Source organism: Janthinobacterium sp. GW821-FHT03C10 (assembly GCF_059420865.1).
The window spans coordinates 1-57181 of record NZ_JBWKUN010000012.1; the positions used below are offsets into that span (position 1 = coordinate 1).

General features: G+C 64.7%; 50 protein-coding genes (1 of these 50 cut by a window edge). 14 read left to right on the top strand and 36 right to left on the bottom strand.

All coding sequences use genetic code 11. From position 1 onward, the window contains the following. Positions 1–177 precede the first annotated feature (177 nt). Positions 178–1476 carry a leucine-rich repeat-containing protein kinase family protein gene (locus AC07VH_RS28225; RefSeq protein ID WP_494789372.1) on the top strand — a complete coding sequence of 433 codons (1299 nt, stop codon included), beginning with the start codon at positions 178–180 and terminating at the stop codon, positions 1474–1476. A 54-nt stretch (positions 1477–1530) separates the two neighbouring features. On the opposite strand, the gene AC07VH_RS28230 is transcribed toward AC07VH_RS28225, so the two are convergent. Continuing rightward, positions 1531–2796, bottom strand: a complete 1266-nt coding sequence (locus AC07VH_RS28230) for a nitronate monooxygenase (RefSeq protein ID WP_475417727.1) — start codon at positions 2794–2796, stop codon at positions 1531–1533. Between the two features lie 184 nt (positions 2797–2980). Continuing rightward, on the bottom strand, positions 2981–3466 hold the full coding sequence (locus tag AC07VH_RS28235) for a YajQ family cyclic di-GMP-binding protein (RefSeq protein ID WP_034759416.1): 486 nt from the start codon (positions 3464–3466) through the stop codon (positions 2981–2983). 185 nt (positions 3467–3651) lie between these two features. Between AC07VH_RS28235 and murB the strand changes: the two genes are divergently transcribed. Then, positions 3652–4680, top strand: a complete 1029-nt coding sequence (gene murB / locus AC07VH_RS28240) for a UDP-N-acetylmuramate dehydrogenase (protein ID WP_494789322.1) — start codon at positions 3652–3654, stop codon at positions 4678–4680. Between the two features lie 72 nt (positions 4681–4752). Here the strand turns inward: murB and ppnP are convergent, their stop codons facing one another. From ppnP to AC07VH_RS28315, 15 genes are all read right to left on the bottom strand, one after another. Continuing rightward, on the bottom strand, positions 4753–5067 hold the full coding sequence (ppnP, locus tag AC07VH_RS28245) for a pyrimidine/purine nucleoside phosphorylase (RefSeq protein WP_494789323.1): 315 nt from the start codon (positions 5065–5067) through the stop codon (positions 4753–4755). A gap of 25 nt (positions 5068–5092) precedes the next feature. Then, positions 5093–6118 (bottom strand): diguanylate cyclase, encoded by a 1026-nt coding sequence (locus AC07VH_RS28250; protein ID WP_475417730.1) that lies wholly within the window; start codon positions 6116–6118, stop codon positions 5093–5095. A gap of 17 nt (positions 6119–6135) precedes the next feature. After that, positions 6136–7182, bottom strand: a complete 1047-nt coding sequence (cheB, locus tag AC07VH_RS28255) for a chemotaxis-specific protein-glutamate methyltransferase CheB (RefSeq protein ID WP_494789324.1) — start codon at positions 7180–7182, stop codon at positions 6136–6138. A gap of 10 nt (positions 7183–7192) precedes the next feature. Beyond that, entirely contained in the window at positions 7193–9505 is a 2313-nt protein-coding gene (locus AC07VH_RS28260) for a hybrid sensor histidine kinase/response regulator (protein WP_494789325.1), read from the bottom strand. Then, positions 9502–10188: a chemotaxis protein CheW gene (locus tag AC07VH_RS28265; protein WP_475417733.1), complete on the bottom strand. Its 687-nt coding sequence runs from the start codon at positions 10186–10188 to the stop codon at positions 9502–9504. The genes AC07VH_RS28260 and AC07VH_RS28265 overlap by 4 nt, the downstream gene beginning before the upstream one ends. Positions 10189–10197: 9 nt before the next feature. Then, positions 10198–11454: a CheR family methyltransferase gene (locus AC07VH_RS28270; protein ID WP_494789326.1), complete on the bottom strand. Its 1257-nt coding sequence runs from the start codon at positions 11452–11454 to the stop codon at positions 10198–10200. Continuing rightward, on the bottom strand, positions 11451–11906 hold the full coding sequence (locus AC07VH_RS28275; protein ID WP_475417735.1) for a chemotaxis protein CheW: 456 nt from the start codon (positions 11904–11906) through the stop codon (positions 11451–11453). The genes AC07VH_RS28270 and AC07VH_RS28275 overlap by 4 nt, the downstream gene beginning before the upstream one ends. A 4-nt stretch (positions 11907–11910) precedes the next feature. Then, on the bottom strand, positions 11911–13722 hold the full coding sequence (locus AC07VH_RS28280) for a methyl-accepting chemotaxis protein (protein WP_475417736.1): 1812 nt from the start codon (positions 13720–13722) through the stop codon (positions 11911–11913). 302 nt (positions 13723–14024) lie between these two features. Then, a complete protein-coding gene (locus tag AC07VH_RS28285) occupies positions 14025–15260 on the bottom strand; it encodes an argininosuccinate synthase (RefSeq protein WP_034759383.1) in 1236 nt (411 codons plus the stop codon). 69 nt (positions 15261–15329) lie between these two features. Continuing rightward, the gene (gene argF, locus AC07VH_RS28290; protein ID WP_475417737.1) at positions 15330–16250 is read right to left on the bottom strand and encodes an ornithine carbamoyltransferase; all 921 of its coding nucleotides are present in this window, start codon (positions 16248–16250) and stop codon (positions 15330–15332) included. Between the two features lie 283 nt (positions 16251–16533). Continuing rightward, positions 16534–19389 carry an ATP-binding protein gene (locus AC07VH_RS28295; protein WP_494804040.1) on the bottom strand — a complete coding sequence of 952 codons (2856 nt, stop codon included), beginning with the start codon at positions 19387–19389 and terminating at the stop codon, positions 16534–16536. A 174-nt stretch (positions 19390–19563) separates the two neighbouring features. Continuing rightward, a complete protein-coding gene (locus AC07VH_RS28300) occupies positions 19564–20019 on the bottom strand; it encodes a hypothetical protein (RefSeq protein WP_494789328.1) in 456 nt (151 codons plus the stop codon). Between the two features lie 267 nt (positions 20020–20286). Beyond that, a complete protein-coding gene (gene rsgA / locus AC07VH_RS28305) occupies positions 20287–21192 on the bottom strand; it encodes a ribosome small subunit-dependent GTPase A (protein ID WP_099665016.1) in 906 nt (301 codons plus the stop codon). Next, entirely contained in the window at positions 21189–21554 is a 366-nt protein-coding gene (locus AC07VH_RS28310; RefSeq protein ID WP_475417740.1) for a 4a-hydroxytetrahydrobiopterin dehydratase, read from the bottom strand. Before AC07VH_RS28310 ends, rsgA begins: the two co-directional genes overlap by 4 nt. Beyond that, on the bottom strand, positions 21551–22831 hold the full coding sequence (locus tag AC07VH_RS28315) for a M48 family metallopeptidase (RefSeq protein ID WP_494789329.1): 1281 nt from the start codon (positions 22829–22831) through the stop codon (positions 21551–21553). The genes AC07VH_RS28310 and AC07VH_RS28315 overlap by 4 nt, the downstream gene beginning before the upstream one ends. Before the next feature lie 56 nt (positions 22832–22887). Between AC07VH_RS28315 and orn the strand changes: the two genes are divergently transcribed. Continuing rightward, positions 22888–23484: an oligoribonuclease gene (gene orn, locus AC07VH_RS28320; RefSeq protein WP_170846480.1), complete on the top strand. Its 597-nt coding sequence runs from the start codon at positions 22888–22890 to the stop codon at positions 23482–23484. 192 nt (positions 23485–23676) lie between these two features. On the opposite strand, the gene AC07VH_RS28325 is transcribed toward orn, so the two are convergent. Both AC07VH_RS28325 and gcvA read right to left on the bottom strand, forming a co-directional pair. Further along, entirely contained in the window at positions 23677–24018 is a 342-nt protein-coding gene (locus tag AC07VH_RS28325; protein WP_475417742.1) for a hypothetical protein, read from the bottom strand. Then, positions 24015–24959 carry a transcriptional regulator GcvA gene (gcvA, locus tag AC07VH_RS28330; protein ID WP_034759349.1) on the bottom strand — a complete coding sequence of 315 codons (945 nt, stop codon included), beginning with the start codon at positions 24957–24959 and terminating at the stop codon, positions 24015–24017. Before gcvA ends, AC07VH_RS28325 begins: the two co-directional genes overlap by 4 nt. A 237-nt stretch (positions 24960–25196) precedes the next feature. On the opposite strand from gcvA, the gene AC07VH_RS28335 reads away from it, so the two are divergent. From AC07VH_RS28335 to AC07VH_RS28355, 5 genes are all read left to right on the top strand, one after another. Further along, positions 25197–26096: a DMT family transporter gene (locus AC07VH_RS28335; protein ID WP_230505821.1), complete on the top strand. Its 900-nt coding sequence runs from the start codon at positions 25197–25199 to the stop codon at positions 26094–26096. Positions 26097–26294: 198 nt separating this feature from the next. Further along, positions 26295–27386, top strand: a complete 1092-nt coding sequence (locus tag AC07VH_RS28340) for a hemin-degrading factor (RefSeq protein ID WP_494789373.1) — start codon at positions 26295–26297, stop codon at positions 27384–27386. After that, on the top strand, positions 27374–28300 hold the full coding sequence (locus tag AC07VH_RS28345) for a heme/hemin ABC transporter substrate-binding protein (RefSeq protein WP_494789330.1): 927 nt from the start codon (positions 27374–27376) through the stop codon (positions 28298–28300). The genes AC07VH_RS28340 and AC07VH_RS28345 overlap by 13 nt, the downstream gene beginning before the upstream one ends. Further along, the gene (locus AC07VH_RS28350; RefSeq protein ID WP_494789331.1) at positions 28297–29349 is read left to right on the top strand and encodes a FecCD family ABC transporter permease; all 1053 of its coding nucleotides are present in this window, start codon (positions 28297–28299) and stop codon (positions 29347–29349) included. Before AC07VH_RS28345 ends, AC07VH_RS28350 begins: the two co-directional genes overlap by 4 nt. 10 nt (positions 29350–29359) lie before the next feature. Then, positions 29360–30148, top strand: a complete 789-nt coding sequence (locus AC07VH_RS28355; protein WP_494789332.1) for an ATP-binding cassette domain-containing protein — start codon at positions 29360–29362, stop codon at positions 30146–30148. Positions 30149–30165: 17 nt separating this feature from the next. Here the strand turns inward: AC07VH_RS28355 and AC07VH_RS28360 are convergent, their stop codons facing one another. From AC07VH_RS28360 to AC07VH_RS28385, 6 genes are all read right to left on the bottom strand, one after another. Next, positions 30166–30600, bottom strand: coding sequence for a hypothetical protein (locus AC07VH_RS28360; RefSeq protein ID WP_494789333.1), 435 nt, complete (start codon positions 30598–30600; stop codon positions 30166–30168). Further along, the gene (locus AC07VH_RS28365; RefSeq protein ID WP_494789334.1) at positions 30597–32036 is read right to left on the bottom strand and encodes an efflux transporter outer membrane subunit; all 1440 of its coding nucleotides are present in this window, start codon (positions 32034–32036) and stop codon (positions 30597–30599) included. Before AC07VH_RS28365 ends, AC07VH_RS28360 begins: the two co-directional genes overlap by 4 nt. Beyond that, on the bottom strand, positions 32033–33103 hold the full coding sequence (locus AC07VH_RS28370; protein WP_494789335.1) for an HlyD family secretion protein: 1071 nt from the start codon (positions 33101–33103) through the stop codon (positions 32033–32035). The genes AC07VH_RS28365 and AC07VH_RS28370 overlap by 4 nt, the downstream gene beginning before the upstream one ends. Before the next feature lie 26 nt (positions 33104–33129). Continuing rightward, a complete protein-coding gene (locus tag AC07VH_RS28375) occupies positions 33130–34677 on the bottom strand; it encodes an MFS transporter (protein ID WP_494789336.1) in 1548 nt (515 codons plus the stop codon). 116 nt (positions 34678–34793) lie between these two features. After that, entirely contained in the window at positions 34794–35711 is a 918-nt protein-coding gene (locus AC07VH_RS28380) for a LysR family transcriptional regulator (protein WP_475417750.1), read from the bottom strand. 77 nt (positions 35712–35788) lie between these two features. Next, a complete protein-coding gene (locus AC07VH_RS28385; protein WP_102294997.1) occupies positions 35789–36487 on the bottom strand; it encodes a UPF0149 family protein in 699 nt (232 codons plus the stop codon). Between the two features lie 103 nt (positions 36488–36590). Between AC07VH_RS28385 and AC07VH_RS28390 the strand changes: the two genes are divergently transcribed. Together AC07VH_RS28390 and AC07VH_RS28395 are read left to right on the top strand one after the other, a co-directional pair. After that, positions 36591–37604, top strand: a complete 1014-nt coding sequence (locus tag AC07VH_RS28390) for a serine/threonine protein kinase (RefSeq protein WP_475416293.1) — start codon at positions 36591–36593, stop codon at positions 37602–37604. 125 nt (positions 37605–37729) lie between these two features. Then, positions 37730–40168, top strand: a complete 2439-nt coding sequence (locus AC07VH_RS28395) for a coiled-coil domain-containing protein (protein ID WP_494789337.1) — start codon at positions 37730–37732, stop codon at positions 40166–40168. A gap of 178 nt (positions 40169–40346) precedes the next feature. On the opposite strand, the gene AC07VH_RS28400 is transcribed toward AC07VH_RS28395, so the two are convergent. The 11 genes from AC07VH_RS28400 to AC07VH_RS28450 form a co-directional block, all read right to left on the bottom strand. After that, a complete protein-coding gene (locus tag AC07VH_RS28400; RefSeq protein WP_494789338.1) occupies positions 40347–41300 on the bottom strand; it encodes a hypothetical protein in 954 nt (317 codons plus the stop codon). 227 nt (positions 41301–41527) lie between these two features. Then, positions 41528–41902, bottom strand: coding sequence for a DUF8785 domain-containing protein (locus tag AC07VH_RS28405; RefSeq protein WP_494789339.1), 375 nt, complete (start codon positions 41900–41902; stop codon positions 41528–41530). Between the two features lie 33 nt (positions 41903–41935). Beyond that, a complete protein-coding gene (locus AC07VH_RS28410; RefSeq protein ID WP_494789340.1) occupies positions 41936–43174 on the bottom strand; it encodes a TerD family protein in 1239 nt (412 codons plus the stop codon). After that, positions 43171–44157, bottom strand: a complete 987-nt coding sequence (locus AC07VH_RS28415) for an HpcH/HpaI aldolase/citrate lyase family protein (protein WP_475416297.1) — start codon at positions 44155–44157, stop codon at positions 43171–43173. The genes AC07VH_RS28410 and AC07VH_RS28415 overlap by 4 nt, the downstream gene beginning before the upstream one ends. Next, entirely contained in the window at positions 44150–45256 is a 1107-nt protein-coding gene (locus AC07VH_RS28420; RefSeq protein ID WP_494789341.1) for a cysteine protease StiP family protein, read from the bottom strand. Before AC07VH_RS28420 ends, AC07VH_RS28415 begins: the two co-directional genes overlap by 8 nt. Next, entirely contained in the window at positions 45253–46005 is a 753-nt protein-coding gene (locus tag AC07VH_RS28425) for an HAD family hydrolase (protein WP_475416299.1), read from the bottom strand. Before AC07VH_RS28425 ends, AC07VH_RS28420 begins: the two co-directional genes overlap by 4 nt. Next, positions 45983–47140, bottom strand: a complete 1158-nt coding sequence (locus tag AC07VH_RS28430; protein WP_494789342.1) for a phosphoribosyltransferase domain-containing protein — start codon at positions 47138–47140, stop codon at positions 45983–45985. Before AC07VH_RS28430 ends, AC07VH_RS28425 begins: the two co-directional genes overlap by 23 nt. Continuing rightward, positions 47137–48174 (bottom strand): ATP-grasp domain-containing protein, encoded by a 1038-nt coding sequence (locus AC07VH_RS28435; RefSeq protein WP_494789343.1) that lies wholly within the window; start codon positions 48172–48174, stop codon positions 47137–47139. The genes AC07VH_RS28430 and AC07VH_RS28435 overlap by 4 nt, the downstream gene beginning before the upstream one ends. A 96-nt stretch (positions 48175–48270) precedes the next feature. Further along, positions 48271–48987 (bottom strand): TIGR00266 family protein, encoded by a 717-nt coding sequence (locus tag AC07VH_RS28440; RefSeq protein WP_070224704.1) that lies wholly within the window; start codon positions 48985–48987, stop codon positions 48271–48273. A gap of 131 nt (positions 48988–49118) precedes the next feature. Further along, positions 49119–49694 (bottom strand): TerD family protein, encoded by a 576-nt coding sequence (locus tag AC07VH_RS28445; RefSeq protein WP_046682304.1) that lies wholly within the window; start codon positions 49692–49694, stop codon positions 49119–49121. Between the two features lie 100 nt (positions 49695–49794). After that, a complete protein-coding gene (locus AC07VH_RS28450) occupies positions 49795–50877 on the bottom strand; it encodes a DUF475 domain-containing protein (RefSeq protein ID WP_475416302.1) in 1083 nt (360 codons plus the stop codon). Between the two features lie 248 nt (positions 50878–51125). Between AC07VH_RS28450 and AC07VH_RS28455 the strand changes: the two genes are divergently transcribed. The 4 genes from AC07VH_RS28455 to AC07VH_RS28470 form a co-directional block, all read left to right on the top strand. Then, positions 51126–51551, top strand: coding sequence for a divergent PAP2 family protein (locus tag AC07VH_RS28455; RefSeq protein WP_475416303.1), 426 nt, complete (start codon positions 51126–51128; stop codon positions 51549–51551). A gap of 240 nt (positions 51552–51791) precedes the next feature. Then, positions 51792–52964 (top strand): efflux RND transporter periplasmic adaptor subunit, encoded by a 1173-nt coding sequence (locus AC07VH_RS28460; protein WP_475416304.1) that lies wholly within the window; start codon positions 51792–51794, stop codon positions 52962–52964. 3 nt (positions 52965–52967) lie between these two features. After that, positions 52968–56189 (top strand): efflux RND transporter permease subunit, encoded by a 3222-nt coding sequence (locus AC07VH_RS28465; protein WP_494789344.1) that lies wholly within the window; start codon positions 52968–52970, stop codon positions 56187–56189. 182 nt (positions 56190–56371) lie between these two features. Then, a protein-coding gene (locus tag AC07VH_RS28470) for an efflux transporter outer membrane subunit (RefSeq protein ID WP_494789345.1) crosses the window boundary here: on the top strand, positions 56372–57181 show its 5' portion. Its footprint extends 669 nt past the window's final position; only the first 810 of its 1479 coding nucleotides appear in the window; its start codon is at positions 56372–56374; its stop codon lies off the right edge, out of view.

The window sequence follows — 57181 nt, forward strand, 5'->3', positions numbered from 1 at the left end:
GGACCGTGAAACAACTTTGCGCCGATGATAGTGCTGCAACCAGTGTGAAAGTAGGTTATCGTCAGGCTTGTTATTCGAAAAAACCCCCATCGGTGATCCGGTGGGGGTTTTTTTACGTCCGCGGCTTTTATCTAGGCCAGCGATTGCCGGGTTTTTGAAAGGGATATCTTGTCTGCTGTGCATACACTGGAGCAATTACGTGCTGGCCAACTGGCCGGCGTGCGCCGCCTGAAGCTGTCGTGCGGCTTGACGGCATTCCCCCGCGAAATCTTCGAGCTGGCCGACAGCCTGGAAATCCTCGACTTGTCCGGCAACGCGCTGTCTTCGCTGCCCGACGAGCTGCCGCGCCTGCACAAGCTGCGCATCATTTTTTGCTCCGATAACCTGTTCACCACCTTGCCGGCCGTGCTCGGTGCTTGTCCTGCGCTGGAAATGATCGGTTTCAAGGCGAACCGGATTCGCCACGTACCCGCCACCGCCTTGCCACCCAAGTTGCGCTGGCTGACCCTGACCGATAACGCCATCGAGTGCCTGCCGGATGAACTGGGCAAGTGCGGACAACTACAGAAACTCATGTTGGCGGGAAATTGCCTGAGCCACTTGCCCGCCAGCTTGGCCAATTGCCGCCGGCTGGAACTGGTGCGCATCGCCGCCAACCGCTTCACGGCGCTGCCCGACTGCCTGCTGGCCTTGCCGCGTCTGGGCTGGCTCGCGTATGCGGGCAATCCCTGCACGGAGGCGCCGGAACTGGCGGCCCTGGCTGCTACGGAGGCTGCGGGCGTGGCGTGGCAGCGCCTGGAACTGGCGCAACAGCTGGGCGAGGGCGCGTCGGGCGTGATTTACCGCGCCCGCCTCGATGGTGTTGAGGATGTTGCCGTCAAAGTGTTCAAGGGGGCGATGACCAGCGACGGCTTGCCGCGCAGCGAAATGGCGGCTTGTGTCGGGGCCGGCGCCCATCCGGGCCTGATTCCCATCCTCGGGACGCTCGATGCGCATCCGCAAGGGGCGCTGGGACTCGTCATGCCGCTGATCGATGTTGCCTACCGCAACCTGGCAGGGCCGCCCAGCCTGTCATCATGCACGCGCGACGTGTATGCCGATGGCGTGTGCTTTGACGCATCACAAGTCCTGGCCATTGCCCACGGCATCGCCTCGGCCGTGCGCCAGCTGCATGCGCGCGGCATCGTGCATGGCGATCTGTATGCACACAACATCCTGCATGCGGACGCCGGCGGCTGCCTGCTGGGCGACTTTGGCGCGGCGTCCATGTTTGCGCCCGGCTCACCGCAGGGGGACTTGCTGCAGGGTATAGAGGCGCGGGCCTTTGGCGTGCTGTTGGGCGAGCTGGTTGCGCATTGTGCGACGCCCTTGCCGGCCATGCAGGCCTTGCAGGAGGCGTGCCTGCAGCAAGAAATATCGCGGCGGCCATTGTTTGCCGAGATGGACGGGCAACTGCTGGCAATACGCCAGGCATAAAAAAATGGCGCAGCCTTCGCAGGCTGCGCCATTTTCATTTCAGGCTGGTAATCTTCAGCCAGGTAGCTGGATTTCTTTTTCCGGCAGGGCGATCTGGTTGTCGACACTGAACTGGTAATCCTTGAAGACGTGTTCGGCCGTCAGGATCTGGTATTCGCCGTTGTCCAGTTTATGCGTCGTGTCCTTCAGGCGATACGTGTAATGGCCGCAAGTCCAGCAGTTGAAGTTGCGCATGTGGGTGCACAGGCAAGTCTTGTCCATCACGACGACGGTTTTCTGTTCCGGATGGGCAGCCACTTCGCGGTTGTACGAGTTGATGTACGCGCAGTTGCCCGTCGCATCGAGCAGGTAGCCATACGATTCACAGCCTGGACGGATGCCGGCGCCGATGGCGGGCGTGTTCTTCAGCATGCGCATCGGGTAGCCGGTCGGCGAGACGCCGTTGACGATGATGTCTTCTTCCGAGGCCTTGTAATATTCCTGCTTGACCTTGTTCGGCAAGCCGCATTCCTTGGTGACGGTAAAGCGCGTCGCCACTTGCACGCCGGCCGCGCCCGCTTCCAGGAAGGAGACGGCGTCGCTGCCCGTGAAGATGCCGCCGGCGGCGATCAGCGGGATGTCCAGCTGTTCCGCCTTCAGGTAGGCCAGCAGTTCCGCCGTGATCGTGTGCAGGTCGTAATTGGCCCAGTCCATGCCGAAACCCAGGTGGCCGCCTGCCAATGGTCCTTCGACGATGATGAAGTCGGGCAAACGGTCCAGCTTGGCGTTTTTGCGCAGGAAAATCTGCAAGGCGCGCACGGACGAGACGATGATGCCCAGCTTGGCGTCACGGAAACGTGGATGGTCGGCCATCAGGGCGAACGAGCCGAAGTGCAGACCGGCGGACAGGGTGATGCCGTCGATGCCCGCGTCCAGCGCCGCATTCAGGCGCACGCGCAAGGTTTCGCGGGGGCCGTTCATGGTCAGCTTTTCCATGCAATTGACGAAGATCAAGCCATCGCCCTTTTTCGCTTCCATGGTGCGGCCGATGTGCAGACGCTGCGCTTCCGCCAGGCGGCCCAGATCGAACTGGACCACGGCCTTGTCGCTGTTATTGATGTTGAATTTGTACAGTTTCGTCTTGTCTTTGACGAAGGTGGTGTCGAAACGGCGATCCGACACGTCTTCCACCATGGCATCGGAGATATGCCCAATACCGTTCAGCCGGGCCGCTTCCAGGGCCAGCTCCGACGTGGAAATATCCACACCCATTCCGCCTATCATGATGGGCACATATTCTTTTTTGCCAAATCGCAGGCGGAAATCATCAACACGTTTCATTGCTATCCTTAGACTACCGTGGTTATCACTGAGCCAGATGTACGGTCAAGCCCGCAGCCGGTCGGGCGTGCGGGCGCATGTAGCTGTGCGCAGCTTCAATTCTACCCCAAGCGGGCAGGCGCTCTGAGGCAGAGCTTGCCGCCATGCCGCGCGAACGCAGGCCGGAGCGTGCGCATCATCGAAATTAATCGCGGAAGTTGTTAAATTCCAGCGGCATGTCGGGCACGTCCTTGCGCAGCATGGCCATGGCCGCCTGCAGGTCGTCGCGCTTGGCGCCCGTGACGCGCACGGCTTCGCCCTGGATGCTCGCTTGCACTTTCATCTTGCTGTCCTTGATGACGCGCACGATTTTCTTGGCATCATCCGATTCGATGCCATTCTTGATCTTGATGATCTGCTTGACCTTGTCGCCGCCGATCTTCTTGATGTCGCCTTCGTCGAGGAAGCGCACATCGACCTTGCGTTTGGTCAATTTGTTCGTCAGCACGTCGCGTACCTGGCTGAGCTGGAATTCCGAGTCCGCAAACGCGGTCAATTCGTTTTCCTTGTGTTCGACGCGGGCGTCGCTGCCCTTGAAGTCGAAGCGGGTCGTGATTTCCTTGTTGGATTGCTCGACGGCATTCTTGACTTCGATCATATCGGCTTCGGAGACTACATCAAATGACGGCATGGTCTGTTCCTTTTCTTGTTAAAGCGAGCGCGCGCTCGGCGCGCTGGGCCTTGGCGGCTGATTCTGCGCCATGGGGCGGCCCTGTTAAAGATGCGACATTTTAACGGACAACGGGCAAGTCGCCCTTGTCCTGAGGTGGTTTTTTGTCGCTTTCGCTCTATAATCGAGCAAAATTTCCCTATCTCATGTCTGCAGAGCTCACCATCGAACACAATTACTCCCTCCAGCGCCTGAATACCTTCGGCATCATGGCCAACGCGGCCGCTTACGTACGCATCACTTCGCAGGCCCAGCTGCAGGCCGCGCTGCAGGATCCGGCCCTGTCCGCCATGCCGCGCCTGATACTGGGCGGCGGCAGCAACATCGTGCTGACGGGCGACTTTCCCGGCGCCGTGCTGCACATGGCCACGCGCGGCATGCGCCTGGCGCAGGCGGACTTCGAGACGATACTCGTCACGGCCGCGGCCGGCGAAAACTGGCACGATTTTGTGCAGTGGACCCTGGCGCAAGGCGTGGGCGGGCTGGAAAACCTGTCATTGATTCCCGGCACGGTGGGCGCGGCGCCTATCCAGAATATTGGCGCGTACGGCGTTGAAATCAAGGATTATCTGCATAAGGTGAGCGTCATGCACAGCGCCAGCGGCATCGTCTTCGACATGGACCGCGACGCCTGCCGCTTCGCTTACCGCGACAGCATCTTCAAGCAGGCGGAAGGCCGCGAGCTGATCGTGCTGGAAGTGACGTTTGCCTTGCCCGCCGAGTGGCGGCCGAACTTGCGCTATGCGGAACTGGCGCAGGCCGTGGCCGAGCGCAATCTTGCCGAACCGACAGCACAACAGGTGGCTGAAACGGTGATGGCGATCCGTCGGCGAAAATTGCCGGACCCGGCCGTGATCGGCAATGCGGGCAGCTTCTTCAAGAATCCCGTGGTGTCACGGGAGCAATGTCTTGCCTTGCTGGAACGCTTTCCCACCTTGGTGCATCATGCGCAGCCCGATGGCACGGAAAAGCTGGCGGCCGGCTGGTTGATAGATCAGTGCGGCTGGAAGGGGAAAAACCTGGGGCCCGCGGGAGTGTATCCCAAGCAGGCGCTGGTTCTGGTGAATAATGGCGGCGCTCGTGGCGCGGACATTACCCGGCTGGCGGAAGCGATACAGGATGATGTAGAGGCGAAATATGGCGTGCGCCTGTCGCCCGAGCCTGTGTTTGTTTGATCTTGATTAAATCCACGCTTGAAAAATGTTCAGGGCAGCGCAGCGCAGCCATGGACGTTTTCTCTGCGCGGATCAGCCAAAGTGGCAGACGTAATCGACGGTTTCGATGGTCTCGATATCAAAATAGCTATTGCCCGGGATTTTGAATTCCGTGCCCGCGCCATAGCTGTTCCACTCCGTCGCGTCGGCCAGGCGCACCTTGCACAGGCCGCTGACGATTTCCATGGTCTCCGGGGCGCCCGTGTTGAAGCGCAGCGATGACGCGAAAATCACGCCCACGCTTTTCTTCGTGCCATCGGCCAGGATGACGTTGTGCGAGACGCATTTGCCGTCAAAGTAGATATTCGACTTCTTGACGACGCTGACATTGTCCAGTTGTGTGCTCATGCTTCACTTTCCTTGCTGTTAAAAATCAGTCCCGGACGTCATCGGCGCTCAGCACGCTGTTGCGTCCGCCGCGCTTGGCCGCGTACAGGGCCTGGTCGGCGCGGTTGATCAGTTGCTCGACCGTCGAGTCCGGCGAAGGCACGACGGTGGCCACGCCGATCGAGATGGTGACGATGCCCGTGCCTGCCGCCGGGTTTTCGATCTGCAAGCCTTCCAGATGGCGCCGGCATGCTTCGGCGATCAGCAGTGCGCCGGCCGCTTCCGTTTCCGGCAGGATCAGGGCGAATTCCTCTCCCCCGTAGCGGGCGGCCAGGTCGGCCGGGCGTTTCAAATGTTCCGTGAGCACCGCGGCAACTTTTTTCAGGCACAGGTCGCCCGCCAGGTGGCCGAAATGGTCGTTATAGCTTTTAAAATGGTCGATATCGCAGAACAGCAGACTCAGCGGCGCCTTGTCGCGCTGGCCCCGCTGCCATTCGAAATGCAAGGTTTCATCGAAGCGGCGGCGGTTGGCGATGCCCGTCAAGCCATCGAGGGCGGCCAGTTTCTGCAATTCAATGTTCGCGTCCGCCAAGTTCTTTTGGCTTTCGCGCAGGAAACGAAAAGCCTGGTCGCGCTGCAGGCGGCTGATGTGCGCGTTGGAATGGTAGCGTATGCGCGCCAGCAGCTCCAGGCGGTCCGGCAGTTTCACCACATAATCGTTGGCGCCGACGGCAAAGCTGTGGGCCTTCAGTTTCGGGTCGTCCTTGGCCGACATCACGATCACCGGCACGTGCGCGAGCGCCTGGTTTTCGCGGTACAGCTGGATCAGGGCGAAGCCGTCGATGCCCGGCATCACCAGGTCTTGCAGGATGACGGTCGGTTGCAAACGCAGCGCCGTGTCCAGCGCCTGCGTGGCGTCGGTCACATAATGAAATTCGATATCCTGCTGGTCGCTGAGCATGCGCCGGACTGCCTCGGCAATGATCAACTGGTCGTCCACCAGCAGCACGCTGACCTTGAATTCGGTCAATGCGGGCTCATGCTGGGTGAAGCTGGAGGAGAATTCTGGCATTGCATTCTTTTCAGATGTTAGGGGGAGGGCTCCCACCCATTGTTGAGTTTGGCGCCCAGGCGGCCGCGCAGGCTGGCGCCTATTCTATCCAATGGCAGGATTTGCTGCGCCGCATCGAGTTCAGCCGCCGCGCGCGGCATGCCGTACACGGCGCTGCTGGCCTGGTCTTGCGCGATCGTCGTCTTGCCTGCGCGGCGCATGGCCAGCAAGCCATCGCCGCCGTCGCGCCCCATGCCTGTGAGCAAAACGCCGATGGCGTCGCCGCGCCAGTGCTGCGCCACGCAGTTGAAGAAGACATCGACGGACGGGCGGTAAACATAGTCGCGCGGTGCTGCATCGTAACCCAAACGATAATTTTGATCTAGCAGCAGGTGATCATTGGTCTTGGCGATCAGCACCGTGCCGGACACCAGTTCGTCGCCTTCGGCGATCACGCGCACGGGCATGCTGAGCTGGTCGTCCAGCCATTTGGCGAAGTGCGAGGCGAAGGTTTCATCGATATGCTGCACCACCACGATGGCGCAGCCGGGCGGCGCCGTCCAGCCGGACAGCACCTTGGCTACCGCTGACGGCCCGCCCGTCGAGGCGCCGATGGCCACCAGGGTCGATACCTGGCCGTCGCCCCGTTCGCCGCCATTGCCGTTCGCCGGGCGCGGCGGCGGTGCCTCGGCGCTGTGGCGTATCAGCTTGCCGATGGTCTTGATCTTGGCCAGCAGTTCGCTGTCGCCGCCCACTTCCCCCTGCAGCACCGGCGTGGCCGTGACGTCGAGCGCGCCCGCGCCCAGCGCGCGGAAGACCTGGTTGACATTGTCCTGCGGGCGGCCCGTGACGACGAGGATGGCGCACGGACTTTGCTCCATGATCAGGCGCGTCGCTTCCACGCCATCCATCTCCGGCATGTTCAGGTCCATCAGGATCAGGTCGGGGCGGTTGCCCTCGCACATGCGCACGGCTTCGAGTCCCGTGCGGGCGATCCACAGCACCTGGTGTTCCTGCGTACTGGCGACCACCCGGCGCAGGGCCTCGGCGGCCATGGCGACATCGTTGGCAATGGCAATTTTCATGAATGACAGCTCATAAGCGGGCATCTCCTATCAGGTCGGCCACCGCGTCGAGCAAGGTCTCGTCGTGGAAGCTGCCTTTGGTCAGATAATAATCGGCGCCGGCGGACAGGCCGCGCGCGCGGTCTTCCGGGCGGTCCTTGTACGAGACGATCATCACCGGCAGCTTGTGCAGGTGCAGGTCCTTCTTGATCAGCGAGACCAGTTCGATGCCGTCCATGCGCGGCATGTCCACGTCGGTGACCACCAGATCGTACTCGCCGCTGCGCACCACGTTCCAGCCGTCGATGCCGTCGATGGCCACGTCGACCTCGAAACCGCGCGCCAGCAGCAGCTTGCGCTCCATCTCGCGCACCGTCAGCGAATCGTCGACGACGAGGATGCGCTTGGCGCGGCGCTGCTGCGCGTGGCCCGCCTGCGCCAGCTGGTGCAAGCCGCCTTCGTGCAGCAGCTTGTCGATCGACAGCAGCAGATCGGGCACGTCGAGGATCAGCACCGGTTCGCCGTCGTCGAGCAGGGCGGCGGCGGAAATGTCGCGCATCTTGCCGAAGATCGGATCGATGGCCTGCACCGCTAGGCTTTGCTCGCCGCGGATGGCGTCGACCACCAGCGCATAGCTTTGCTTGCCGCGGCCGATCACCACCACCGGCAAGTCCTCTGCCTGGCTGGCCGCTTCGCCCAGCTCCAGCACCTGCGCCGCCGACACCAGGCCCAGATGTTCGCCCTTGAGTTCAAAGAACTGCTTGTTTTCCAGGGTATGGATGGCCGCTTGCGGCACGCGCACCACGCTTTCCACCTTGACGATGGGGATGGCGTAGGCTTCGCCGTACACGTCGACCACCAGCGCGCGCACGATCGACTGCGTCAGCGGCAGGGTAATCAGGGCGCGGAAACCGCGGCCCGGCTCCGACTCCAGGCGCACCGTGCCGTTTTGCTGGCGTATCGTCTCGTGCACGATGTCGAGGCCCACGCCGCGTCCGGACAATTGATTGGCCGTCGCCTTCAGGCTGAAGGCGGGCAAGAACAAAAACTCCAGCAGCTCGCCCGGCGACAGCGCGGCGGCCATGGCGGGGCTGGCCATCTTGCGCTCGATGACGGACTGGCGGATTTTTTCCAGGTCGACGCCGCGCCCGTCGTCGCTGATCTCGATGCTCAGCATGCCGGCGCGGTGGCGCGCTTCCATGCGTATCGTGCCCAGCGCTTCCTTGCCCGCGTCGATGCGCTCGTACGGGCCTTCCATGCCATGGTCGATGGCATTTCTCAGCATGTGGTTCAGCGGGCTTTCGATCTTCGCCAGGATGTCGCGGTCGACCAGGGTGTCCTCGCCGTCGATCTCCAGCTGCACTTCCTTGCCCAGACTGCGCGCCAGGTCGCGCACCATGCGGGGAAACGCGTGGATGCCGTCGCGGAAAGGACGCATGCGCAGGGCCAGCACTTCGTCGACCATACCTTGCGAGACGGCCAGCAGACGCCGCTCATAGGTTTCGATGTCGGCGATGTGCTCGAGCATGAACTGCTTCAGGGGCTGCGTCTTTTGCAGCGCCAGCAAGGACTTTTCCATCAGGCTCGGGTCGGCCGAACGGGCGATGGCTTCGTGCAGGTGCTCGATGGCGGAAAACAGGCTGCTCTGGTTGCGCTTGAAGCGCTGCAGGGCGCCGACGAACGGGTGCATCTGGTGCGCATTGATGCGCGATTCGCTGGCCAGCGACAGCAGTTTGTCGAAGTTTTGCGCCGCCGCCTTGGCCGGTGCGGCACCCGAACGCGGCGCAGGCGCGGCCGTCGACTCAGGCTCCTCGCCCGCCAGGCCGCTGGCCACGGGAGGCTGCGGCTCGGCCGCTTCCTGCGACAAGGGTGCCGCTGCCGGCGCCGGCATGGGGGCCGGCGCCGAGGGCAGCGCAGGCAATTCGGGCAGTTCGGCGATGCCGGCGATGGCGTTCAGGGTCTGGTCGATCTGCGCCGCGTTGGCGGCCAGCCACGCTTCGGCGCCCGCGTCGTCCAGGCGCGACAGCTGCACGATCAGGTCGACGCCCGACAGCAGCACGTCGACCCGTTCCGGCGTGAGTTTCAATCGGCCATGCTGGGCGGCGACAAAGCTGTCTTCCATGCCGTGCGCCAGCTGCACCACCACTTGCAGGCCGACGATGGCCGCGGCGCCCTTGATCGAGTGCGCCGCGCGCATCATCGCCTCGACGGCCGCCGCGTCGCCCGCATGGCGCTCCATGGCCAGCAAGCCGTCGGTGAGAATCTGGGTCTGGCTGTCCGCCTCCATGCGGAACAGGTCCAGCATGGAAAAGGCACTCAGGTCGCCGTGCTGGTCCTGGCTCATCGTAGTAGTCTCGCAAGTTGAAAGCCGATCAGCGCCGTGTCGAGGCAGCCGATGCGCATGTCGCCCTCGGTGATGACGCCGGACAGAAAGCGCGACAGGCCCTTGTTGATGGTGGCCGCCGGCGCCTGCACGGCGCCCGACGCATAGCGCACGATGCCGTGCAGGTCGGCCACGGGCAGGGCGTAAGCCTGTTCTTCCCAGCGCAGCAGCAGCAGGCGCGCGAACGTGTGGCGGCCCTTGGCCGGCGGCGCGCCCTGTTCGTCGATGCCCAGCAGGTGCGCCAGCGACATGCATGGATACAGCTTGCCGCCGATATTGACGATGCCGGACAGGCCGCGCCCGCCGCGGTGCGGCAGCACGTGCGGCCTGGCTTGCGGCGCTACGGCGTCGAACACGCGCGTGGGCAGCGCCAGCCATTCGCGGCCGATGCGAAACACCAGCGCCGAGCTGTCGCGCACTTCGCCGCCCGCATCGATCTGGCGGAAGTGGCTGGCCCAGTCGCGCTGGTAGTGTGCGTCCACGGGCCGCTGCAGGTTGCGCTGGGCGGCGCCCGCGTACACGTCGCAGTTGCGGCAATGCACGTTGGCGGGCAGTCTGGGGCAGCTCTGGTCGCCGGCCACGCCGATATGGTTCCAGCAGTCGTCGATGGTTTCCAGAGTCTCGCTGGCGATGGTGGTTGTCATGCGTGCCCCTTAGTTGGACGCCTGGCGGCGCTGGTAGATGCGCGCCGCGCGCGCCTTCAGGGTGGCGGCGGCCGTGTGGTTGCCATTGCGTTCGGCCAGCAGGGCCAGATGGCACAGCGCCTCGTAATGGTCGGGCTGCAGGTAGATGCAGCGGCGCCAGTAGTCGTCGGCCAGGTCCATCTTGCCGGCCAGTTCATTGATGATACCCAGCATGAAATACGCTTCCGCCGCCTCGGGAACTCTCGCCAGGTGGGCGTGGCATTTCTCTCCGGCCTCGCGCAACTGGCCGCGGTCGGCCAGCAGGCGCGCCTCGGCCAGCAAATCGGCTGGCGCGGCCGGTGCCGGCGCGGGCGACGGCACGGACACGGGGCGCGTGCGCGGCGCCGCCGGGACGGGCGCGGCGGAAGAGGGGGCTGCCGGGGCGCGCCCTGGCGCGGGCGGCACGCTGCGCAGGGGACGCGCGGCAGGCAGCGGCGCCACCTGCGCGGGGCCGGCCGGCGCCGCCGTTTCCTTTTTCAAGGCGAAGGCCTGGCGGAACTGCAGCGGCGCAAAGCCGTTCTGGCAGAACGAGGGCACTTCCGCATAGCCGGCCAGCAGCATGCCGTCGTCGGCCAGCAGGGCGGACAGATTGGCGATGGCGGCGCGCGTGGTCGGCTTGTCGAAGTAGATCAGCAGGTTGCGGCAGAAGATGACGTCGTAGTGGCGGCTGTAGGTGGCGGTATCGAACTGCAGCAGGTTGCCCTGTCTGAAGGTCACCTGTTCGCGCAGGGAGTCGATGATGCGGTAGGCGTCGTCGGCCACGTGCGTGAAATAGCGCTCGCGGAAGGCCACGTCCTGCGCGCGGAAGGCGTTGCGGCCGTACACGCCGGCCTGCGCCCGCTCGATGCAGCCGGGGCTCAGGTCATACGCGTCGATGCTGAACGCCTGTTTCGGCACGCCGCCGTCGCGCAGCGCCATGGCCATCGAATACGGTTCCTCGCCGCCCGCGCACGGAATCGACAGGATGCGCGTGGCACGCCCCCGGACCCAGCGTTCCTGCACCAGTTCGACGGTGGCGTAGAACGCCTGCGGATCGCGGAACAGCCACGATTCGGGCACCACCACCAGCTCGATCAATTGCGTCATTTCAGCCGGCGTGAGCGCCTGCAGATAGGCTTCGCTATCGCTGAAGCCCGTCTGCTCCATGCGCTGGTTGACGGCCCGCTCGGCCACGGATTTGGACACCGACAGGCCGGTCGCGCGGCGCAGCAGGGCTTGCGCCGTCATGCCGCGCTCGCGTCTTGAAACAGCAGCGCGCGCACGTCCGGCGGCAGCAGGTGTTCCAGCTCGACCAGCTGCACGATGCCGTCGGCATCGCTGGCCACCTGGCCCAGGAAGGGCGCCGTCGCCACGCCGCTGTCTTCAAGCCCTTGCGGGTCGATATCGGCGATGCCGCGCACCTGCGAAGCGAGCAAGCCCAGCGTGTGCGTGGCGCCGCCTGGCGCGCGGTAGTCGACGATGACGATGCGCGTGTCGAACTGCGCGGCGGCGGCCGGCAGCCCTGCCAGGCGCGACAGGTCGATCACGGGCACGGGCGTGCCGTGCAAGTCCATCAGGCCGGCCACGTAGTCTGGCGTGAGCGGCAACTGTTTCAGCTCCAGCAGCGGCAGGACGCGCACGATGCCGGCCAGGGGCAGGCCGTAGCGGTCGCGTCCGATGTGAAAGAGCAGCACTTTCATGGGATCAGATGGTGACGGCGAAGGTCGACACGCTCGACTGCAGGTCGCCCGCCGCATATTGCAGCTGGTGCACCGCTTCGCTGGTGGCTTTTAATGACTCCACCGTCTGCTGGGTGGCGTCGTTGAGCTGCATCATGGTGTCGGAGATCTGCGAGGCGCCGATCGCTTGCGACTGCATGCCTTGCAGCACGGCGTCGAATTGCGGCGTGAGTTTCTGTACCTGGTCCATCACGGACGACAGCTGCTCGGCCACCTGGCGTACCTCGCCCACGCTGCGGCGAATTTCTTCCGAGAATTTATCCATGCCCATCACGCTGGCGGACACGGCCGACTGCATTTCCTTGAGCATTTGCTCGATATCCCAGGTGGAAACGGAGGTCTGGTCCGCCAGGCGGCGGATTTCCGTCGCCACCACGGAAAAGCCGCGGCCCGCCTCGCCCGCCTTTTCCGCCTCGATGGCGGCGTTCAGCGACAGGATGTTGGTCTGGTCCGCCACTTTCGTGATGGTGATCAGTACGCTATTGATATTGCTGGCCTTTTCCGACAGGGCGGCCAGCTTAGCGTTGATGGAATCGGTGGCCGAAACCATGTGCTGCATGGTCGAATCCATGCGCTTGAGGTTATTCTGCGCTTCGGCCGTCGCATTCGTCGTGTAGTCGGCCACGGCGGTGGCGTCTTCCATGGTTTTGAGCAACTGGCTCGTGTTGGCCGAGATTTCCTTGGTGGTGCTGAGGATTTCCACGCTCGTTTGCGCTTGCTCAATGCCCGTGGCTTCCTGCTGGCGCGCCGAGGCGGCGATTTCCGTGGCGGACGTCGTCACCTGGATGCCGGCCTTTTGCACATTGTTGAGCAGGCTGCGCAGGTTTTCGAACATCTTCGCCAGGCCGTTGCCCAGCTGGCCGATAGCGTCGCTGCCCGTGATGCCGACCTTGCCCGTCAGGTCGCCCGAGGCCGCCTTGGACACCACTTCCAGCAAGGAATCGACCTTGGCCCGCAAGCTATTCGTCGCGGCCAGTTCGTTGGCCTGGTTGTCCTGGATGGTTTGCGCCATGCGGTTGAACTCTTCCGTCACCTTGCCCAGTTCGTCGCGCGAGAGGATGGCGGCGCGTGCGCTTTGCTCGCCGCCGGCGATGCGCCCGACGGCGTCCGTCAGGCTGTTCAGCGGGCCGAGGATGGTACGGCCCAGCAGGTAGGAAATGCCCAGCGCCAGCACCACGCACAGCAGGCCGCCCAGGGCCAGGGTCAGCATCATGGTTTCCTGCAATTTTGCCGTGGTGGCCGTGCGCTCTGCCAACAGGCGCGATTCTTCCGCCGCCACTTCGTCGAGCAGCTTGTTCGCTTGCGCGACGGCCGGGTAGCCGGTCGGCGGCATGGTGCGCGCCACCGCTTCCGTGGCGCCCGGCGCATTGCCCAGCGCGCGGCGCTTCTCGATCAGGGGATGGATCCACTCCTTGACCCAGGTGCTGGTCAGCTGGTCGATCTTGCGGAAGCGTTCCGACTGCACCTTGTTGTCGACCGTCATGGCGATGGCTTTTTGCGTGTGCTGGCTCAACACCCCTGTTTCATCGGTTTCCGGCGTCAGCGAGGCTTCGCTGCCGGTCAGGATGAAACCGCGCGCCTCCACCTGGATTTGCAGGATGGAATTGTGAATCTTGTCGATCTCGACCAGCACTTCCATCGTATGGCGGTCCCATGCATTGGCCTCGGACAGGCGCGCAAAGCTGTTGTAGGCCACGCCCAGCAGGATCAGGATGATGGCCACGATGGAGCCGAAGCCCAGGTACAGTTTATTCTTGATACTCAGGTCTTTGAACATGGTGGCTCCGGAAGCGGGAAGTTTTCGACTAAGAGCGCCTAACAGAACCGTAGCGAGCGGCAGCGAGTTGCGGCTGAGAAGCGCAACTGTGCGCATGCACAGTGAGCATCGCAGGCCGCAAATCGCGACGCGCAGTAGGTTATGTTAGGTGCTCTAAATTGCACTGTAGCATTTTGCCATGCGGACAGCAAAATGGGGCGCGTGCAGGGCCGTAAATCGTGGCCGAGTGCGTTTCAAACGTAAAAAAGCCGCCCGTGGGCGGCTTTCGGCGGGCGCGGGAGGCGGTGCCTCCCTGCCAGCAATTACTTCTGGCCCCGTTTTTCGCGGGCGATGGCGGCGATGCGCATGCGCAAGGCGTTCAGCTTGATGAAACCGCCGGCGTCGGCCTGGTTGTAGGCGCCGCCGTCTTCGTCGAAGGTGGCGATGTTCATATCGAACAGCGAATCGGTCTTCGAGTCGCGCGAGACGACGATGACATTGCCCTTGTACAGCTTGATGCGTACCCAGCCGTTCACGGTTTCCTGCGTGTGGTCGATCAGGGTTTGCAGGGCCACGCGCTCGGGCGCCCACCAGTAGCCGTTGTAGATCATCGACGCGTAGCGCGGCATCAGGTCATCTTTCAGGTGGGCCACTTCGCGGTCCAGGGTGATCGATTCGATGGCGCGGTGGGCCTTGAGCATGATGGTGCCGCCCGGGGTTTCATAGCAGCCGCGCGACTTCATGCCGACGTAGCGGTTTTCCACCAGGTCCAGGCGGCCCACGCCATGCTTGCCGCCAACCTTGTTCAGTTCGGCCAGCACGGTGGCGGGCGACATGCGCACGCCGTTGATGGCGACGATGTCGCCTTTTTCGTATTCGATGTCCAGGTATTCCGCTTCGTCCGGCGCCTTTTCAGGGCTGACGGTCCAGCGCCACATCGTTTCTTCCGCTTCGGCGCTCGGGTTTTCCAGGTGGCGGCCTTCAAAGCTGATGTGCAGCAAGTTGGCATCCATCGAGTACGGCGCGCCGCCGTTCTTGTGCTTCATGTCGATTTCGATGCCGGCGTCTTCCGCGTACTTCAGCAGTTTTTCGCGCGACAGCAGATCCCACTCGCGCCATGGGGCGATGATCTTCACGCCTGGCTTCAGGGCGTAGGCGCCCAGTTCGAAACGCACCTGGTCGTTGCCCTTGCCGGTGGCGCCGTGCGAGATGGCGTCGGCGCCCGTGGCGTTGGCGATTTCGATCAGGCGCTTGGCGATCAGCGGACGGGCGATCGAGGTGCCCAGCAGGTATTCGCCTTCGTAGACGGTGTTGGCGCGGAACATCGGGAAGACGAAATCGCGCACGAATTCTTCGCGCACGTCTTCGATATGGATGTTTTCCGGCTTGATGCCGAACTTGATGGCCTTGGCGCGCGCCGGTTCCAGTTCTTCGCCCTGGCCCAGGTCGGCCGTGAAGGTGACGATTTCGCACTGGTAGTTATCTTGCAGCCATTTCAGGATGACGGAGGTGTCGAGTCCGCCGGAATAGGCCAGGACTACTTTTTTAATGTCGCTCATATTGCTTCCAGTTGTCGTTGTCGATGTATGTATTGCGATGCTGCCAGGTTTTATGCAGTGCCAGGCGAATTAGTGGATTTTACCGAGTAACAGGTATTCGATCAGCGCTTTTTGCACGTGCAAGCGGTTTTCCGCCTCGTCCCACACCACCGACTGGGGGCCGTCGATCACTTCGGCGGCCACTTCCTCGCCGCGGTGGGCGGGCAGGCAGTGCATGAACAGCGCGTCGGGCGCGGCGCGGGCCATCTTCGCGCCATCGACGATCCAGCCGTCGAAGGCGGCGATACGGGCCGCGTTTTCCGCTTCATAGCCCATGCTGGTCCACACGTCCGTGTTCACCAGGTGCGCGCCTGCGCAGGCGTCGGACGGGTCGGCGAAGAAGGTGTAGCGCTCGGTCTTGACTTGCGACAGGTCGATGTCGTAGCCCTTCGGCGTCGAGACGTTGACGTGGAAGCCGAACACTTCGGCCGCCTGCAGCCACGAGTACAGCATGTTGTTGGCGTCGCCGATCCAGGCGACGACCTTGCCGGCGATCGAGCCGCGGTGTTCGATGTAGGTGAAGATATCGGCAAAGACCTGGCAGGGGTGGTGTTCATTCGTCAGGCCATTGATCACCGGCACGCGCGAATTGGCGGCGAAACGCTCGATGATGTCCTGGCCGAAGGTGCGCACCATGATGATGTCGCACATGCGCGACATGACCTGGCCCGCGTCTTCCACCGGCTCGCCGCGGCCCAGCTGGGAGTCGCGCGTGTTCAGGTAGATGGCGGCGCCGCCCAGCTGATGCATGCCCGCTTCGAACGACAGGCGCGTGCGGGTGGAGTTCTTTTCAAAGACCATCACCAGGGTGCGGTCGATCAGTGGATGGTAGATTTCGTAATTCTTGAACTTGCGCTTGATCAGATGGGCGCGTTCGATCACATATTCGTACTCTTCCAACGTGAAATCGGAGAACTGGAGGTAGTGCTTGATCGGTTTTTTTGTCGACATAATGACCACTTGAAGATGCGCAGGCCGCCGGCGGCGTGCCTTTCCCGCCGGGTTGCATCAGCGTACAACATCTCGTCTGATGACTGCCTCGCCCGGCGCGCTGCTGTGTTGATCGGTGCCCGCGCCTGTTTGTCGCGCGGGCCGATGCGGTTTGCCAAGTTGAAAATAATGCAATGGCAAGTACTTCAGCCGTTCAATTATAAGGGTTTTGCTTTTAGATTGGAAAGACCGTCCGGGCGCGTACTTGTATAGGCAAGCATGCGCCCGGGCAAAGGGCGGCGGATTAATAGATGCTGGCGGGCGCGGCCCCGTCCAGCTGGGGCGCCACCAGGGGCAAGTCCAGGGTAAAGCGCGTGCCGGCGGGGCTGCTGGCCACCTGGATGGTGCCGCCCAGCAGGGCCGTGACGATGTTGTAGCTGATCGACAAACCCAGGCCGCTGCCGCCCTGGCCCAGCTTGGTGGTAAAGAAGGGGTCGAAGATGCGCGACAGATGCTGTTCGGCGATGCCGCCGCCATTGTCGGCGAAGACGATACGCACGCGCGCGCCATCGGGTGCGGCGGACAGGCGCATGCAGCCCGCGCCGGCGGCGCCATCGTTGGGCGCGAGGGGAAAGGCGTGCAGCAGGGCGTTGTTGATCAGGTTGGTGATCACCTGGCCGAACGGACCCGGATAGCTGTCCATGGCGATGCCGAAGTCGATCTCCATCTCGATGCGGTGGCCCGAACTGCGGATGCGGTTCATGACGGTGGCGATGATTTCATTGCTCACCTGTTGCAGGTCGAACTGGCGCCGCTGCTCGGTGGTGCGGTCGACGGCCACCTGCTTGAAGCTGTTGACCAGGTCGGCCGCGCTGTGCAGGCCGCGCATCACCAGCGCCGACGCCTTGCCCGCATCCTCGATGTAGGCGGCCAGGTCCGAGCGGCGCAAGCCGGGGCCGTTCATCAGGCGTTCCACGTCTTCCGTTTTTTGCTGCATGGTGCTGGCGATCAATAAACTGTTGCCGATCGGGGTATTCAGTTCATGCGCCACGCCGGCCATCAAGGAACCCAGGGCGGCCAGTTTTTCCTGCGACGCCAACTGCGCCTGGGCGTCTTGCAGCTGCCGGTAGGCGCTGGCATTGTCGAGCGCGATGGCGCCATACGCGCACAGGGTGCGGAAGATCAGGCGTTCGCGTTCGCCGTAGGCATGGGCATGGCAAGCCTGCACCGTCATCACGCCCAGCACGCGCTCGCCCACCGTCAAGGGCACGTACAGCACACTCTGGTTATGCAGGGTGCCGGGCACGGTGTAGGCGTGGCGCTTGGGCGGCACCTGGTCGATATACACTTCGCGCCGGCCCAGCAGGCAGCGCACGGAGTAGGCGCGTGGGTTGCTCAGTGGAATGGCGTTGTCGGACAGGGGCCGGCCCGCCTCCATGCCGTGCGCGCGGCGCAGCGCCGTGCCCGCCGCATCGAGCATGTAGACGGCAAAGGTGTTGACTGGCAGCAAGGCATGCACGTGGCGGTCGAGGACCTGGAACACGGCGCTGGCGTCCAGGTGGGTGGTGATTTCCTGGCCGATGGCCGACAGCCGCTCCAGCGTATCGCTGGTCTGCTGCAATACTTCGGCGCGGCGCGCTTCGGAGGCGGCCAGTTCGCGGTGATGATAGCCTTCCGAGCGCGCATGTTCCGTCTGGTGGTAGACCTGCATGGCGGTGGCGCGGTTGCTCGCTTGCTGGGTGTGGCTTTTTTCGCGCGCCACGCCCGCGTCGAGGGCGATATCGTAGGCGCGCGCATAGTCGCCCGCATGCGCGTATTCGCGCGCCAGCGCATCGAGCAGTTCGCCGGGCGGCACGTAGCCGTCGATCGAGGCGGCCACCTGCAGCGCCTGGTGCAGGAAATGCAGGGCGGGATTGCGTTCCTGCATGCCTGCCGGCGGCGGCAATTCGTGACGTGCATGCAGCATGGCCAGCACGCGCAGCGCGGCCACCTGGTGCATGGCGTCGCCCTGCGCAGTGGCCAGCTGGCAAGCCCGTTCGGCCGCCTGCAGCGCTTCGTCCGGGCGGTCCAGGTAAGACAGCGCATGGGCACTGCCGCGCTGTGCCATGCTGCGGAAATCGGCCTGGCCCAGCGCTTCGGCGCGCTGCGCCAGGCGGCTGAAGGCGTCGAGCGCCGTGTCGTAGTCGCCCTTGTCCAGGCTCAGTTCGCCCAGGTGGAACAGGGCGTTGGCATAGGTGCGCGCGCCCGCCACGGGGGCCAGGATGTGCAGCGCCTCGCGCAGCAAGTCTTCGGCGGCGGCCAGGCGCCCCAGCTTGCGCATGGTTTCGGCCGTATGCGTCTGGCAGGCGCCGATGCTGCGCGGCCAGCCGGTGGGGCGCGCCAGGTCCAGCGCGCACTGCATCCATTCGAGGGCCGATTCGTTGTCGTTGAGGCTGGAGAAGCAGTCGCCGATATTGATGGCGGCCGTGATCGCGCCGCGCAGCTGGCCGCTTTCCAGGGCCGCCTCATAGCTTTGCATGTAGTGGCCGGCGGCCGTGCCCAGGTCGCGCGAGGTGTGCGCCAGCAAGCCGCGGAAGTCGTGCACCCAGGCGGCCAGCGGCGCGGGCAGCTTGTCGCTGCCGTTGTCGGCCTGGAAGTGGCCGCCCCAGCGGGCCTGGGCGGCCGGCGCGTCGCGCAGGACGGCCCAGCGCGCCGTGGCCGCGTCGGCCAGGCTGGCGCGCATCGCATCGCCGGCGCCGCGCGCTTGCTGCGCCGCCGCCCGCAGTTCGGCATCGCAGCGGGTATGGTCGCCGCGGTCGACGGCGATCGAGGACAGCAGCCAGTGGGCGTCGGCGCAGCCGGCCCCATCGCCGTGCGCGTCGCAGGTGGCGCGCGCCGCCAGGGCCAGGCTTTCCGCGGAGTCGAGCGCGCCTTGCAGCCAGACCAGCTCCGCCTGCACCAGTTGCAGGCGCGCGCGCGCCTGTTCCAGTGCGGCCGCTTCCAGGCCGGCCAGCGGCAGCAGCAGATGCGCTTCCTCGCTCAGTTGACTTGCTCTATTGCAATCCCGCTGGCGCAAATGCCAGGACAGCAACAGCAGCAGCGGTACGCGCCCGGCGCCGCGCAACGGCAGCAATGCGCTTTCCCACTGCGCTACGTCATGTTCGAGCGCGAACATTTCCATTCAAGCATTCTCCCCGCAAACAGTGGTGCCAGCCTGCGACCGTACAGGCCATGCGTCATCGCATTGTAAGCTGCATTCAGGGGAATTGTTCAGTCTGCAGGACAGAATTGTGCGTCCCGCGCGGGCGCCACGGCAGGGCGTTTACCCAGCCGTGCCACCTCCAGTTGGCGGCGCCTAGCGTGACACCAGGCGGATGCTGGCGCTGCCGCTCACGGTGCTGGCGCTGCGCATGTCGGCAGACATGCGCAAGCCGGGCAGGAACTGGGCGTCGTCGATCACCACGCGCTCGCCTTCATTGCTGAAGACGAAGGTTGCGCCCTGCCTGGTGACGAATTGGCCGGGACCCGTGGGGTAGATTTCCACGCTGGGCTTTGCCTGCCATTCCCGGTCATCGATCAGGCGGCCAAAGAAGTGGGTGTCCTGCTGGTGGACTTCCAGCCGTTGCCTATTCGACAGGCGGTATTGCTGCTCGATGTCGAAGGCTTCCTGTGCCGTGACGTGATAATAGCTGCCAGAGGTGACGCGCACGCTGTCTGCGGCTTGCGGCGCCATCGCGGTTTGGGCCTGGGCCGTGCCGCCGGCAAGGGCGAAGAGCGCGGCGAGGAGGGGGAGGAAGCGTTTGGTATGCATGACACTCACCTTCGATCAGGATGACAGGATGGGTTGGAGTTAGATCGTGTGGTCGCTGGCGGGTTTCCGGCAGGGACTGGTGTCAAGTTAGCAAACGCGCCTGGCCACCGCCAGCGGCAGGCGACGGACGGCAGGTTTGACGCGTTGAAATGCCTAAAACGGCGGATGAATGGTTTTGGAATTAAAGTCGAAAAACAAGCTCGACGACAAAATGAAATTTTGTTCGCCGAGGTTTTGTTGCTGCTTTATTTGTGCCGCGGCGTATGCTTAATACAGCGTCTGCGCCGATTCGTGCAGCAGCTGGCCGTACAAGGTATGGCGCATCTTGGCGATCTTGCCTTCAGACAAGGCTTGCAGGATGGCGCACTGGGGCTCGATCAGGTGACGGCAGTTATAGAACTTGCAGCCGCCCAGGTAGGGCTGGAATTCGCGGAAGGCGCGCTCGAGCATGCCTTCGCTCAAGTGGTACAGGCCGAATTCCTGGAAGCCGGGCGAGTCGATGATGGAGCTGTTGGCGCCCAGTTCATCGAGCTTGTACAGGCGCGTGAAGGTCGTCGTGTGTTTGCCCGTGTCGAGCGCGGCCGAGATTTCGCGCACGGCGATGTCCGCGTCCGGCACCAGCAGGTTGATCAAGGACGACTTTCCCATGCCCGACTGGCCGATCAGGATCGACGACTGGCCCGCCAGCAGCGGCGCCAGGGTGGCGACCGCGTGCTCCGGTTCGGCGCGCGCCGACACTTCATCGACGGGATAGCCCATCGAGGAATACGGCAGCAGGCGCTCGCGTGCCCGTTCCAGCGAGGCCGTCACGTCCGTTTTATTCAGGATGATGCGCGCCTCGATGCCGGCCGCGTCGGCCGCCACCAGCGAGCGCGAGATCAGGTCGTCGGCAAAGCCCGGTTCCGTCGCCACGACGATGAACAGCTGCGTCAAATTGGCGGCCAGCAGCTTCGATTTGTACTGGTCCGAGCGGTACAGCAGGGTCTTGCGTTCCTCGATGCGGTCGATGACGGCCTGGTCGTTCGAGGTGCGCGTCAGGTGCACGATGTCGCCCACGGCCACATTGGTTTTCTTGCCGCGCGTTACGCATTGCAGCTTGGCGCCGTCCACGTCGGCCAGGTAATGGCGGCCGTGGGCGGCGATGATGATGCCCGTCAACTTTCCTTCACTCATGGGGCCACCTGGCTGCTCTGGTAGATGAGGTCGGCCTTGGCGGCGCAGATGAAGTCGTTTTCGGACAGGCCGCCGGCACCCTGGTTGACCGAGTGCGTATCGTAGCGCACGGCGCAGGTTTTGTAAGTAATGATGAGCTCCGGATGGTGGTCTTGCGTATGGGTCATATAGGCCAGGGCGTTCACGAACGCCAGGGTCTGGTAGTAATTCTTGAAGCCGAAGTCGCGGCACAGCTTGCCATTTCGCACGCTCCATTGCGGCAGCAGGGCGTGCAGGGTGGCAATATCCGTGTCGCCCAGCGCCTGCTGGCGCGGCGCGCAGGACAGTTGGGCCAGGTCTTGCGAAGTCGATGGCGTATTCATGTCGTAGCCCCTTTCAGGTGGCGGATGCGCACGCTGGCCGGCGGGTGGCTGTCGTAAAAGGCCGAGTGCAGCGGGTCGGGCGTCAGGGTCGACGCATTGTCTTCATACATTTTCACGAGGGCCGAGACCAGGTCGTCCGCTTGCGTGTGCGTGGCGGCGAAGGCGTCGGCTTCGAATTCGTGCTTGCGCGAGCTGAGCGAGGTCAACGGTCCCAGCAGGAAGGTGAAGACGGGCAAGGCCAGCATGAACAGCAGCAGCGCCAGCGCGTCCGTCGGCTGGCCCGTCAAGGCCAAGGCCACGGGATCGACGCCCAGGCCCGCATAGAACCAGGGCTGCGTCTTCAGGAAGCCCAGCAGCGCCAGAAAGCCCAGCGAGATGACGAACATCATGGCGATGCGCTTGACGATGTGCTTGAGCTTGAAATGCCCCAGTTCATGCGCCAGCACAGCCTCGATTTCCTGCGGCGCCAGGCGCGACAGCAGGGTGTCGAAGAAGACGATGCGCTTGTTGGCGCCAAACCCCGAGAAATATGCATTGCCGTGGGCGCTGCGCTTCGAGCCGTCCATGACGAACAGGCCTTTCGAGGCGAAACCGACGCGCTGCATCAAGCCTTCGATGCGGCTTTTCAGGGATTCGTCGGCCAGCGGCGTGAATTTGTTGAATAGGGGGGCGATGACGGTGGGAAACAGCACCATCATCAGCAACTGGAAGCCGCTCCAGACGAACCAGGCGTACAACCACCACAGGCCGCCCGACTTGGCCATCAGGGTCAGCACGACCCAGATCAGCGGCAGGCCGATGGCCGCGCCCAGGCCCACGCCCTTGAGCATGTCCGTGAAGAACAGCTTGCGCGCCATGGTGTTGAAGCCGAAACGTTGCTCCAGCACAAACTGGCGGTAGTAATCGACGGGCAGGTCGATCAGGCCGGAAATGACGGCAAAGGCGGCGATCAGGCCGATCTGGTACAGCATGGGCGAACCCGCTCCCATCCATTCATTCAGGTGCAGCGCCAGCCATTGCAAGCCGCCCAGCAGGGTAAAACCGATCAGCACGGCATAGTTGACCAGCAAGGTCAGCAGGCCGAACTTGGTCTTGGCCACCGTATAGTCGGCCGCCTTCTGGTGCGCGGCCAGCGGGATCTTTTCCGCGAATTCGGGCGGGACAGCCGCGCGGTGGGCCAGCACGTGGCGGATCTGCCGCGAAGCGAGCCAGAAGCGCACGGCCAGGGTCAAAACGAGGACGGATACAAACAAAATCGAAAACGCGAGTGAATACATTCTGTGCCTGTGAGAAAATGGCTGATTATTTAGTTTGATTAGGCCAAGAGAGAATTATGTCACAAGCGACCGACTTAACCGCATCCACCCCCGCACCTGCCGTCCCGGCACGTCCCAACGAGATGAACCTGGTCTGGGTCGACATGGAAATGACGGGCCTGGAGCCCGATACCGACCGCATCATCGAGGTGGCGGTGGTGGTGACGGACATGCACTTGAACCTGCTGGCCGAAGGCCCCGTGTTCGTGATTCACCAGTCGGATGAAACCCTGAACAAGATGGATGCCTGGAACAAGGGCACGCACGGCCGCTCGGGCCTGATCGACAAGGTGAAGGCGTCGACCGTGACGGAAGCCCAGGCGGAAGCGGAACTGATCGCGTTCCTGAAGAAATACGTGCCTGCAGGCAAGTCGCCCATGTGCGGCAACACCATCGGCCAGGACCGCCGCTTCATGGTGCGCGGCATGCCGAAGCTGGAAGCGTTCTTCCACTACCGTAATGTTGACGTATCGACATTGAAAGAGCTGTGCAAGCGCTGGAAGCCGGAAATCGCCACCGGTTTCAAGAAACACCAGAAGCACACGGCGCTGGCCGATATTCTGGAATCGATCGAAGAGCTCAAGTACTACCGCGAGCATTTCATTAAGCTGTGATGGGGTTGTCGGCTTACGCGCTGCGCGCTAAGCCGACCTACCTGCTCTGGTCGGTTTCTCCGGTTGCTTTCCGGGTGTTGTCGGGTTACGCGCTGCGCGCTAACCCGACCTACGGGTCATTGCAACCGCTGGCGCAGGTCGGCGTAGGTCGGATTAGCGCAGCGTAATCCGACATGGCGATGGCCCCCGAACCTATCCGCTCGTCCCGACGGCAAGGCTGTGCCAAACTCCATCCTCACCCCGCCACTCCAGCGTAAACGGTCCCGTTTGCCGCAAGTCCGTGATCCATACGGTGTCGCCAGGCTGGCGGAAATACTCCACGCACTGGCCGAACGGCTGTCCCAGCCGGCACAGCACCAATCCCTCGCCCGCCACGGCGCACCATTGCTCATGAATATCGATCAAGGCCACGGCCGGGTCGCCATAGAATTCGCCCAGGCTGGCGTGACGCCCATCGGCGGCCAGTACCCTGGCGTGTTCGTATTCGTGCTGGACGATATATGCGGCGCTGCGCGCCAGTTCGTGTGTCGTCATGCGGTCTCCACGGTAGGCCAGACGGTTTCCTGGTCGGCGCGCGCCTCGGCGATCAGCCATTCGCAGAACGCGTGCACGAGGGGCCGCGTTTCCGCCTGGGGCGAACGCAGCAGATAATAGCAGTGGGGGCCGCGCACGGCGTGTTCGAACACGCGCACCAGGCGGCCCGAGCGCAGATCGTCGCCGATCAGGGGGCTGGCGGCAATGGCCACGCCCTGGCCGCTGGCGGCCGCGTCCAGGCATAGATAGGTGTGTGAAAAGCGCGCGCCGCTGTTGCCGCTATTGCCGCTGTAATGCACGCCGCAGCTGTGCAGCCAGCGCGTCCAGTCGATTTCGCCTGGCAGGTGCACTTCCGGCTCGTCGTGCAGCAGCGGATAGCGCAGCAGGTCGGCGGGCTGGCGCAGGCTGGCCGCGTTGGCGCGGAAATCGGGGCTGCAGACGGCGGAAAACCATTCTTCCATCAATAAATCCACTTTCAGGCCCGGATAGCGGCCCGGTCCCAGGCGGATGGCCACGTCCACGCCATCGCGCGCCAGGTCGACCGGGTGCATCGACGCCAGCACGCGCAGTTCGATCTGCGGGTAGCGGTCGCGCAGGCGGCCCAGGCGCGGCATCAGCCAGCGCGAGACGAGCGAGCTGGTGGCCGTCACCGTGACGACCTTGTCGTCGCCCTGGCGCCGTGCCTGCTCGGAGACGTCGGCCAGCTGGTTGAGTATCGGCCCCAGCGAGGCCGCATAGCGCTGGCCGGCGCTGGTGAGCACCACGCCGCGCGGCAGGCGCTGGAACAGCACGATACCGAGCCACGCTTCCAGCTGTTTGACATGGTGGCCGATGGCGCCGGCCGAGACGTGCAATTCTTCGCCCGCGCGCTGGAAGCCTTCATGGCGGGCGGCCGCCTCGAAGGCGTGCAGGGCGGCGAGCGGTGGCAAGGGACGTGACATGGCGTTCTTAAGAGAAGTGAGCCTCAGTAATATTCGGCCTATCCGTGAAGAATATTGGTTTGTTTCATTTTGCGCAAGCGAATATGATGCCGTCACTGCGTGAATTGACCCGCAATAGGATTCACGCATGCACATCTCCCGGCCTGGCTGGGCATTTATATTTACAACGTTACAACGCCTGGAAAACCGTCGCGCTACGCAGCAGGTTTGCCCAGGCGTACTCAAAGAGGTTTAGTCATGTCTGATCGCCGCGCCGTTGCGCTGGTGTTGCTGTCGGCTGCCGGTTTCGGCAGTTCCGCCGTGTTTGCCAAGGCGGCCTATGCGTCCGGGGTCAACCCGTCGACCATGCTGGCCTTGCGTTTCGTCATCGCCGCCATGCTGTTGCTGCCGCTCGTGTGGCTCGGCGGCTGGCGTTTGCCGCGCGGCCGCCTGCTGGCCGGCTACATGCTGATGGGCCTGATGTACACGGCCCAGTCGCAAGGCTATTTCAATGCCCTCATGTATGCTAGCAGCGGCCTGTGCGGCATGTTGCTGTATGTGTATCCCGTGCTGGTCACCATCCTCGCGCTGGCCCTGGGCTGGGAAAAGCTGGACCGGCGCATGCTGGTGCTGATGGCGCTGGCCATTGCCGGCATGGCCATCACCCTGGGCGGCAAGCTGCAGGGCCAGCCCATCGGCATCGCCCTGGCCCTGATGGCGGCCGGCGTGTACGCCGTGTACATCCTGTTTGGCAACAGCCTGTCGAAAAGCCGCGAGAATATTCACCCATTGGCCGCTTGCGTGGTGATTTTGGGCACGGCGGGCCTGTCGAACAGCGCGATTGCCTTGTGGCAGGGCGTTTCCCTGCCGGGCACGGCGACGGGCTGGCTGGCCGTCAGCGCCATCGCCCTGTTCTCGACGGCCATCGCGATCGCCGCCTTCTTTGCCGGCGTGGCGCAGATCGGCGCGGCCAAGGCGTCGATCATTTCCACCTTTGAACCCGTCATCACGATGGCGTTCGGCGTGACCTTGCTGAAGGAATCCGTCAGCGGCACGCAATTGCTGGGCGGTGCCATGGTGCTCGCCGCCGTGGTCTTGCTGGCGCAGCGGCCCGCGCCCAAGGCGGCGGCCATGCCGGCCGTGCAGGCCAGCGCCTGATCCTGTTTTTCCCGAACTGATCGGTTGTCTCGATCGGTCTCCTTTGCGCCGCGACGGGTTTCCTGTCGCGGCGCTTTTTTTATGCGCGCACAAATAAGACTTGATTGCGAATGATTCTCATTTATAATCGATGTCAAGATTCCCCCACCACCAGCCAGCCCATGCCAGCCAGTGTTCGCCTTGAAAGGAGACACCGTGTTGAGCACGTTCCCTATTTGCAATACCGAGCTGGTCGCCAGCGAATTTGCCCGCCTGCGCCGCGAAAAGAAGGCCCGCCACCGCGACATCGCCGAGGAACTGGGCATAGCCGAAGGCGAGCTGATCGCCGCGCATGCGGGCCTGTCGTTGGCCGATGGCGCCTTGCTGGGCGCCGAGCGCCTGCAGGCCGACTGGCCCGCCATCATCGCCGCGCTGGAGCCGCTGGGCGAAGTCATGGCGTTGACGCGCAACGTTTCGTGCGTGCATGAAAAGACGGGCGTTTATCGAAAAGCCAGTCACAACAACCATGTGGGCCTGGTGCTGGGCGGCGACATCGACCTGCGCGTGTTTTACCGCCAGTGGGCGCATGGCTTTGCCGTTCGCGAGATGGGCGAGCACGAGGTGCAGCGCAGCCTGCAGTTTTTCGATGCGGCCGGCCATGCCGTGCACAAGATTTTCCTCAAGCCGCAAAGCGACCTGGCCGCCTACGACGCGCTGGTGACGCGTTTTGCCGCCGCGGACCAGGCGGCCGGCATCGCCGTGACGGCACCGGCGCCGCCGCCGGCCGAATTGCCCGACGCGCAGATCGACGTGGCCGGCTTTCGCGCCGCCTGGGCCGACTTGCGCGACACGCACGAATTCTTCACTTTGCTGAAAAAATATGCGGTCTCGCGCCTGCAGGGCCTGCGCCTGGCCGAAGCGCGCTTCGTGCAGCAGATCGACAAATCCTGCGTGCTCGACCTGCTCAACGATGCCGCCCTCGAAAAAGTGTCCATCATGGCCTTCGTCGGCAATGCGGGCATGATCCAGATCCATTCGGGGCCCGTGCACAAGATCGCCGTGATGGGGCCATGGATCAATGTCCTCGACCAGCGCTTCAACCTGCATTTGCGCGAAGACCATATCGCCAGCGCCTGGGTGGTGAAAAAGCCTACCGTCGATGGCCTGGTGACGTCCGTGGAACTGTTCGACGCGAAGGGCGACACCATCGTCATGTTCTTCGGCGAACGCAAGCCGGGCGTGCATGAATTGTGTGAATGGCGCCATATCGTCGACAGGGTGGCGCGGGAGGGCGAACTATGCGCCGCATGATCGCCGCCAGCGTGGCGCGCCGCATCGCGCTGAAAAAAATGGGGGCGGGAGCATTGGCCCTGGCCGCGCCGATGCAGGTGCTGGCGGCAGTGACCGACGCGGGCAAGCCGCTGGCCAAGGCGCGGCGCATCGTCAGCGTGGGCGGCGCGCTGACGGAAATCGTCTACGCGCTCGATGCGCAGGGCGAACTGGTGGGCGTCGATACGACTTCGCTGTATCCGGCCGTGGCGCAGCAGCTGCCGCAGGTGGGCTATGCGCGCACCCTGTCGGCCGAAGGCGTGCTGTCGCTGGCGCCCACGCAGCTGATCGCTACCGAGGAAGCGGGGCCGCAAGCGGTGCTGCGCCAGGTGCGCGACGCTGGCGTGCCGGTGGCGGTGCTCAGCGCGAACAACCAATTCGAAGGCTTGCTCGAACGGGTAAAACAGGTGGGCCGGATCACGGGCCGCGCCGACCCCGCCGCGCGCCTGACGCAAAGCCTGCAGCAGCAGTGGAGCGGCGCCCTGGCCAAGGTGCAGCAGCGCCAGCATGCGCCCGTACGCGTGCTGTTCATCCTCGCCCATGCGCCGAACCAGGTGATGGTGGGCGGGCGCGAGACGGGTGCCGACGCCATGCTCGCGTATGCGGGCGCCGTCAACGTGATGGGCGGGCAGGGCGGATTCGCCGGCTACAAGCCGCTGACGCCTGAAGCCGTGATCGCCGCGCTGCCCGATATCGTGCTCGTCACGGACCAGGGCTTGAAAGCTTCGGGCGGCGTGGACGGCATCGTGAAACTGCCAGGCCTGGCGCAGACGCCTGCCGGGCGCAAGCACCGCATCGTCTCGCAGGAAGCCATGCTGCTGCTGGGCTTTGGCCCGCGCATGCCGCAGGCGCTGGCCGAACTCGGCGCTGCTTTCGCCAAAGCCATGGCCGCATGAACGCGGCTTCCCTGGACTCCGCCGCGCCCTGGCGCTGGCCGCCCTGGGGCACCGGCGGGTTGCTGGCCGCCGCCCTGGCTTGCGGCTTGCTCGTCGCCGTGCAGGCGGGCGCCGTGCCCGTGACCTTGGCCGACTGGCTGGCGCCGTTTCAAGCGGGCGACGCGGCGCTGTCCGGCGGCGCGTACGTGCTGTGGCATATCCGTTTGCCGCGCGCCCTGTTCGCCGCCCTGATCGGCGCCGCGCTGGCGCTGGCCGGCGGCCTGACGCAAGGGCTGTTCCGCAATCCGCTGGCCGATCCGGGCCTGCTGGGCGTGAGCAGCGGCGCCGCCTGCGCGGGCGCGGCCACCATCGTTTTTGCGGCCAGCCTGCACGTGGCGCCGGAACTGCGCGTGTGGCTGCTGCCCGCCGCCGCGTTTGCCGGCGCCATGCTCATCTGCGTGCTGCTCGACCGGGTCGCCCGCTGGGCCACGCCCGGCTCCATCGTCGGCCTGCTGCTGACGGGCGTGGCGCTGAACGCCATCACGGTGGCCGTCATGGGACTGTGCATCTACCTGGCCAGCGACGATCAATTACGCACCCTGACTTTCTGGACATTGGGTTCGCTGTCGGCCGGCAGCTGGCGCCAGGTGGCCGCTTTGCTGCTGGTGCTGGCGGGTGCGCTGTGGGCCACGCGATTCCTGATGCGTTCCCTGAACGCGCTGGCGCTGGGCGAGGCGCAGGCGCTGCACGTGGGTATCGACGTGGCCCGCTTGCGCACGCAGGTGATCGTACTGGTGGCCGTACTGACGGGGTTTGCCGTCGCCTGGTGCGGCGGCATCGGCTTCATCGGCCTGATCGCGCCGCACCTGGTGCGCACCTGGCTGGGCGCGGACCAGCGCAAGGTGCTGCCGCTGGCGATGCTGATGGGCGCCTTGCTGCTGCTGTCGGCCGATACCCTGGCGCGCACGGTCGCCATTCCCGCGGAAGTCCCCGTCGGTATTTTCACGGCCTTGCTGGGCGGGCCATTTTTCCTGATGCTGCTGCGGCGCTTCCGCCACGGCACCGCCTGAAAGGATGCGCATGACGCCTTTATTGGAACTCACGTTCGCCACGACACAACTGGGCCAGCAGTATTTCGGCCCCTTCAATGTGCGGGTGGCGCCCGGCGAGCGCATCGCCATCCTCGGCCCCAGCGGCGCGGGCAAGTCGACCCTGCTCAAACTGATGGCGCGCGAACTGCATCCGCAGGCGGGCCAGGTGGCGTTCGCGGGCCGGCCGCTGGCGCAGTGGCCGCTGGCGGAACTGGCCCTGCGCCGCGCCGTCCTGCCGCAAGGTTCGAACGTGGCTTTCGGGCTGCCGTGCGAACTGGTGATCGGCCTGGGGCGGGTGGCGCGCCTGGCCGACCCGCAGCTGGAACGGATCGTGCAGGACGCGGCCGCCCTGGCGCATGCCGCGCATCTGTTGGGGCGGCGCCTCGACACCCTGTCCGGCGGCGAGCAGGCCAGGGTGCAGCTGGCGCGCATCTTCGCGCAGATGTGGGATGTCGAAGATGGCTTGATACTTGTCGACGAACCGCTGGCGGCGCTCGATCCCGGCCTGCAGTTCGAGCTGCTCGACAGCCTGCGGCAGTTCTGCGCCGCGCGCGGCCACGCCGTCATCGCCATCCTGCACGATATCAACCACGCCTTGCTGGGCTTCGAGCGCCTGCTGCTGGTGCGTTCCGGCCAGCTGGTGGCCGATATCGCCAGCGATGCCGGCGCCGTGCCCGCCCTGGCCGCGCTGTACGGCATCGCCCTGACGACGGCGACCAGCAGCGACGGCGACGTCTGCGTCATCCCCGCCAGAAGCGCGGTGCGCAGGGCCGCCTGACTCAGTGATTCACTCGCTCACCACACGTCCGCCGCGCGCGGCCGCGCCATCTGGCCGCTGCCCAGCAGCCACACCATCAGGGCATCGGCCTGTTCGCGCGTGGCCGCCACTTCCTGCACGATGCCGAAGGCTTTCATGGCGCCGGCCGCCAGCGCCTGCAGGCGCGCGCGCTGTTCCGTGTCCGCCTCGACCGACACCAGTCCACGGCAAATGGCGGCCAGCGCCACCTTGTTATGCTTGAGCCACAGGCCGCGCCGCTTGCGGTCGATGTGCGCTTCGTCGCTGCGTTCCGCTTCAAACAGCAGGACGAACGGCTCGCCATGGCGCAGCAGGGCGTCCATGTCGTTTTCCCACAGCGGGGCATAGCCGGTGATGGCCGTTTCAGGGCGGAAGCGCACGATGGGAAAGTCGCTGACGTCGTGGATGGAGAAATGGGCGGGATTCGGTTTCATGGCGTGCTTCCTTGGGAGGTGGTTGAAAATGCTTGCCAGCCGCCGCCCAGCGCCTTGTAGACCTGGACCAGCGACAGCGAGGCGGTGGCGCGGCTGTCGACCAGCGCCGCTTCGTTGTTCAATAAGGTGTTTTGCACGTGCAGCACGTTGAGCAAGTCCGTGCCGCCCTGGCGGTACCGCAGTTCCGCGCTGCCCAGCGCGCGCCGTCCCTGTTTGACGGCTTCATCGAGGCTGGCCTGGCGCCGTTCGTTGGCCTGGTAGCCAGATAAGGCATCTTCCACCTCGTGCCAGGCGGCCAGCACCGTCTGGCGGTAGGCGATGGCCGCTTCCTGCTGCTGTGCCTCACGCAATTGCAGCGTGCCGCGCAGGCGGCCGCCATCGAACAGGGGCACGCTGAAACCGGGGCCGAAGGCAAAGCGTTTGGCGTCCCAGCCGATGTCGGACAACTGCATCGTTTGCAGGCCGATGCTGCCCGACAGCGTGATGCGCGGATAAAAATCGCCTTGCGCCACGCCGATGGCGGCCGTGGCCGCGTGCAGCTGCGCTTCGGCGCGGCGGATGTCGGGACGCCGTTCGGCCAGGCCGCTGGGCACGCCCAGTTGCACCTGCATGGCCACGGCCGGAATGTCCTTGCCCGCCGCCAGTTCCGCCCGCAAGGCTTGCGGCGGCAGCGCCAGCAAGAGAGCGAGGGCATTGCCCAGGCGCGCTTCGCGCTGCTGCAGCGGCGGCAGGCGCGCTTCGATGGCGGCCACGTGGGCCGCCGCCTCGGCTTCGTCGAGCTGCGTCGCCACGCCTTCGCGCAGGCGGATGCGGGTCAGGTCCAGGGTATGGCGGGCGATATCGAGCAGTTGCTGCGTGATGGCCAGGGTCTGCTGCGCGCCGCGCAGCTCGATATAGTCGCGCGCCGTCTCGGCCAGCACGGCCAGCAGCACGCCGCGCTGCGTTTCCAGCGTCACGTCGACGCGCGCGTCGGCCGCTTCCACTTGACGGCGCACGCGGCCCCACAGGTCCAGTTCCCAGGCCGCATCGAGGTTGGCTTGCCACAGGCCGTAGGCGGACTGGCCGTTCAGGCGCGACGGGTCGCTCAAGCCTTGCTCGCTGTTGCGCGCGCGGCCGTAGCTGCCATTCGCGCCCAGGGACGGGCCTTGCGCGGCACCGGCCACGCCCCGTGCGGCGCGGCTTTGTTCCAGCCGGCTGGCGGCCGCCAGCACGTCGAGGTTGGCGCCGGCGGCGCGCCGCACCAGCGACGATAAGGTGGCGTCGCCGAAGCCGTCCCACCAGCGCTGCTCGATGGCGGCGTCCTGCTGGGCGGCGAAACGGGCATCCTGCGCCTGGCGCCATTGCTGCCCCAACGGCGCTTGCGGACGCTGGAAGTCGCTGCCCACGCTGGCGCAGCCGGCCAGGCCCAGGGCCGTGAAAATGATCAGTGCTTTCATCGCGCGCTCACCTGTTGCAGCAGTTGACGGCGTGTGGCCGTATCGATGCGCACTTCGGCCGACATGCCCACGCGCAGGCGGCTGCCGTCATCCTGGCCGGGATCGAGCGCGATCCTGACGGGGATGCGCTGCACCACCTTGGTGAAGTTGCCGGTGGCGTTTTCCGGCGCAATGGCGGAAAACGTCACGCCCGTGGCGGGCGCGATGCTGTGCACCGTGCCGCGCAGGAGCATGCCCGGATAGGCGTCGACGGCGATGCTGGCGCGCTGCCCCTGGCGCACGTGGGTCAGCTGGGTTTCCTGCAGGTTGGCGACGACGAAGCTGCGGTTCAGGGGCACCACGGCCATCAGGCTGGCGCCGGGCGCCACCAGGGCGCCGACGCGCACGGCGCGGCGTCCCACGATGCCGTCGATGGGGGCGCGCAGCTGCGTATGCGACAGGTCAAGTTCGGCCCGCTGCAGGCTGGCGCGGGCGCGCAGCAAGGCCGCTTCGGCCGCGCCTTGCTGCGCCTGCAAAATGTCCGTCTGCTTGCGGGTGGCGACGAGGGCGGCGCGGTTTTGCGCCAGGCGCGCGCGGCTCACGTCGAAGCGCGATTGCGCCTGTTGCGCGTTCTGCACGCTGCCCGCGCCCTGGCCTGCCAGGTGCGTTGAGCGGGCCAGTTCCTGCTGCGCCAGCTTGTCTTCCGCCTGGTTGGCGTCGACCAGGGTCGTGGCTTGCTCGATCACCGATTGCTGGCGCTGCAAGGTGGCGCGGGCGTTGGCCAGCTGCGCCTCGGCGCCGGCTACCTCGGCGCGGGCCGAGGCGGCGGCGGCCTGGTAGTCGCGGTCGTCGATGCGCGCCAGCAGCTGACCCGCCTTGACAGTCTGGTTGTCTTCCACCAGCACTTCCCGCACGATGCCGCCCACCTTGGGCGAGAGCACGGTGTAGTCGGCGCTGACGAAGGCGTCGTCGGTGCCTTGTTCTTCGCTGGGGGAAAACAGCAGTTGCCAGGCGCAAAAGGCGAGGGCGCAGGCCAGCAGGGCCAGTCCGAGAAGAAACGCGCGTGAGCGCAGTATGGTTGTTTGCATGGGGATGCTCTTTCTTGAAATAAAAGTCAGGCTGCGCGCGGCGGATAGACGCGCGTCGGCAGGATGGGAATGATCACAATCATGGCCAGCGCGATGGCGGCGACAATGAGGTACAGGTCGGACGAGGTCAGGGTGACGACTTGCGCATGCATGCGCGCACTCAGGCCAAGACCCAGGCCTGCCGTGTCCAGGTCGCCGGGCAGGTTGCCCAGGCGTTCGCTGAGCACCGTCGAATGAAAGTGGTTGCGGCGCGTGATCAGCGCGTCGAGCACGCCGGTGGCGACGACGGCCGACATGCCCTTGATGGTGTTGAACCAGGCCGAGGCGAAGGGGCCATCCTGCGGCGCCAGGCCCGTGGTGGCCAGCAGCAGCAAGGGAATCACGGCCATCGGTTGCGCGAAGATCTGCACCGCCTGCAGCAGGTAGAAATGCGTGCGTATCCAGTCCGGCGACATGCGCGCGCCCAGCACGCAGGACAGGGCCAGCAAGGCCAGGCCGATGGCCAGCACCCAGCGGCAGTCGACGGCGCGGATATTGCACAGGGCGGCCACCAGCGGCAGGGCGATCAACTGCGGCAGCGCCACCATCAGCATCACGGGCGCCGTCTGCAGCGGGCGGTAGGCGTGCACCTGCGCCAGGTAGGACGAGGGGATCAGGATCACGGCCAGCAGCACGAACAGCACGCCGCCCAGGGTCAGCAGGGCATGGCTGAGGTTACGCCGCGACAGCAGCTGCAGCTTGAAGAACGGCAGCGGATGCGACCATTCATTGACAAAGAACAGCACCAGCAGCACGGCGCCGCCGCCCAGCAGCACACAGATCAGCGGCGAGGCGAACCAGGCCAGGCGCTCGCCCTGCAGCAAGCCCACCACCAGCATGCTGATGGCGGGCAGGCCCAGCAGCAGGCCGCGCCAGTCGAATTGACGGAAACGCTCGAGGCGCAGCGGGTCTTGCGGCAAGCCCCAGGACACCATCAGCAGCGCGACGATGCTGCCCGGGATGACTTGCCAGAACGCCCATTGCCAGCCCAGGTATTCGGTCCAGAAGGCGGCCAGCGGCGTGCCCAGGCTGGGACCGAAGGTGGCGCTCAGCGCATAGCCGCCCAGGCCATACAGCTTGATGTTCGGCGGCAGGAAGCGCAGCGCCACCGTCATCAGCATGGGCGGCAGGGCGCCGCCGGCCGCGCCCTGCACCACGCGCAGGACCATCAGCACGGACAGGTTCGGCGCGAACGGGCATAGCAGGCCGGCCGCCATGCAGACGATGATGGCGGCAGCCGTCAGCCGGCGCAGCGAGAACGTGACGGAACACCACGGCGCGAAGGCCATGGCCGACACCGAGGCGGCCGCATACAGGGCGACGAGCCAGCTGGCGTCGTCGCGCGCGATGCCCATGGCGCCGCGGATGTCGGCCAGCGCGATCTTGGTGATATTTTCATTCAGGCCGGATACCAGTACGGCCAGCAGCACGCCGGCCAGGCCGGTGGCCAGGCGCGGACCAAAGACGGGGGGAGCCGGCGGTGAAGGGGGCGGCGCCGTCGTCGGGACGGCGCCGGGGAGCAATACAGCGGACACAGGGAACTCCGTGGATGAGAATCAGTCCACGCAGTATAGGTAGCCGTCAATCTTGTGAAAATTGATAATTGATGAAGTCTCGATTGCGTCTGGCGCAATGATGTTGGGTTCAGCGCCTATGCGCCCGGTGCGCTGCCGCACAGCGACTTGATCGTCGCGCGCAGCCAGCGGTGCGCGTGGTCGTGGTCGAGGCGCGGATGCCAGGCCTGGAATACGTCGACGTTGTCGACGGGAATGGGCAGCTGGAAGGTGCGCAGCTTCAAGCCCAGCCGTTCGACGATGGGCAGCAGGGGCGTGGGCATCAGCGGCAGCAGCAGGCGCGAATCGGCCACGGCGAAGATGGCGGACTGGAAGTTGGGGCTGATCAGCGAAACGCGGCGCGTGTAGCCCCGCTCGGCCAGGGCCGTGTCGAAGGGGCCGCGCGCCAGGCCGCGCCGCGAGACGCTGATATGTTCGTACTCGGTAAAGCTGTCCAGGTTGACGGGGCCGTCGAAGATCGGGTGGTCGCTGCGGGCGATGCCGACAAAGCCGCTGCTAAACAGCTGCTGCAGCTTGATGTCGGGCGCAAAGGCGCGCCGCGCGCTGATGTACAGGTCGATGCGGCCCGCGTGCAGGGCATCGTTTTCCGTGGCGCCATCGCCTTCGGGCACGAAGCGCAGCACCGTGTTCGGCGCATGGCTGGCCAGCAGGTCGCGCAGCTTGCCGCCGTAGGAGCCGACAAACACGTCGTTGGCGCACAGGCTGAAGGTGCGTTCCAGGGTGCGCAGGTCGATTTCACGGCCGGACGTGAAGACGGCGTGCGCCTGTTCCACCACGCTGCGCACCTGCTCGCGCAATTCCAGCGCGCGCGGCGTGGGCGCCAGGCCGCGCCCGGAGCGCACGAAGACGGGGTCGCCGATGGCGTCGCGGATGCGCGCCAGGGTGCGGCTCATGGCCGGCGCGCTCAAATTCATGCGCCGCGCGGCGGCCACGGCGCTGCCTTCCTCGAGCAGGATGTCGAGGGCGACGAGCAGGTTCAGGTCAGGGAGTTTCATGCGGCGATTATAGCCCGGGGGCCAGCGCCGGCGCTGCGCCGGCAGGACGCCGGCGCAGTGGGGATGCTATTGCGGTATTACTCGGCTGCCGGCTCGGCGCCGCAGCATTTCTTGTACTTCTTGCCGCTGCCGCAAGGGCAGTCGTCGTTGCGGCCCACTTTCGGCTCTTCGCGCTTCAGGGTCTGCACGGGAGCCTTGCGGCGCGGCACCCAGAAACGGTGGATGGCCGGCAGGTTCGCTTCCAGTTCCTGCGCGAGCTTGTGCGCCTTGACCGGGTCTTCCACCAGTTTCAGTTCTTCTTCCTTGATTTCGTCGGCGCCCAGCAGGTAGATCGGCTGCATCAGCTCGGCCACTTCGGAATCCCAGATTTCGTTCCACGAGCCGGGACGCAGTTCCATGCCGTCCCAGAAGCCCCAGCACCAGGCTTCGGCGTCGATCAGGGTCTGGCCTTCGTAGTCGTGTTCGACGAACAGGGCTTCGAATTCCTTGGGTGCCACTTCAAACGTCACCAGCACTTCGTTCATGAAGCGCATGATCAGGTTGACGATGCGCTCTTCTTCCTTGCTGTTCTTGAATTTCGGCGCATCTTCGGCATCTTCGCCCCACACGCGCGGCAACCACTCGGCCGGCATGATCGGTTCCGGACCGATGGCGACGGCCGTCAGATAGCCGTGCAGCATATCCATGGTCATGGCGTCTTCGGAGCACCGGTCCGACAACAGGAATTGGTCTAATTCGTCGAATTCTTTTTCTGATAATGGCTGTTCGAGTTGCATGGCTTGCTCTTTGATTAAATGTAAGGCGCCAGTATACGCCTTGCGGCGCTTCATCACCGAAGTGTTTGCACCGGCGGCCCGCGCGCGCCTTACAATGTCGCTTATGCACAATGAAAACCAGCCGCACGAGGACGACCGGCCCGTCCATCCCTTTTCCGCTCTGAGCCCCGATTGCGTGCTCGACGCGCTCGACAGCGTGGGGCTGCGCGGCGATGGCCGTCTGCTGGCGCTCAACAGCTATGAAAACCGCGTCTACCAGGTGGGCATCGAAGACAGCGCGCCCCTCGTGGCCAAGTTTTACCGTCCCGCGCGCTGGAGCGATACGGCCATTCTGGAAGAACACGCGTTCGTGTCCGAGCTGGTCGAGCGTGAAATCCAGGTGGTGCCGGCGCTGGCGATCAACGGCAGCACCCTGCACCAGTACCAGGGCTTCCGCTTCGCCGTCTTTCCCCGCCACGGCGGCCGCGCGCCCGAGCTGGACGATCCGGCGACCCTGGAATGGATAGGGCGCTTCATCGGCCGCATCCACGCCGTCGGCGCGCTGTCCACGTACAAGGAACGCCCGGCGCTCGATCACCAGACGTTTGGCGTCGAACCGCGCGAGTTCTTGTTGGAGGGTAACTTCCTGCCGCCCGAACTGCTGGCCGCCTATTCCAGCGTGGCGCAGCAGGCGCTCGACGGCGTCAAGCGCTGCTACGACCGCGCGGGCGACGTGGCCGTGCTGCGCACGCATGGCGACTGCCATGGCGGCAACGTGCTGTGGACGGACGCCGGCCCCCATTTCGTCGATTTCGACGACAGCCGCATGGGTCCGGCCATCCAGGACCTGTGGATGATGCTGTCGGGCGAGCGCGGCGACCAGGTGCGCCAGATGAGCGACATCCTGGCCGGCTATGAAGACTTTTGCGATTTCGACCCGCGCCAGCTGTACCTGGTCGAAGCGCTGCGCACCCTGCGCCTGATCCATTATTCCGCCTGGCTGGCGCGCCGCTGGGACGACCCCGCCTTCCCCGTCGCCTTCCCGTGGTTTAACACGCAGCGCTACTGGCAGGACCGCATCCTGGAACTCAGGGAGCAGGTGGCCTTGATGGACGAAGCGCCGCTCTGGCCCATTTGACCTAAACGTGGGAAAAGGGCGGTAAACGTCCTTCTTCTTGCCGCGCTGATTTGTGCATGCCTGTTCGATAATGGTGGTAATAAATTCCCATAAGCAACGGAATTCACCCGAATAAGCGAGAAATCATGCAAGCACAGCAAAATCAGCGCCAGGCCGCCTCCCTCACCGTCGCGTATTCCGCCGACGACGAGTTCGACCAGGACAGCATCGTTTCGCTGCATGATTTCAAGGACCTGGAGCGCAAGGCCGAGGCGCCGGCTGTCGCCATCGCGCCCGACCCGCAAGCCGAATTGCAGACCGAGCCGGCAGCCGAAGCCGATGCCAAGGCGCCCGCCGCCGAACGCCAGAAAATGGAATTGAAAGCCATCCACGAGGCGATTGCCCGCGTGGAGGCGGAAGCGAAGGCCACCTGCGCCGCCGAAAGCCGGGCGCTGGCCGAGGCGCGCGTGCGCTCGCTGGCCGAGGACCGCGCCGCCATCGATGCCGCCGCCGCCGCCGCCGCGCAGCAAAATGCGCAGGCAGCCGAGGAAGCGATCGCCGCCAACCGCGAACGCCTGGACACCATGCGCGCTGCCGCGCAAGCCAGCGTGGCCCGCCTGGAAGCCGTCAAGCAGGAGACGGCCGAACTGCGCGCCCGCGTGGAGTCCGACAATGAAATCCGCCTGGCCGCGGAACAGCGCGCCCGCGCCGAGCAGGAAAGCCGCTTGCGCGCCAGCGAACAGGTGGCGGTGCAGTCGGAACTGGCCGAGCAGGCAGCCCGCGCCGCCGAGGAATTACAGGTGCAGACGGAGCAGGCGCGCCTGCAGGCCGTCGAGCGCGTGGCCGCCGTGCAGGCGGCCAAGGAGGAGATGGTAGGCATCGCCTCGGCCGACGCCAGAGTCGCCGTGCTGGCCCGCGAACGCGAGCGCCATGCGCACGGTGCGCGCCAGACGGCGCAGATGCTGGCCGAAGCGGAAAGCGAGGCGCTGGACTTGACGGTGCAACGCGAGCGCGCCGACCAGATCGCGCTGGAATCGGCCTTCAACCGCGCCGCCGCCGAAGTGCGCGCCCTGGAAGAAGCGCGCGCGCTGGCGCACCTGGAGCAGGAACGCGAAGCCATCGCTCTGGCGCAGGCGGAATCGGAACGCCATGCGGCGCAGTCGCTGCGTCTGCGCCTGCAGACGGAAAAGGAGTTGCGCGACGCGGCCATCCACCGCGAGCGCCTGGAAATGGTCGCCGTGGCCAGCGCGCAGGCGCGCCGCGACGCCGACGTGCGCATCCTGGCCGCTACCGAGGCGCGCATCGAGGTGGACCGCCAGCTGCGCGCCGTGGCGCTGGCCCGCGTGGCCGCCGAACAGGATGCGGAAATCGCCGGTCACGCCAAGCTGGAAGCGGAAACGGCGGCCCTCGAAGAAACCAGGGCCCGCGAAGCGGCCGAGCAGGCCGCCGCCGTGGCGGCCGCCCGCGAGCTGGAAGAGCAGCAGCGCGCCGCCGGCCTGGCGCAGGAACGCGCCGAACTGGCGCGCCAGGCGGCCGAACTGGCCGCCCGCCAGAATGAAGCCGAGCAGGCCGAAGTCGATGCCGGCAAGGCGACCTTGGCCGCGCAGGAACAGGCAGCGCAACTGGCACAGGAAAAAGCCCGCCAGGCAGAGCAGCTGCTGCAGGCGGAGCAGGAACGCCTGGCCGCCGAGCAGGCCGCCGTCGCCGCCCTGAAGGAAAAACTGGCAGCGGAAGCGCTGGCGTGCAACGCGGCGCAGGAACGCACGGCCGCCGAATGCGCGCAAGCGGAACTGCTGCGCGGCCAGCAGGCGGCCGAACAGGCCTTGCGGGAAGCGGCGCAAAAGGAAGCGGACGCCATCCGCATCCTGATGGACCAGGCGCTGGTCGAAGGCGAAAAAAAGGCCGCCGCCGCGCAAGCCGTGCAGGCGCAGGCGCGCCTGGCCGTGGAACTGGGACAAGTGCATAGCGAGCGCGCCCGCGTGGAAGAAGAGAAAGCCCTGGCAGCCGAAGCGCTGCTGGCGTCCGAGCGCGATTTCGTCGCCGCCGAGCGCGAGTCGCTGGCCCTGATCGCGCAAAAACTGGTGCAGCAGCGCCAGACCAGCAGCGCCGAAGAACGCGCCTCGCAAGCGATCGCCGGCCGCCTGGAAGCGGAAAAGCAGGCGACGGCGGCAGCCGAAGCGCGCGCCGCCATGGAACAGCAGGCGCTCGACGCCATGCGCCAGCGCGAGCAGCTGGAACTGGCCGCGCAGCAGGCGGCCGGCGAAAAGCTCGACGCACAGCAAGCCTTGCTGGCCAGCGCGCAAGCCCATGCCGCGCTGCAGCGCAAGGCGGCCGAGACGACGCGTGCGATGGCGGCCGCCAAACACCAGTTGCTGGAACGCGATACGGCCCGCGCGCAGCAGCAGGAGCGCGAACTGGCCGCCTTGCGCGCCAGCCTGGAGCAGCCGCAAAGCGCGTTTTCCAGCTCTCTGACCGCCGCCCGCGCGAAAGCCGAACAGGTGAGCTCGGCCAGTCTGACGCGCGAAGTGATCGAGCGGCTGACGCAGCCTAACGAGTCGGCCGGTGCAGTCTGGCGTTCGCGCTAGGCAGGATATCGAACCAAACCTACTGCGCGGCGCGCTTTGCGGCTGGCGATGCTCACCGGCTCGGCGCCCCCGTACTAAAGTACGGGGGCGCTTCTCAGCCACAAATCACTGCCGCTCGCTACGGTTTTGTTCGGTATCGTTACTTTAGCGGAAGAGCAAGATTTTTTACGTTTTTCCATCAGAACTTCCGTCCTACCCCCACCAAAATGACATCCGCATCGCGGTGATAATCGGTGATGACCCGGTTCCACGCCACGTGCGCCACCCAGCGGCGGTCGACGTGGTAGCGGCCCACGGCCGACAGCAAGCCCGTCAGGCGCGTGCTGTGGCCCTGGGTGTCGCGTGCATCCCACGCCACGTACGGCCCGCCGCCCATGCCGAATTCCACCTTTTCATTGAGCGAACGGATCAGCCATAGCTGGGCGGCCATGCCGCGCCGATGCGCCAGCGCCGTGCTGCCTTCGTCGAGGGCGGTGACCGTCCAGTCCACGTATTGTCCCGCCGCGCGCCGGTATTCGAGGGCGAACGGGCGCGAGGACTCGGAGCGCATGCTGTTGACGATGGTGTGGCCGGTCGATAAGGTCAAGGTGTCGTCGTGGGCCCAGTTCTGCAGGTGCAGCTTGGCGCCCGGCACGCCGTCATAGCGGTAGCCCGCGCCGATCAGCAGGTGCGTGGTGTTGTCCTTGCCGCTGGGCCGGATGCGGTTGAGCTGCGCTTGCGCATACCAGCGGTTGTCGAACTGCCAGCGCGCCTGCAGGCTGACGATGGAGCCCCAGCCATGGTCATTGTCGAAATTGTGCGGTGCTTCATCGGTCTTGGCCGTATCGAAGAAAAAATAGCGGCCCACGCCGGCGCCCAGCATCAGGCCCTGCTCCACTTTTTTCGTGCGCAGCCAGACCTGGCCCGCCATGCCGTCGCGGTGATGGTCTTCCGGGTGGCCTTCATTGATGTACGACAGGCTGACGGCATTGTAGTTGCCCACCGGCTGCGTGTAGCTGATGGCCGCCACAAAGGTACGCTCGTTGGTCGAGTTCACTTTCAGGGCGCCGGCCATGCCGGAGATATCCTGTGCCTGGGCGGACAGGGGCAGCGAGGCGGCCAGCAAGGCCAGGGCGGCGGGGCGTATGCGCATGGTATTTCCGGTCGTGGTGATACACGCTAACGGTGGGCTGGCTGGACGTGCTGCGTTAGCGCAAGCATCGTGCGTTTTTACTACACGAATGAACAGTTCCAGTCAGAACTAATTGCGCTAGTGTATAAGAAAGCGGGAATGCGCGAGGCGCGCCATGCGGCTGGAGAGCGGGGAAGGGCGCCGGCACGAGTATGGCTGGCCGGCGCGATGCTGCTGGAATGACGGTATTACTGACTCAGGACGACTTTATCGGCAAAATATTCCGTCTCGCCGAAGCATTGCGTGGGCACGCCCTTGTGCTGGCTGTAGGTGACGAGGATGCGCTTGCCGGCGGCGGCCGTCAGCTGTTTCGCCACCTCCTCGTCGCGCACGCTGAACTGGAATTTTTCCGGGATGGTGCCCGGCAGCGCCGTCAGCAACAATTCCCCTTCCCACGTCTTGCAGATCCAGCCCCGTTTGGAGAACTTTTGCAGGTAGCCCGCCCGTTCGCCTTCCGAGTACGAGAAGCTCAGGGCCATCCACGTGTAGGTGGCCAGCAGCAGGAAGCCGGCCACGAGGAAGATGGCGAAGGCGAAGGTGACTTTTTTGGTCGTAGGGGTCATGTTAAGGGGTGAATTGTTTAGTTGGAGAAAGAGTTAGTCTTTCCGGCCGGCTTTCCAGTTCAGGCCAAAGTTATATCTTTCATCCATGGCCTGGTGCGCCGTGATTTTACCTTGGCCGCCGAAGTATTCCACCAATTTTGTCACCTGCAGGTTGCCGCCGTGGTTTTCCAGCATGGCGATGGCGCACATGGCGTGCTGGCTGTCGCTGTCGAGGCGCACTTCCACCGTCGGCTGGCCGGGAATCTCGATCGTCACGACGCCGTCCGTGGCGGCCCAGTTCGGCACGCCTTCGTAGATGAAGGCATACACGAGCACGCGCTTGATCTGGTCGAAATGGGTGCCGTTGATGAAGATGTTTTCGCCGCTGCTGATGCTGCCCGTGCGGTCGTCGCCTTCCAGGTGGATATACGGCGGGCGGTCATACGCGCCCCAGCTGTTGCCCAGCGCCTGTACGGCGCTCTTGGCGCCATTGCTCATCTCGAACAGGCAGCCGATATCGAGGTCGATGCCGCCCGCGCGGCCGGCCGGCTTGTTGAACAGCTTGCCCAGGAAGCCCGTGTCCAGCTTCGATGCGGGCGCCTGGCCTTGCGACGCGTTCTGGTTCCAGTTCAGGTTGACCCGGATGCGGCCGTAACCGCCGCTGTCGCGCTTGTCGAGCGAGATCTTGTCGCCGCGCTTTTCCAGGCGGATCTTCGACAGCGAGATTTTATTCGCCGGCGGCGGGGCCGCTGGCGCAGGCGCGGGAGCCGGCGCCGGAGAGGATTGCGCTGCTTCGCTGCCGCCGAAGTGCTTCAGCAGCGCCGCCAGGCCGCCCGCGAAACCCTGGCCCACGGCGCCGAAGCGCCAGCTGCCGTCGCGGCGATACAGTTCGCCGATGATGACGGCTTTCTCGTCCTGGAAGTCATTGCCCGTGAAGGCAAAGGTGGCGGCCTGGCCCAGCGCCAGGCTGGAGTTGCCCAGCGCGCGCATGCTGCCCTGTTCCGTCGCCGCCGTGAATACCAGCTTGTCGATGGCGGCGGGCAGGCGGGAAAGGTCGACCTGGAACACGGAGCGCGGGCCGTTCAGCTCCACCGTGACGGCGTTGTCCGGCGCGCTTTTCTGGTTGTAGAACACCATGTAGCGGTCGTCCGACAGCTTGCCGGCCGCATCGACGCCGAAGCAGCTGACGTCCACTTCCATCGAGCCCGAAACGATATCGAGCGTGACGGCAAACGGGCCATTCAAGCCCAGGTCAGCCAGTTTGCCTTTTTGTCCGCGTGTGAAATTGGTCATGGTCGTGCAATCCCTTCGTCGCTTGAGAGTTGAGTCAATGAGATAGTCGGCAGGTGCGCGGCGGCGTTGTCGGCCGCATGGCGGATGCCGAAGAGGCGCGCCTGCTCGATGATGCGCAGGGCCCAGCTGCTGTGCGTGGCCACTTCGCACATCGATTCCTGCATGCGGAACACGGCCGGGCTGTCCGGGTCGATGATGCGCAGCGCCAGTTCGATGTCCGACTGCGCCACCTGGTAGTGGCGCTCGATCTGCGGCACCTGGTCCGGGTGGATGGCCGTCTTGGCGATCATGCCGTGCGCCATGTCCTGCGCCACTTCGGCGTCGAGCCAGCTGCCCTGCGACAGGTGTTCGAAGACGGGCGCCGTCAGCTGGAAGCCGTGCGGCTTGAAGATCGTCACCAGGCGGCCGATGACCTGGCCCAGCGGCGTTGAATAAATCGTGCCGCTGGTGGGGCGGCGCAAGCCCAGCAGGGCCAATAAATCGTTGCCGCCGATGCGCAGGGCCAGGATGCGGCGCCGCACTTCCGGTGCCGACAGCAGGATGCGGAACTGCTTCATTTCCTCGTCGTCGAACACTTCCGCCGTTTCCAGGGTCGGCATCAAGAGGTGATGCGTGTGGCGCACCAGCTCGAAATACGCGGCGAAATTGTGGCGCGTGGATTTCGGCAGCACGAAGCCGCTCAATTTGTCGGCGCCCGGCATGGCCAGCACGCGCGCCAGCACCTCGAGGTTACGCACGCGCACGAAGCGCAGGGTGTCCGATTCCTCGCACATGTTTTGCAGCGCCAGCGACAGATTGAACATCGCATAACTGAGGTCGCGTTCCGCGATGGCGTCTTCGGTGCAAAGGATGACCGAACGCAAATGGCTGAATTTGTCGCCGTTGGCGATCGCCAGCAAGTCCTTGTGCGTGGTCGGCACGTACATGGAGGCGCCCAGCGCCGCCTTGTGTTCGCTTTGCGGGTGTAGGGAGTTGTTATCCATCGACTGCGCTCCTGATAAGGGCGACCGCCTGGTAAGGCAGCGCCGGTTCTACTGTGACGGGTATGGCTTTTTCCTGCGCCAGAAGCAGCAAATGTGCCACGTCCGGCGCATTCGTGTCGCGCACGATCAGGCGCTCGGGCACGCGGCGCAGCAGCACGCGCGTCGCTTCGCCGATGCCCGGCTTGATCAGGTTGATGTCGCTGATGCCGTATTCCTGCTGCGCGGCGGCCATGTAGGCTTGCGAGCGGGCCGCCATGGCTGGCGCATCGCTCGCCTCGGCCAGCGGGATGCCGCTGCTGGCGGCGATCGCCATGGCGTCGGCCACCAGGCCGTCGGCGAAAGCGCGCGACTGGTCGTGCTGCTCGAACTGCGCGTAATACACGCAGCCGTGGAAGTCGCCGGGGCCGATGGCTTCATTGAGCACGGAGCGGCTGACCAGGCCCGAGACGGTGGCATTCAAGATGCTCGACGGGATCAGGTAGTCGCTGGCCGAGGCGGCGCAGGCGGCCGTGCCGGCCAGGTCGGACAGCACGAACAGGCCGCCGTCGATCGCCGTGCCATAGGCCGCGTTGAAATCGTGGACCGTCTGGCGCAGCTCGCGCGAAATCACGCCCTTGCCCGTCCAGCCGTCGACGAAGACGATGGACTCGGCCGCATGGCCCTGCGCCAGGATGTGTTGCAAGGCATGCGCGTCGATGCCGCGGTCGCGGATGATGGAGACGGAATAATGGCTGCATGCGCGCTGGAATACCTGGCGCAGCAAGTGCCCGAGGATGACGCCCACCGGCGTGCCGGCGCGCGCCAGCGACACCAGGGTGATGGGACCCGTGCGGCGCGCCGCGATCAGGGCGGCCAGGCGCAGGCAGTCGCGCGCCATCTGCAGGCGGTTGGCCGCGAACGCGTTCTGGAACAGGGCCAGGTAGGCGGGCGAGGGCAGGGACTCCGGCGACAGCATTTCGCTGTAGTGGCGCTGGCCCGACTGGATCAAGCGCTCCTTTTCTGCCAAATCGAGAATCGGTTCGAGCGCCATCGGCGTGAGCAGAAACTCCACGTCTTCCTGGCGGTAGCTGCCGCTGAAATGCGGTGTTGTTTCACTCATAGCGCCGCCACCGTGAGGGCCGCCAGCTGGGTGCCGTTGGGGATGATGGCGTAGTCGCAGGCGGCCATGAAGCGGGCGTCCGAGCGGCTGTCGCCCATGCCGAAGCTGACGATGGGGCCGTGTTCGGCTTCCAGTTCCGCGCGCAGGTAGGCCACGGCGCGCGCCTTGTTCAAGGTTTTCGGCAGCACGGCCAGGTTGTTGCCGTTGCGGTGGATGAAGTAGTCGGCGCCTTCGGCGGCGATCCACTGCCGCAGCACCTGCTCCTCGATGTCGGCCAGGCGTTCGCCGCGCGCTTCATGGTCCTTGACGACGATGTAGAACGGCGTGTTGTAATCCTCGATCAGGCGCGCGCGCGAAGGCATGCCCGTCCTGGCCTGGAAATCGTCGATGATGCGCATGGCGTCCCGCAGGCCGGGCAAGGCCGTCTGCATGTCGTTCTGCATCAGGGCCAGCCAGCCCGCGTCGAGCGCGCCGCCCGGCTGCAGCACGATGCCGCCGTAATCGAGCACGCTGTAGCTGGTAAACGGCAGGTCGACGCGGCGGAATGCGTCGCCATTTCTCGCCGTGGCGGGGATCAGGGTCATGCCGCTTTGCGCGAATTCAAAGAAGGCGCGCTGGCGCGCCGTCGTAAACGAGCAGGCCTCGCCATTTTTCAGATAGGCGGCCGCTTGCAAATCGGTCTCGCCCGGGCATTTTTTCGGGGTCTGGAACAGTGTGTCGTCCAGATCAACAAACAGGAATTTCTTCAATTTTGGTCTCTGACTGAAAGTGGAACAGGCGGCCGTTCAATTGGCCGGCGAGTTGCATGAGGGCCGGGCTGGCCGGGGTTTCATGGCAGATGAATACGTGCTGGTACTGGCCAGGCGCCACGTTGTACAGGTAATTGGCGATGCCTTCGCCGTAATTGTCGTCGCAGTTGACGATATGGCCGACGGAGCCCCACGACAAAATGGGTGAGCGCGTGGTCGACTGCACCACGACGTTCTTGCCCAGCGCTTCGAGCTCGCGCGCCAGCAAAAACGACGGGTGCATGAATTCGCCCGTGCCCAGCACCAGCACGGAATCGCCGGCGCCGATTTCCTGCGCCAGCTGCACCGCCAGGCCTTGCGGCGGCGCCAGGGCGCGGCCCACGCCGATGCGCCCGAATGCGGGGCTGGCGCCCCGTTCCTCGTTGGCCTCGAAGCGCTGCGCGCTGGCCGCCACCGGAGCGGGCGCGGCGCCGGCCTGGAAGGCGTAGTGGCCGGACAGCGCCGCGCCGATGGTCGTGGGCAGGCCGAAACGCTCACTCAAGCCCGCGTTGGCGGCCTGGCCCATGAAATTGGTGATCACGCCCAGGTGCAGCTTTTCCAGCTGCGGATAGCGCGCGCGGCACACTTGCACCAGGTTGGCGAAGGTGTTGCCGGTCGAGGCTTCATCGTCGATCAGCACCAGGCTGCGCGCCGTGGAAAACAGGGTGCTGGCCGTGTCCGACAAGTGTAAGAACTGGCGCGGCGCATGGCTGTGCGATTCCTCGAATTCGAAGAAGGGCACCGTGCCCACGCGGTAGCGCGAGCTGTGCAAAAACAAAGCCTTGCCGTTCGGGTTGGCGCGCAGCCACGCCTCGAACACGCCCTGGCCCAGGCCGACGGCCGTTTCCGCCATGGCGATGAAGACGACGGGGCCGGGCAGGCTGGGGGGGATTTGCGCGGCCAGGTCGTCGTGGATGGCTTGCATGGCGCGCGGCGTGACGGGCCAGTGCTTGCCCAGCACCTTGGACAGGAACAAAAAGCCCCGTTTGGCGTTGGCGCGCGCGGCAAAACCGATCAGCCAGTCGAGCGGAAAGCGCGCCTCGTCCACCTTCAGGGTCAGCTCGCCCGTGGGCATCTGCTGCTTGACGACGTTCATGGCAGCTCCACGGCGCAGGCGGCTTCGCCCACGCGCATGCCTTCGCGGATGGCCGGCACGCTGAGCTTGTCAAAGCCCTGGTCGAAACCGGCCAGCGCCAGGTAGGGCAGGTTGGGACCCGCCGCGCACGCCATGCCGATGCCGCCCGACATGCGCGGATTGATCTCCAGCAGCGCCAGGCCATTCGCGCCTTCGCGGAACTGGATGTTGAAGACGCCGTTCAGGCGGTAGTCGCGCGCCAGTTTGTCGCAGGCCGCCAGCAGGTCGGCGCGCAGCTCGATCAGCTGGCCGCTGCCGCCCCCATGCAGCTTCTTGCGCGGCACGGCGCAAATGAGCTTGCCCTGGTCGGCGACGCAGTCGGCGCTGTATTCGTGGCCGTCGAGGTATTCCATCAGCAGCAGGGTCTTGAACGATGCCATCTGCGCCAGGCCGTTGCGCAGCTCTTGCGCATTGATCTGGTAGGCGGCGCCGGCCAGCAGCAGCTGGGCGCTGGTGCGCTCTTCATCGAGTATGGCAAAGCCCAGGGCATACACGGATTCGGATGGCTTGATGCACAGCTTGCGATGCAGCGGGCGCAGTTCGGCGTAGGCGGCATCGTATTCTGCGATGTTTGTGACGGCGCGGTAGTCGGCCGGGCGCGCCATGGGCAGGTCGAGGCCCTCGCAGAAGCGCGCCTTGTCATGCATCAGGGTCAGGGTGTCTTCGCTGGCCACGCTGAGCACGCGCGTGCCGATGGCGGCGAAGCGCGCGCTGGCGCTGCCGATCAGGCCCGCTTCCTTGCCGGGCCAGAAAATGGTGATGCCCCGCTCGCGGCAAAATTCCAGGCACCATTCGACATAGTTGTGGCCCGTCAGTCCCGACGGTTCGACCGCGTATTCGTGGGCCGACAAAAAGGCGGCCGCATGCGCATTCGTATTGCTGCACACGATGTGATAGCGGGGCGCACCGCCAGTGGCGGCGCTGTCGGCTTCGCGGATCAGGCGCATGGCCGTGCCGACCGAGGAAAATGTTTTGTTGAACCAGACTCTTTGCATGTACGGGGACCGGGTGGAAATAGGGGGAAGCCGCGCGCAGGTGCGCGCGCGGGCAGTGTAGCCAGAAAAACTTAACCTGGCCTTATAGAGAGGGAATCAGCCGGCCTTGCCGCTGGCCGTCCACTTGAGGAAGGCGTCGCGGTTGCGCGAGCAGATGAAGACCTTGCCCGAGCCGGAAAAGCGCAGCACGATGCCTTCGCCGCTGGTCACGCTGTTGACGATATTGCCGAGGAAGCCACCGATGCCGCCGCCGCCCGATCCGCCGCCCGTGGTCACGGAAATCTCGTATTTCAGGCTGTTGTCCCAGCACACCACGTGGGAATTGTCGATCACGACGTCCTTGCCCGGCTCCACGTCGAGCTGGAACATGGAGCCGAAGCCCGATACCACCACCTGCCCCGTGCCGGCCGTCTCCATGACGAAGAAGCCGCCCGACTGGGCGAACAGCGCGTTGCCGATGCTTTGCGTGCGCACCTTCATTTCCGTGCCCGAGGTGGCGGCGACAAAGGCGCCGTCGTTGAGCAGGTACTGGCGCGCGCCCACGTCGACCACTTCAATGGCGCCCGGCAGGGTAGGCGAGAGCAGGCAATCGCCGCTGCCGCGCACCGCTTCGATGTGCTGCTGGAAGAACGATTCGCCATTCGCGAAGCGGCGCATGATGGCGCTGCCCAGGCCACCCGTCATCTTGCCCTTCAAATCGAGCGCCGTTTCCATCATCACCATCGCATCCGATTCGCAATAGATGGTTTCGCCCTGCTTCATGCTGACGTGGAGGAAGGGATCGACGTCGCCCGTGACACTAAATACTGGCATGATAAATCTCCAAAAAAAAGCCGCCTGATCTGTGCAGGCGGCAGTAATGATATGACAAAAGTGCAATTCACCTCGGAAAACCGTCGCGCGCACGCTCGATGCGCGGCGCTGCAGGTTTAACGAGCGTGAATTTAGGCGTTCACGCCGAACGAGCGGGCCAGAGGGCCCAGGCCGCCGTTGAAGCCCTGGCCGATGGCCTTGAACTTCCATTCGCCGTTGTAGCGGTAGATTTCGCCAAAGATCATCGCCGTTTCCGTCGAGCTGTCTTCGGACAGGTCGTAGCGGGCGATTTCTTTTTCGCCTTCCGCGTTCAGGCAGCGGATGAAGGCTTTCGAGACCATGCCGAAGTTCTGGCGGCGCGCGTCGGCGTCGTGGATGGTGACGGTGATGCTGATGCGGTCGATGTCGGCTGGCACGCGGGTCAGGTCGATTTCGATGCGCTCATCGTCGCCTTCGCCTTCGCCGGTCGTGTTGTCGCCCGTGTGCACGACGGAGCCGTCGGTCGATTTCAGGTTGTTGTAGAAGATGAAGTCAGAGTCGCCACGGACTTTGCCGTCGCTTTTCAGGAGGAAAGCGCTACCGTCAAGGTCGAAGGTGGCGCCGTCCGTCGAACGAGGATCCCAGCCGAGGCCGACGATGATCTTCTTCAGGTTCGGTGCTTCCTTGCTCAGGTTGACGTTGCCGCCTTTTTGCAAACTGATTGCCATGTGGTGCTCCTTTTCAGTAAATAACTCAAACATGCCTTCATGGGATGAGCGCCAGGCGCTCGTGCCATTACTCTCACAATTGGGGGCGGAACCCCCGATTTCAAGCTTGCGCCGCGTGCCGTTTGCGATAGCGCAGGGACGACCACAGCGAGACCAGGATGAAGGCCACGCCCGACAGGCCCGTGAACCACTCCGGAATATGGTACTTGACGGACGCCAGCATGATCAAGGCGAGGATGCCGATCGCATAATGGGCGCCATGCTCGAGGTAGACGAATTCGTCCAGGGTGCCCTTGTGCACCAGGTACACCGTCATCGAGCGCACGAACATGGCGCCGATGGCCAGGCCCAGCATGATGATGACGACGTCGTTGGTGATGGCAAAGGCGCCGATCACGCCGTCAAAGCTGAACGAGGCGTCCAGCACTTCCAGGTACAGGAAGCCGCCGATACTGCCGCGCGCCACCGTTTTTACCAGGTCGCCATTGCCGTTCTTGGCTGGCGCGGCGCCTTCCTCCTCGTCATCCTGCAAGTCCGGCTCGCCTTCTTCCAGCAAGCCGCTGATCCAGTTCACGCCGATGTAGACGGCGATGCCGACGATGCCCGACGCGAGCACGCTGTATTTGGCTTCGGCAGGACCCATCGCCACGCAGGCGGCCACGGCGCCCATGGTGATCAGGACGGCCAGGCTTTCCGTGCCCAGCGCATTGACTTTTTCCTCGGCCCAGCCCAGCCAGTGCAATTCCTTCTCGTCGTCGAACAGGAAGTTCAGGAACACCAGCAGCAGGAAGGCGCCGCCGAAGGCCGCCACTTGCGCATGGTTGTCCGTCAGGTGCTTGGCATACACGTCCGGCGTCGTGGTGGCCATGGTCCACACGTCGACCAGGCCCAGGCCCGTGGCGACGGAAACGATGACCAGCGGGAACAGCAGCCGCATGCCGAAGACGGCCACGAGGATACCGACCGTGAGGAACAGTTTTTGCCAGAATTCATTCCAGTGGCGCAAGACCGAGGCATTCACCACGGCATTGTCGAACGACAGCGACACTTCCATGATGCCCAGCACGCCCGTGATCCACAGGGCATTGATCAGGCCGGGCATGCCGCCATGGCTGTAGCCCCACCAGCCCGACACTGCCATCAGGATAAAAGTGACTAAAAAGGAAATTCTGAAATGCCGCATGAGTACCCCGTTGCAAGTGAAAGACGTTTGATTATCCGCGCCGCTGTGCGCGCCGCACTCAGTGTTGATATACGTCAATTGTTGTATATGCCATGATTTTATATTAGTTGCCGCCCGGGGCGGCGTTTTATAGACCGGCGACAGACAGTTCTGCTGGCGCGGACGATCTGCGATAATTGCGGCGCGCCCATCCGGCTGCCGCAGTCTCTTGCACACTCTCGACATATATATATAAGAAGGAATACCCCGTGGATATCGCTTACCTCGTCACGCCCCTGATCACCTGGATCCTGGTCGGACCGATCAAATTCCTGATCAACAGTGTCCGCACGCGGCAATGGGCGTTCGGCCTGGTCGGCAATGGCGGCTTTCCCAGCAACCATAGCGCCGTCGTGTCCAGCATGGCTACCCTGATCGCCTTGCGCGAAGGCATAGGCCATCCCGCCTTCGGCGTGGCCGTGACCCTGGCTTTCATCGTCATCATCGACGCCAACAGCCTGCGCCAGCACGTGGGCAAGCAGGCGGCCGCCATCAACCGCCTGGCGGGGGAGGCGGCCAGCGCCGCGCACAAGACCTTGCGCGAGCGCATGGGCCATACCCTGGTGGAAATCGCCGGCGGCCTGTGCACGGGCGTGGCGATCGGTTTCCTGATCAACTACGTGTTTGCCCGCTAAGCGTTGTTCCCCCTGAAACGCAAAACCCCGCTTCAAGGCGGGGTTTTGCGTTTCAGGGCGTAAAAACTACGTTTCATCCATTCAATAAAGCATTACAGGAAACCGCCGATTGACATGCCCGGATGCGCTCATGGATACTTTGGCGCTTGTGGTTTTAATAAAAATAAATGCCTGCCATCGCCTGCGGTCCTATCCGGGCCGCCGGGACGGTCGCGGCGCTATCTATCCGGAGAAATACCCATGTTGCGCAAAACCCTGTTTGTTCTGGCAATCGCTTCTGCCCTGGCCGCCTGCGGCAAAGAGTCCAAAGATCCCGGCAAGGGCGGCAAGAATGCCAAGGAACAGGCCAGCGCTAGCGTCAATCTGCTGGTGTCCCCGGAAGACCTGCTGACCATCCAGAGCAATGCGCTGGCGTCGGGTCCCGTGATCACCGGTTCCGTGCAGCCCGAGCGCAACGCGGACTTGCGTGCCGAAGTGTCGGCCGTGGTGATCCAGGTACTGAAGGAAAACGGCGAAATCGTCAAACGGGGCGACGTGCTGGTGCGCCTGGACGAAACGGCCATCCGCGACAGCCTCAATTCGGCCGAGGAAGCCAGCCGCGCCTCGAGCCAGGTGCTGGAGCAGTCCGAACGCATGTTCCAGCGCATGAAAACCCTGCGCGCCTCGGGCATGACGTCGACGCAGGCGCTGGAAGACGCGGAAATCCGCCGCAACAATGCGCAAAGCGATCTGTCCGCCGCGAAGAGCCGCGCCGCCCAGGCGCGCCAGCAGCTGCAGCGCACCCTCGTGCGCGCGCCGTTCGACGGCATCGTGAGCGAGCGCAAGGTATCGAATGGCGATACGGCGCAAATCGGCAAGGAATTGATCAAGGTCATCGATCCGACCAGTATGCGCCTGGAAGGCCTGGTGTCGGCCGACAAGATCGGCGTCGTCAAGGTGGGCCAGCCCGTGCTGTTCCGCATCAATGGCTATCCCGGCCAGGATTTCGCGGGCAAGGTGCGCCGCGTCGATCCTGCTGCCAACGCCGTCACGCGCCAGGTGGCCGTGCTCGTCGATTTCAATGACAAGGAACAGCCGCGCGTGGCCGGCCTGTACGCGGAAGGGCGCATCGAGACGGCAACCGTCAGCGCGCTGATGATACCCGACTCGGCTCTGGTGAAGGCGGGCGACGTCACGTACACGTGGAAAGTCAAGGACAAGGCCTTGCATAAAGCCACGTTGCGCATCGGCGCGCGCGACGTGCGCACGGGCCAGTGGGAAGTGCAAAGCGGCCTGGCCAGCGGCGACACCGTGCTGCGCACGCCCGGTTCGACCTTCAAGGATGGGCAGAAAGTGGAATTGACGGCTGCCAAGGCCGTCCCCGCCGCCGCCGTGGCCAGCAGCAGCGCCGCCGTTGCCGGTAAAGGAAACTAAGCCATGTTCCTTTCCGATTTCAGTATCAAGCGGCCCACGGCCACCATCGTCCTGATCCTGGCGATGATGTGCGTCGGTTTGCTGGCGCTCAAGAAACTGCGCGTCAATCAGAATCCGGACGTCGAAGTGCCGTTCATCGTCGTCAGCATTCCCTACCCTGGCGCCTCGCCCGATACGGTCGAGCGCGAAGTGGTGAACCGCCTGGAAAAATCCTTGCAAAGCATTTCCGGCGTGACCGAAGTCAATAGCAGTTCCAACGAAGGCTCGGCCAGCATCTTCATTCAGTTTTCCTTCAAGACGAACCTGATCGAAGCGTCCGACGATATCCGCAACGCGATTGCCGCCGTGCGCTACAAGCTGCCGACGGAAATGCGCGAACCGATATTGCAGCGCATCGACCCGTCGGCCGAGCCGATCATGCAGCTGGCGCTGTCGTCGAGCGCGCAAAGCCATGCGGAAATCTCGCGCCTGGCCGAGGACGTGCTGTCGGACCGCTTCCGCGCCGTCGACGGCGTGGCGCTGGTGAACGTGGGCGGTTCGCTGAAACGCGAACTGTCCGTGCTGCTGCGCGCGGAAAAACTGCGTGAATATAATGTTTCCGTCAGCGACGTCGTCACCGCCCTGCGCAACCAGAATACCAATGCGCCGGTGGGCAAGGTGCGCGGTACCCTGGACGAGAAAAGCATCCGGCTGGTCGGCCGCATCGAGTCGCCGAGCGATTTCGAGCAAGTGGTGATCAAGCGCCGCGGCGAGGAAATCGTGCGTCTGGCGCAAGTGGCGACGATCGAGGATGGTTTTGCCGAGATCAACACCTTGAGCGTGCGCAGCGGCAAGCCCAACGTGGGCATCTCGATTACCCGCGTGCGCGACGCCTCCACCGTCAGCGTGGCCAACAAGATCCGCGACATGGTCGAGGAAATCAACAAGACCTTGCCGAAAGGCACGTTGTTGCAGGTGACGCGCGACGGCGGCGAAAACGCCCAGCATAGCCTGAACAACGTGATCGAATCGCTGGTGCTGGGCGCGGTGCTGACGATTTTCGTCGTCTACGCCTTCCTGAACTCGTGGCGCTCGACCCTGATCACGGCGCTCAGCCTGCCCACGTCCGTGATCGCCGCCTTCATTGCCGTGTGGCTGTGCGGCTTCACCCTGAACTTCATGACCTTGCTGGGCCTGTCCTTGGCCATTGGCGTGCTGATCGATGACGCCATCGTGGTGCGCGAAAACATCGTGCGCCACATGCAGATGGGCAAGGATCGCCGCACGGCGGCGCTGGAAGGCACGGCCGAGATCGGCATGGCCGTGGCCGCCACGACGTTTTCCATCATCGCCGTGTTCATCCCCGTGGCCTTCATGCCCGGTATCTCCGGTGAATGGTTCCGTCCGTTTGCCCTGACGGTGACGTGCTCGGTGCTGGTCAGCCTGGGCATCTCGTTTACGCTCGACCCGATGCTGTCGGCCTACTGGGGCGACCCGGTCGAGGAACATGCGGCGCCGAAAAAAGGCATCGGCCGCATGCTGGAGAAATTCAATCACTGGTTCGACCACCAGGCCGACCGCTACGGCAACGTCATCGCCTGGGCCCTGCATCACCGCCGCTGGATGGCCGTGATCGCTTTCGGCAGCCTGGTGGGCGCCATCGCCCTGCACGCCACGCACGGCGGCACGAGTTTCCTGCCAGCATCCGACTCGGGCAATCTGATGATCAATGTGCGCACGCCATCGTCGAGCAGCATCGAATATTCGCGTTTGAAACTGGAAGCGGCGGCCGTGCTGGCGCGTACCTTGCCTGAAACCAAGGATACCAACAGCTCCGTCAACGCAAACGGCGGGCGCGTGTATGTCGATATCGGCAAGCGCAACACCCGCAAGCGTTCGGCCAAGGAAATCGCGGTCGAGCTGCGCGAAAAGATGTCGCGCCTGGTGGGCGCCGAATACGTGGTGCAGGATGACTTGAGCAACGGTTCGCAAAAGCCCATCCAGGTGGAGTTCACGGGTCCCGATTCGCGTAAACTCATGGAAATTACCAACGCCTACATGGACAAGCTGCGCGCCATTCCCGGCGCCGTCGATGTGGGCTTGTCGGAGCAGGACCCGAAGAACGAGCTGCAGATCGAGCTCAACCGTGGTCTGGCCAATTCCATGGGCATTTCGGTCAATGACGCGGCGCAATCGCTGCGCGTGGCGTTTGCCGGCGTGGAAGTGGGCGACTGGGTCGATCCGACGGGCGAGACGCGCGACGTGGCCGTGCGCCTGCACCCCGACGACCGCGTGGCATCGGAAAACATCGAGCGCCTGCCGATCAGCGTGACGGGCACGTCGCAAATGGTGCCGCTCGACCAGATCGCCACCATTACCATGGGCAAGGGTCCGTCCGGCATCGAGCACAAGAATGGCAAGCGCACGATCACCGTGTCGGCCAATGCGCAGGGCCGTTCGAACGGCGAAGTGACGAGTGACGCCATGAAGCTGGCCAACTCCATCGACTTCCCGCCCGGCTACGGCCTGGCGTTGGGCGGCGCGGGCCAGGACCAGCAGGAGCTGTTCACGGAAATGCTGATCGCGCTGGTGATGGGTATCGGCCTGATGTATTTGATCCTGGTGATGCAGTTCGGTTCCTTCACGGCGCCGGTGGCCGTGATGATGTCCTTGCCGCTCAGTCTGATCGGCGTGGTGGTGGCGCTGGTGATCACCAACAATACCCTCAACCTGATGAGCTTTATCGGCATCATCATGCTGATGGGCCTGGTCGCCAAGAACGCCATCCTGCTGCTCGACGCGGCGCGCAAGCGCGAGGAAGAAGGCCATGGCCGCGAAGACGCGCTGATGTATGCGGGCCGCATGCGCCTGCGCCCCATCCTGATGACGACGTTCGCGCTGATCGCCGGCATGTTCCCCGTGGCGCTGGGCCTGGGCGAGGGTGGCGAGTTCTACCGTCCATTGGCGATCGCCATCATCGGCGGCACCATCACCTCGACGATTCTGACCCTGCTGGTCGTGCCGACCTTCTATGACAGCATCGAGATCGCCCGCGATGGCGCCGTGGCCAAGTTCCACCGCCGCGCCGCGCGTATGCCCGTGGCCGTGGCCATGATACTGACCTTGCTCGAATGCGTGCTGACCCTGCTGCTGGTGCGCTTCGTCTACCGCATGCTGAAGAAGGCCGTGCTGTTCCTGATGGGCCGCCGCGCGCCGAAGACAGCGTCGGTCAGCCTGCAAAAGTAAGTCAGGCAGCCTCGGCTGCGCAATCCTTGTGCCAGGTCAAAGAGCCTTCTTCGGAAGGCTCTTTTTACGTCTGGTGCTCTACAATCGTAGGACGGGCGGGCGAGTTCGCCAGCCTGGTATCGCGGTACTTTTGCGATATTTTTCAACGGTAATGTGGCACGGCAACGTAACGGACCAGCACCATGTTCTCCAGCCTTCGGCAGCCCATACTCGGCATCCTCACGGCATGCCTGCTGGCCGCTTGCGCCGTCGGGCCGGACTTCCGGCCTCCCGCCGCCCCCGGCGGCGACCGCTACACGCCGGCGCCATTGCCGGCGCACACCGTGGCCGCGCCCGGTCCCGCTGGCCAGGCGCAGCGTTTCGTGCCGGGCCAGGACATTCCCGCGCAATGGTGGTCGCTGTTCCAGTCGCCGGCGCTGGACCAGCTCGTGCGCGGCGCCCTCGCGCGCAGTCCCGGCCTGGCGTCGGCCCAGGCGGCCCTGCGCCAGGCCGATGAAAACTACCGCGCCCTGTCCGGCCGCCTGCTGTATCCCGAGGTGGGCGCCCAGCTGGGCGTCAGCCGCGAGAAAAACAGCAACCTGGAGGGCGTGGGCGGCGTCCTGAATTTGTACAATGGCTCGGTGAATGTGTCGTATGCGCTGGATGTGTTTGGTGGCAACAAGCGCCAGCTGGAGGGCTTGCAAGCCCTGGTCGACTATCGGCAGTATCAGCTGGAAGCCGTGTACCTGACCCTGACGGCCAACCTGGTGACGACGGCCATCCGCGAAGCATCGTTGCGCGCCCAGCTGCAGGCCACCGGCGAGATACTCGATGCGCAGCAGAAACAGCTGGACCTGATCGAGCAGCAATTGCGCTTCGGCGCCATCGGCCGCGCCACGGTGCTGGTCCAGCGCAACACGGTGGCGCAGACGCGCGCCAGCGTGCCGCCGCTGGAAAAGGCCCTGGCCCTGACGCGCCACCAGCTGTCCGTGTATGCGGGCCGCTTGCCCAGC

Bases quoted from the DNA above. Each gene is read 5' to 3' on its own strand.
- AC07VH_RS28390 (WP_475416293.1), top strand. From the start codon at position 36,591: ATGCACAATGAAAACCAGCCGCACGAGGACGACCGGCCCGTCCATCCC.
- AC07VH_RS28355 (WP_494789332.1), top strand. From the start codon at position 29,360: ATGACGCCTTTATTGGAACTCACGTTCGCCACGACACAACTGGGCCAG.
- AC07VH_RS28270 (WP_494789326.1), bottom strand. From the start codon at position 11,454: ATGACGGCGCAAGCCCTGCTGCGCCGCGCGACCGGCCTGTCGGTGTCC.
- AC07VH_RS28250 (WP_475417730.1), bottom strand. From the start codon at position 6,118: ATGCCAGAATTCTCCTCCAGCTTCACCCAGCATGAGCCCGCATTGACC.
- AC07VH_RS28310 (WP_475417740.1), bottom strand. From the start codon at position 21,554: ATGAATACGCCATCGACTTCGCAAGACCTGGCCCAACTGTCCTGCGCG.
- AC07VH_RS28335 (WP_230505821.1), top strand. From the start codon at position 25,197: ATGTCTGATCGCCGCGCCGTTGCGCTGGTGTTGCTGTCGGCTGCCGGT.
- cheB (WP_494789324.1), bottom strand. From the start codon at position 7,182: ATGAAAATTGCCATTGCCAACGATGTCGCCATGGCCGCCGAGGCCCTG.
- AC07VH_RS28235 (WP_034759416.1), bottom strand. From the start codon at position 3,466: ATGCCGTCATTTGATGTAGTCTCCGAAGCCGATATGATCGAAGTCAAG.
- AC07VH_RS28265 (WP_475417733.1), bottom strand. From the start codon at position 10,188: ATGACAACCACCATCGCCAGCGAGACTCTGGAAACCATCGACGACTGC.
- AC07VH_RS28325 (WP_475417742.1), bottom strand. From the start codon at position 24,018: ATGACGACACACGAACTGGCGCGCAGCGCCGCATATATCGTCCAGCAC.
- rsgA (WP_099665016.1), bottom strand. From the start codon at position 21,192: ATGAGTGAAGGAAAGTTGACGGGCATCATCATCGCCGCCCACGGCCGC.
- AC07VH_RS28415 (WP_475416297.1), bottom strand. From the start codon at position 44,157: ATGGATAACAACTCCCTACACCCGCAAAGCGAACACAAGGCGGCGCTG.
- AC07VH_RS28435 (WP_494789343.1), bottom strand. From the start codon at position 48,174: ATGCAAAGAGTCTGGTTCAACAAAACATTTTCCTCGGTCGGCACGGCC.
- AC07VH_RS28345 (WP_494789330.1), top strand. From the start codon at position 27,374: ATGCGCCGCATGATCGCCGCCAGCGTGGCGCGCCGCATCGCGCTGAAA.
- AC07VH_RS28460 (WP_475416304.1), top strand. From the start codon at position 51,792: ATGTTGCGCAAAACCCTGTTTGTTCTGGCAATCGCTTCTGCCCTGGCC.
- AC07VH_RS28360 (WP_494789333.1), bottom strand. From the start codon at position 30,600: ATGAAACCGAATCCCGCCCATTTCTCCATCCACGACGTCAGCGACTTT.
- AC07VH_RS28410 (WP_494789340.1), bottom strand. From the start codon at position 43,174: ATGACCAATTTCACACGCGGACAAAAAGGCAAACTGGCTGACCTGGGC.
- AC07VH_RS28300 (WP_494789328.1), bottom strand. From the start codon at position 20,019: ATGCATACCAAACGCTTCCTCCCCCTCCTCGCCGCGCTCTTCGCCCTT.
- ppnP (WP_494789323.1), bottom strand. From the start codon at position 5,067: ATGAGCACACAACTGGACAATGTCAGCGTCGTCAAGAAGTCGAATATC.
- AC07VH_RS28445 (WP_046682304.1), bottom strand. From the start codon at position 49,694: ATGGCAATCAGTTTGCAAAAAGGCGGCAACGTCAACCTGAGCAAGGAA.
- orn (WP_170846480.1), top strand. From the start codon at position 22,888: ATGTCACAAGCGACCGACTTAACCGCATCCACCCCCGCACCTGCCGTC.
- murB (WP_494789322.1), top strand. From the start codon at position 3,652: ATGTCTGCAGAGCTCACCATCGAACACAATTACTCCCTCCAGCGCCTG.
- AC07VH_RS28230 (WP_475417727.1), bottom strand. From the start codon at position 2,796: ATGAAACGTGTTGATGATTTCCGCCTGCGATTTGGCAAAAAAGAATAT.
- AC07VH_RS28430 (WP_494789342.1), bottom strand. From the start codon at position 47,140: ATGAACGTCGTCAAGCAGCAGATGCCCACGGGCGAGCTGACCCTGAAG.
- AC07VH_RS28315 (WP_494789329.1), bottom strand. From the start codon at position 22,831: ATGTATTCACTCGCGTTTTCGATTTTGTTTGTATCCGTCCTCGTTTTG.
- AC07VH_RS28465 (WP_494789344.1), top strand. From the start codon at position 52,968: ATGTTCCTTTCCGATTTCAGTATCAAGCGGCCCACGGCCACCATCGTC.
- AC07VH_RS28450 (WP_475416302.1), bottom strand. From the start codon at position 50,877: ATGCGGCATTTCAGAATTTCCTTTTTAGTCACTTTTATCCTGATGGCA.
- AC07VH_RS28440 (WP_070224704.1), bottom strand. From the start codon at position 48,987: ATGCCAGTATTTAGTGTCACGGGCGACGTCGATCCCTTCCTCCACGTC.
- AC07VH_RS28395 (WP_494789337.1), top strand. From the start codon at position 37,730: ATGCAAGCACAGCAAAATCAGCGCCAGGCCGCCTCCCTCACCGTCGCG.
- AC07VH_RS28280 (WP_475417736.1), bottom strand. From the start codon at position 13,722: ATGTTCAAAGACCTGAGTATCAAGAATAAACTGTACCTGGGCTTCGGC.
- AC07VH_RS28365 (WP_494789334.1), bottom strand. From the start codon at position 32,036: ATGAAAGCACTGATCATTTTCACGGCCCTGGGCCTGGCCGGCTGCGCC.
- argF (WP_475417737.1), bottom strand. From the start codon at position 16,250: ATGTCGACAAAAAAACCGATCAAGCACTACCTCCAGTTCTCCGATTTC.
- AC07VH_RS28420 (WP_494789341.1), bottom strand. From the start codon at position 45,256: ATGAGTGAAACAACACCGCATTTCAGCGGCAGCTACCGCCAGGAAGAC.
- AC07VH_RS28275 (WP_475417735.1), bottom strand. From the start codon at position 11,906: ATGAAAGTGCTGCTCTTTCACATCGGACGCGACCGCTACGGCCTGCCC.
- AC07VH_RS28260 (WP_494789325.1), bottom strand. From the start codon at position 9,505: ATGAGCCAGGACCAGCACGGCGACCTGAGTGCCTTTTCCATGCTGGAC.
- AC07VH_RS28295 (WP_494804040.1), bottom strand. From the start codon at position 19,389: ATGGAAATGTTCGCGCTCGAACATGACGTAGCGCAGTGGGAAAGCGCA.
- AC07VH_RS28385 (WP_102294997.1), bottom strand. From the start codon at position 36,487: ATGCAACTCGAACAGCCATTATCAGAAAAAGAATTCGACGAATTAGAC.
- gcvA (WP_034759349.1), bottom strand. From the start codon at position 24,959: ATGTCACGTCCCTTGCCACCGCTCGCCGCCCTGCACGCCTTCGAGGCG.
- AC07VH_RS28285 (WP_034759383.1), bottom strand. From the start codon at position 15,260: ATGAGCGACATTAAAAAAGTAGTCCTGGCCTATTCCGGCGGACTCGAC.
- AC07VH_RS28380 (WP_475417750.1), bottom strand. From the start codon at position 35,711: ATGAAACTCCCTGACCTGAACCTGCTCGTCGCCCTCGACATCCTGCTC.
- AC07VH_RS28405 (WP_494789339.1), bottom strand. From the start codon at position 41,902: ATGACCCCTACGACCAAAAAAGTCACCTTCGCCTTCGCCATCTTCCTC.
- AC07VH_RS28370 (WP_494789335.1), bottom strand. From the start codon at position 33,103: ATGCAAACAACCATACTGCGCTCACGCGCGTTTCTTCTCGGACTGGCC.
- AC07VH_RS28400 (WP_494789338.1), bottom strand. From the start codon at position 41,300: ATGCGCATACGCCCCGCCGCCCTGGCCTTGCTGGCCGCCTCGCTGCCC.
- AC07VH_RS28350 (WP_494789331.1), top strand. From the start codon at position 28,297: ATGAACGCGGCTTCCCTGGACTCCGCCGCGCCCTGGCGCTGGCCGCCC.